The organism is Ramlibacter albus, assembly GCF_014297445.1.
Lineage (GTDB): Bacteria > Pseudomonadota > Gammaproteobacteria > Burkholderiales > Burkholderiaceae_C > Ramlibacter > Ramlibacter albus.
On sequence record NZ_JACORU010000005.1, the window covers coordinates 378,206 to 430,396 of the forward strand.

General features: G+C 68.4%; 63 protein-coding genes and 2 pseudogenes (2 of these 65 only partly in view). 35 read left to right on the forward strand and 30 right to left on the reverse strand.

Going from position 1 to position 52,191, the window contains the following annotated elements:
* From H8R02_RS30065 to H8R02_RS16090, 5 genes and pseudogenes are all read right to left on the reverse strand, one after another.
* Positions 1–188, reverse strand: partial view of a transposase gene (locus H8R02_RS30065; RefSeq protein WP_222622504.1) — the start only. The gene continues 340 nt to the left of window position 1, outside the view; the window shows 188 of its 528 coding nt (coding positions 1–188); the start codon lies at positions 186–188; its stop codon lies beyond the left edge, outside the window.
* Positions 189–212: 24 nt separating this feature from the next.
* Positions 213–449 (reverse strand): transposase, encoded by a 237-nt coding sequence (locus H8R02_RS30070; RefSeq protein ID WP_222622505.1) that lies wholly within the window; start codon positions 447–449, stop codon positions 213–215.
* Positions 450–657: 208 nt separating this feature from the next.
* Positions 658–825, reverse strand: a pseudogene (locus tag H8R02_RS30820) (DUF4372 domain-containing protein); the annotation flags it as partial.
* Positions 826–986: 161 nt separating this feature from the next.
* Entirely contained in the window at positions 987–1,949 is a 963-nt protein-coding gene (locus tag H8R02_RS16085; protein ID WP_187082450.1) for an ABC transporter substrate-binding protein, read from the reverse strand.
* 3 nt (positions 1,950–1,952) lie between these two features.
* Positions 1,953–2,918 carry a Bug family tripartite tricarboxylate transporter substrate binding protein gene (locus tag H8R02_RS16090; RefSeq protein ID WP_187082451.1) on the reverse strand — a complete coding sequence of 322 codons (966 nt, stop codon included), beginning with the start codon at positions 2,916–2,918 and terminating at the stop codon, positions 1,953–1,955.
* Positions 2,919–3,014: 96 nt separating this feature from the next.
* On the opposite strand from H8R02_RS16090, the gene H8R02_RS16095 reads away from it, so the two are divergent.
* From H8R02_RS16095 to H8R02_RS16105, 3 genes are read left to right on the forward strand one after another with little or no spacing between them, the layout of a single operon-like run.
* Positions 3,015–5,417, forward strand: a complete 2,403-nt coding sequence (locus H8R02_RS16095) for a sensor histidine kinase (RefSeq protein WP_187082452.1) — start codon at positions 3,015–3,017, stop codon at positions 5,415–5,417.
* Positions 5,407–5,790, forward strand: a complete 384-nt coding sequence (locus tag H8R02_RS16100) for a response regulator (RefSeq protein WP_187082453.1) — start codon at positions 5,407–5,409, stop codon at positions 5,788–5,790. The genes H8R02_RS16095 and H8R02_RS16100 overlap by 11 nt, the downstream gene beginning before the upstream one ends.
* On the forward strand, positions 5,787–6,899 hold the full coding sequence (locus tag H8R02_RS16105; protein ID WP_187082454.1) for an adenylate/guanylate cyclase domain-containing protein: 1,113 nt from the start codon (positions 5,787–5,789) through the stop codon (positions 6,897–6,899). Before H8R02_RS16100 ends, H8R02_RS16105 begins: the two co-directional genes overlap by 4 nt.
* A gap of 4 nt (positions 6,900–6,903) precedes the next feature.
* Here the strand turns inward: H8R02_RS16105 and H8R02_RS16110 are convergent, their stop codons facing one another.
* Entirely contained in the window at positions 6,904–7,908 is a 1,005-nt protein-coding gene (locus H8R02_RS16110; protein ID WP_187082455.1) for an ABC transporter substrate-binding protein, read from the reverse strand.
* Between the two features lie 116 nt (positions 7,909–8,024).
* Here H8R02_RS16110 and H8R02_RS16115 point away from each other — a divergent pair, with 116 nt between their 5' ends.
* A complete protein-coding gene (locus H8R02_RS16115; protein ID WP_187082456.1) occupies positions 8,025–9,347 on the forward strand; it encodes a protein kinase domain-containing protein in 1,323 nt (440 codons plus the stop codon).
* Between the two features lie 2 nt (positions 9,348–9,349).
* Here H8R02_RS16115 and H8R02_RS16120 read toward each other — a convergent pair whose 3' ends face one another.
* Positions 9,350–10,666, reverse strand: a complete 1,317-nt coding sequence (locus tag H8R02_RS16120; RefSeq protein ID WP_187082457.1) for an NAD(P)/FAD-dependent oxidoreductase — start codon at positions 10,664–10,666, stop codon at positions 9,350–9,352.
* Between the two features lie 33 nt (positions 10,667–10,699).
* On the opposite strand from H8R02_RS16120, the gene H8R02_RS16125 reads away from it, so the two are divergent.
* From H8R02_RS16125 to H8R02_RS16150, 6 genes are all read left to right on the forward strand, one after another.
* On the forward strand, positions 10,700–11,677 hold the full coding sequence (locus tag H8R02_RS16125) for an LLM class flavin-dependent oxidoreductase (protein ID WP_187082458.1): 978 nt from the start codon (positions 10,700–10,702) through the stop codon (positions 11,675–11,677).
* Positions 11,678–11,706: 29 nt separating this feature from the next.
* Positions 11,707–12,726, forward strand: a complete 1,020-nt coding sequence (locus H8R02_RS16130; protein ID WP_187082459.1) for a methionine synthase — start codon at positions 11,707–11,709, stop codon at positions 12,724–12,726.
* 30 nt (positions 12,727–12,756) lie between these two features.
* Positions 12,757–13,284, forward strand: coding sequence for a cupin domain-containing protein (locus tag H8R02_RS16135; RefSeq protein ID WP_187082460.1), 528 nt, complete (start codon positions 12,757–12,759; stop codon positions 13,282–13,284).
* An 11-nt stretch (positions 13,285–13,295) separates the two neighbouring features.
* Positions 13,296–13,742, forward strand: a complete 447-nt coding sequence (locus H8R02_RS16140; protein ID WP_187082461.1) for a response regulator — start codon at positions 13,296–13,298, stop codon at positions 13,740–13,742.
* A gap of 84 nt (positions 13,743–13,826) precedes the next feature.
* Positions 13,827–14,060, forward strand: a complete 234-nt coding sequence (locus tag H8R02_RS16145; protein WP_187082462.1) for a hypothetical protein — start codon at positions 13,827–13,829, stop codon at positions 14,058–14,060.
* A complete protein-coding gene (locus tag H8R02_RS16150; protein WP_187082463.1) occupies positions 14,047–14,409 on the forward strand; it encodes a hypothetical protein in 363 nt (120 codons plus the stop codon). The genes H8R02_RS16145 and H8R02_RS16150 overlap by 14 nt, the downstream gene beginning before the upstream one ends.
* Here the strand turns inward: H8R02_RS16150 and H8R02_RS16155 are convergent, their stop codons facing one another.
* A complete protein-coding gene (locus H8R02_RS16155; protein ID WP_187082464.1) occupies positions 14,410–15,444 on the reverse strand; it encodes an NADP-dependent oxidoreductase in 1,035 nt (344 codons plus the stop codon).
* A gap of 141 nt (positions 15,445–15,585) precedes the next feature.
* Here H8R02_RS16155 and egtB point away from each other — a divergent pair, with 141 nt between their 5' ends.
* Genes egtB through H8R02_RS16175 form a run of 4 tightly spaced genes read left to right on the forward strand, consistent with a single transcriptional unit; the run spans position 15,586 to position 19,475 of the window.
* Positions 15,586–16,821, forward strand: coding sequence for an ergothioneine biosynthesis protein EgtB (gene egtB, locus H8R02_RS16160; RefSeq protein WP_187082465.1), 1,236 nt, complete (start codon positions 15,586–15,588; stop codon positions 16,819–16,821).
* Positions 16,818–17,798 carry an L-histidine N(alpha)-methyltransferase gene (gene egtD / locus H8R02_RS16165; RefSeq protein ID WP_435531274.1) on the forward strand — a complete coding sequence of 327 codons (981 nt, stop codon included), beginning with the start codon at positions 16,818–16,820 and terminating at the stop codon, positions 17,796–17,798. The genes egtB and egtD overlap by 4 nt, the downstream gene beginning before the upstream one ends.
* Positions 17,795–18,073, forward strand: coding sequence for a DUF427 domain-containing protein (locus H8R02_RS16170; RefSeq protein WP_187082466.1), 279 nt, complete (start codon positions 17,795–17,797; stop codon positions 18,071–18,073). Before egtD ends, H8R02_RS16170 begins: the two co-directional genes overlap by 4 nt.
* 31 nt (positions 18,074–18,104) lie before the next feature.
* Positions 18,105–19,475, forward strand: a complete 1,371-nt coding sequence (locus tag H8R02_RS16175; protein ID WP_187082467.1) for a mercuric reductase — start codon at positions 18,105–18,107, stop codon at positions 19,473–19,475.
* On the opposite strand, the gene H8R02_RS16180 is transcribed toward H8R02_RS16175, so the two are convergent.
* Positions 19,459–19,860: a bacteriohemerythrin gene (locus H8R02_RS16180; protein ID WP_187082468.1), complete on the reverse strand. Its 402-nt coding sequence runs from the start codon at positions 19,858–19,860 to the stop codon at positions 19,459–19,461. The genes H8R02_RS16175 and H8R02_RS16180 overlap by 17 nt on opposite strands.
* A 111-nt stretch (positions 19,861–19,971) precedes the next feature.
* On the opposite strand from H8R02_RS16180, the gene H8R02_RS16185 reads away from it, so the two are divergent.
* On the forward strand, positions 19,972–20,700 hold the full coding sequence (locus tag H8R02_RS16185) for a 2OG-Fe dioxygenase family protein (protein ID WP_187082469.1): 729 nt from the start codon (positions 19,972–19,974) through the stop codon (positions 20,698–20,700).
* Between the two features lie 4 nt (positions 20,701–20,704).
* Here the strand turns inward: H8R02_RS16185 and bktB are convergent, their stop codons facing one another.
* The 4 genes from bktB to H8R02_RS16205 all read right to left on the reverse strand — a co-directional run bounded on the left by bktB (position 20,705) and on the right by H8R02_RS16205 (position 23,974).
* A complete protein-coding gene (gene bktB, locus H8R02_RS16190; protein ID WP_187082470.1) occupies positions 20,705–21,889 on the reverse strand; it encodes a beta-ketothiolase BktB in 1,185 nt (394 codons plus the stop codon).
* Positions 21,890–21,964: 75 nt separating this feature from the next.
* Positions 21,965–22,720, reverse strand: a complete 756-nt coding sequence (locus H8R02_RS16195) for an SDR family NAD(P)-dependent oxidoreductase (RefSeq protein ID WP_187082471.1) — start codon at positions 22,718–22,720, stop codon at positions 21,965–21,967.
* Complete coding sequence (locus H8R02_RS16200; protein ID WP_187082472.1) at positions 22,717–23,334, reverse strand: dioxygenase family protein; 618 nt, start codon at positions 23,332–23,334, stop codon at positions 22,717–22,719. Before H8R02_RS16200 ends, H8R02_RS16195 begins: the two co-directional genes overlap by 4 nt.
* A gap of 16 nt (positions 23,335–23,350) precedes the next feature.
* Positions 23,351–23,974, reverse strand: coding sequence for an RluA family pseudouridine synthase (locus H8R02_RS16205; RefSeq protein WP_187082473.1), 624 nt, complete (start codon positions 23,972–23,974; stop codon positions 23,351–23,353).
* Between H8R02_RS16205 and H8R02_RS16210 the strand changes: the two genes are divergently transcribed.
* Genes H8R02_RS16210 through H8R02_RS16220 form a run of 3 tightly spaced genes read left to right on the forward strand, consistent with a single transcriptional unit; the run spans position 23,973 to position 26,038 of the window.
* A complete protein-coding gene (locus H8R02_RS16210; RefSeq protein WP_187082474.1) occupies positions 23,973–24,341 on the forward strand; it encodes a DMT family protein in 369 nt (122 codons plus the stop codon). The two genes, H8R02_RS16205 and H8R02_RS16210, sit on opposite strands and share 2 nt — an antisense overlap.
* A 28-nt stretch (positions 24,342–24,369) precedes the next feature.
* Complete coding sequence (locus H8R02_RS16215) at positions 24,370–25,017, forward strand: DUF47 domain-containing protein (protein WP_187082475.1); 648 nt, start codon at positions 24,370–24,372, stop codon at positions 25,015–25,017.
* A 10-nt stretch (positions 25,018–25,027) separates the two neighbouring features.
* Complete coding sequence (locus H8R02_RS16220) at positions 25,028–26,038, forward strand: inorganic phosphate transporter (RefSeq protein ID WP_187082476.1); 1,011 nt, start codon at positions 25,028–25,030, stop codon at positions 26,036–26,038.
* A gap of 1 nt (position 26,039) precedes the next feature.
* Here H8R02_RS16220 and H8R02_RS16225 read toward each other — a convergent pair whose 3' ends face one another.
* The 3 genes from H8R02_RS16225 to H8R02_RS16235 form a co-directional block, all read right to left on the reverse strand.
* The gene (locus tag H8R02_RS16225; RefSeq protein ID WP_187082477.1) at positions 26,040–26,585 is read right to left on the reverse strand and encodes a GNAT family N-acetyltransferase; all 546 of its coding nucleotides are present in this window, start codon (positions 26,583–26,585) and stop codon (positions 26,040–26,042) included.
* Between the two features lie 100 nt (positions 26,586–26,685).
* Positions 26,686–27,126 (reverse strand): TM2 domain-containing protein, encoded by a 441-nt coding sequence (locus tag H8R02_RS16230; protein ID WP_187082478.1) that lies wholly within the window; start codon positions 27,124–27,126, stop codon positions 26,686–26,688.
* Positions 27,123–27,647, reverse strand: a complete 525-nt coding sequence (locus H8R02_RS16235) for a GNAT family N-acetyltransferase (RefSeq protein ID WP_187082479.1) — start codon at positions 27,645–27,647, stop codon at positions 27,123–27,125. The genes H8R02_RS16230 and H8R02_RS16235 overlap by 4 nt, the downstream gene beginning before the upstream one ends.
* Positions 27,648–27,782: 135 nt before the next feature.
* Here H8R02_RS16235 and rpsP point away from each other — a divergent pair, with 135 nt between their 5' ends.
* Together rpsP and rimM are read left to right on the forward strand one after the other, a co-directional pair.
* Positions 27,783–28,049 (forward strand): 30S ribosomal protein S16, encoded by a 267-nt coding sequence (rpsP, locus tag H8R02_RS16240; RefSeq protein WP_187082480.1) that lies wholly within the window; start codon positions 27,783–27,785, stop codon positions 28,047–28,049.
* An 11-nt stretch (positions 28,050–28,060) separates the two neighbouring features.
* Positions 28,061–28,630 carry a ribosome maturation factor RimM gene (rimM, locus tag H8R02_RS16245; protein WP_187082481.1) on the forward strand — a complete coding sequence of 190 codons (570 nt, stop codon included), beginning with the start codon at positions 28,061–28,063 and terminating at the stop codon, positions 28,628–28,630.
* Here the strand turns inward: rimM and frdD are convergent.
* Genes frdD through rquA form a run of 5 tightly spaced genes read right to left on the reverse strand, consistent with a single transcriptional unit; the run spans position 28,621 to position 32,608 of the window.
* On the reverse strand, positions 28,621–28,971 hold the full coding sequence (gene frdD, locus H8R02_RS16250) for a fumarate reductase subunit FrdD (protein WP_187082482.1): 351 nt from the start codon (positions 28,969–28,971) through the stop codon (positions 28,621–28,623). The genes rimM and frdD overlap by 10 nt on opposite strands.
* Positions 28,968–29,351, reverse strand: coding sequence for a succinate dehydrogenase/fumarate reductase transmembrane subunit (locus H8R02_RS16255; RefSeq protein ID WP_187082483.1), 384 nt, complete (start codon positions 29,349–29,351; stop codon positions 28,968–28,970). Before H8R02_RS16255 ends, frdD begins: the two co-directional genes overlap by 4 nt.
* Positions 29,348–30,106 carry a succinate dehydrogenase/fumarate reductase iron-sulfur subunit gene (locus H8R02_RS16260; protein ID WP_187082484.1) on the reverse strand — a complete coding sequence of 253 codons (759 nt, stop codon included), beginning with the start codon at positions 30,104–30,106 and terminating at the stop codon, positions 29,348–29,350. Before H8R02_RS16260 ends, H8R02_RS16255 begins: the two co-directional genes overlap by 4 nt.
* On the reverse strand, positions 30,099–31,898 hold the full coding sequence (gene frdA / locus H8R02_RS16265; protein WP_255429365.1) for a fumarate reductase (quinol) flavoprotein subunit: 1,800 nt from the start codon (positions 31,896–31,898) through the stop codon (positions 30,099–30,101). Before frdA ends, H8R02_RS16260 begins: the two co-directional genes overlap by 8 nt.
* Positions 31,895–32,608 carry a rhodoquinone biosynthesis methyltransferase RquA gene (rquA, locus tag H8R02_RS16270; RefSeq protein ID WP_187082485.1) on the reverse strand — a complete coding sequence of 238 codons (714 nt, stop codon included), beginning with the start codon at positions 32,606–32,608 and terminating at the stop codon, positions 31,895–31,897. The genes frdA and rquA overlap by 4 nt, the downstream gene beginning before the upstream one ends.
* An 89-nt stretch (positions 32,609–32,697) precedes the next feature.
* On the opposite strand from rquA, the gene trmD reads away from it, so the two are divergent.
* The 4 genes from trmD (at position 32,698) to H8R02_RS16290 (ending at position 35,691) form a co-directional block, all read left to right on the forward strand.
* Positions 32,698–33,438, forward strand: a complete 741-nt coding sequence (gene trmD / locus H8R02_RS16275; RefSeq protein WP_187082486.1) for a tRNA (guanosine(37)-N1)-methyltransferase TrmD — start codon at positions 32,698–32,700, stop codon at positions 33,436–33,438.
* Positions 33,439–33,540: 102 nt separating this feature from the next.
* Positions 33,541–33,921, forward strand: a complete 381-nt coding sequence (gene rplS / locus H8R02_RS16280; RefSeq protein ID WP_187082487.1) for a 50S ribosomal protein L19 — start codon at positions 33,541–33,543, stop codon at positions 33,919–33,921.
* 69 nt (positions 33,922–33,990) lie between these two features.
* Positions 33,991–34,692, forward strand: a complete 702-nt coding sequence (locus tag H8R02_RS16285; protein ID WP_187082488.1) for a CoA pyrophosphatase — start codon at positions 33,991–33,993, stop codon at positions 34,690–34,692.
* Between the two features lie 21 nt (positions 34,693–34,713).
* A complete protein-coding gene (locus tag H8R02_RS16290) occupies positions 34,714–35,691 on the forward strand; it encodes a CobD/CbiB family protein (RefSeq protein WP_187082489.1) in 978 nt (325 codons plus the stop codon).
* Here H8R02_RS16290 and rsgA read toward each other — a convergent pair.
* Genes rsgA through H8R02_RS16305 form a run of 3 tightly spaced genes read right to left on the reverse strand, consistent with a single transcriptional unit; the run spans position 35,688 to position 38,136 of the window.
* Positions 35,688–36,575, reverse strand: coding sequence for a ribosome small subunit-dependent GTPase A (gene rsgA, locus H8R02_RS16295; protein WP_187082490.1), 888 nt, complete (start codon positions 36,573–36,575; stop codon positions 35,688–35,690). The genes H8R02_RS16290 and rsgA overlap by 4 nt on opposite strands.
* Entirely contained in the window at positions 36,572–36,877 is a 306-nt protein-coding gene (locus H8R02_RS16300) for a 4a-hydroxytetrahydrobiopterin dehydratase (RefSeq protein ID WP_187082491.1), read from the reverse strand. The genes rsgA and H8R02_RS16300 overlap by 4 nt, the downstream gene beginning before the upstream one ends.
* Positions 36,874–38,136 carry a M48 family metallopeptidase gene (locus tag H8R02_RS16305; RefSeq protein ID WP_187082492.1) on the reverse strand — a complete coding sequence of 421 codons (1,263 nt, stop codon included), beginning with the start codon at positions 38,134–38,136 and terminating at the stop codon, positions 36,874–36,876. The genes H8R02_RS16300 and H8R02_RS16305 overlap by 4 nt, the downstream gene beginning before the upstream one ends.
* 38 nt (positions 38,137–38,174) lie before the next feature.
* On the opposite strand from H8R02_RS16305, the gene orn reads away from it, so the two are divergent.
* The 3 genes and pseudogenes from orn to H8R02_RS16320 all read left to right on the forward strand — a co-directional run.
* On the forward strand, positions 38,175–38,732 hold the full coding sequence (gene orn / locus H8R02_RS16310; RefSeq protein WP_187082493.1) for an oligoribonuclease: 558 nt from the start codon (positions 38,175–38,177) through the stop codon (positions 38,730–38,732).
* Positions 38,729–39,595 (forward strand): glycine reductase, encoded by an 867-nt coding sequence (locus H8R02_RS16315; protein ID WP_187082494.1) that lies wholly within the window; start codon positions 38,729–38,731, stop codon positions 39,593–39,595. The genes orn and H8R02_RS16315 overlap by 4 nt, the downstream gene beginning before the upstream one ends.
* A 168-nt stretch (positions 39,596–39,763) precedes the next feature.
* Positions 39,764–41,167: pseudogene (locus H8R02_RS16320) on the forward strand (DEAD/DEAH box helicase); the annotation flags it as partial.
* Positions 41,168–41,230: 63 nt separating this feature from the next.
* On the opposite strand, the gene H8R02_RS16325 reads toward H8R02_RS16320, so the two are convergent.
* Positions 41,231–42,448 (reverse strand): multidrug effflux MFS transporter, encoded by a 1,218-nt coding sequence (locus H8R02_RS16325; RefSeq protein ID WP_187082496.1) that lies wholly within the window; start codon positions 42,446–42,448, stop codon positions 41,231–41,233.
* Between the two features lie 157 nt (positions 42,449–42,605).
* Here H8R02_RS16325 and H8R02_RS16330 point away from each other — a divergent pair, with 157 nt between their 5' ends.
* On the forward strand, positions 42,606–43,346 hold the full coding sequence (locus tag H8R02_RS16330; protein ID WP_187082497.1) for a hypothetical protein: 741 nt from the start codon (positions 42,606–42,608) through the stop codon (positions 43,344–43,346).
* Between the two features lie 2 nt (positions 43,347–43,348).
* Here the strand turns inward: H8R02_RS16330 and H8R02_RS16335 are convergent, their stop codons facing one another.
* Positions 43,349–43,882: a M23 family metallopeptidase gene (locus H8R02_RS16335; RefSeq protein WP_255429367.1), complete on the reverse strand. Its 534-nt coding sequence runs from the start codon at positions 43,880–43,882 to the stop codon at positions 43,349–43,351.
* A 254-nt stretch (positions 43,883–44,136) separates the two neighbouring features.
* On the opposite strand from H8R02_RS16335, the gene H8R02_RS16340 reads away from it, so the two are divergent.
* Genes H8R02_RS16340 through H8R02_RS16355 form a run of 4 tightly spaced genes read left to right on the forward strand, consistent with a single transcriptional unit; the run spans position 44,137 to position 46,379 of the window.
* Positions 44,137–44,316 carry a hypothetical protein gene (locus H8R02_RS16340; RefSeq protein ID WP_187082499.1) on the forward strand — a complete coding sequence of 60 codons (180 nt, stop codon included), beginning with the start codon at positions 44,137–44,139 and terminating at the stop codon, positions 44,314–44,316.
* A gap of 22 nt (positions 44,317–44,338) precedes the next feature.
* Positions 44,339–44,539, forward strand: coding sequence for a YodC family protein (locus H8R02_RS16345; RefSeq protein WP_187082500.1), 201 nt, complete (start codon positions 44,339–44,341; stop codon positions 44,537–44,539).
* 14 nt (positions 44,540–44,553) lie between these two features.
* Positions 44,554–45,972 (forward strand): tetratricopeptide repeat protein, encoded by a 1,419-nt coding sequence (locus tag H8R02_RS16350; protein ID WP_187082501.1) that lies wholly within the window; start codon positions 44,554–44,556, stop codon positions 45,970–45,972.
* An 8-nt stretch (positions 45,973–45,980) separates the two neighbouring features.
* Positions 45,981–46,379, forward strand: a complete 399-nt coding sequence (locus H8R02_RS16355) for a cupin domain-containing protein (RefSeq protein WP_187082502.1) — start codon at positions 45,981–45,983, stop codon at positions 46,377–46,379.
* A 47-nt stretch (positions 46,380–46,426) separates the two neighbouring features.
* Here H8R02_RS16355 and H8R02_RS16360 read toward each other — a convergent pair whose 3' ends face one another.
* The 3 genes from H8R02_RS16360 to H8R02_RS16370 all read right to left on the reverse strand — a co-directional run bounded on the left by H8R02_RS16360 (position 46,427) and on the right by H8R02_RS16370 (position 49,240).
* Positions 46,427–47,668 (reverse strand): trypsin-like serine peptidase, encoded by a 1,242-nt coding sequence (locus H8R02_RS16360; RefSeq protein WP_187082503.1) that lies wholly within the window; start codon positions 47,666–47,668, stop codon positions 46,427–46,429.
* Positions 47,669–47,751: 83 nt separating this feature from the next.
* Entirely contained in the window at positions 47,752–48,273 is a 522-nt protein-coding gene (locus H8R02_RS16365) for a gluconokinase (RefSeq protein ID WP_354004929.1), read from the reverse strand.
* Positions 48,263–49,240 carry a Bug family tripartite tricarboxylate transporter substrate binding protein gene (locus tag H8R02_RS16370; RefSeq protein ID WP_187082504.1) on the reverse strand — a complete coding sequence of 326 codons (978 nt, stop codon included), beginning with the start codon at positions 49,238–49,240 and terminating at the stop codon, positions 48,263–48,265. The genes H8R02_RS16365 and H8R02_RS16370 overlap by 11 nt, the downstream gene beginning before the upstream one ends.
* A 123-nt stretch (positions 49,241–49,363) precedes the next feature.
* Here H8R02_RS16370 and gntR point away from each other — a divergent pair, with 123 nt between their 5' ends.
* On the forward strand, positions 49,364–50,383 hold the full coding sequence (gene gntR, locus H8R02_RS16375) for an HTH-type transcriptional regulator GntR (RefSeq protein ID WP_187082505.1): 1,020 nt from the start codon (positions 49,364–49,366) through the stop codon (positions 50,381–50,383).
* A 1-nt stretch (position 50,384) separates the two neighbouring features.
* Here gntR and H8R02_RS16380 read toward each other — a convergent pair whose 3' ends face one another.
* The gene (locus tag H8R02_RS16380; RefSeq protein ID WP_187082506.1) at positions 50,385–50,888 is read right to left on the reverse strand and encodes a cupin domain-containing protein; all 504 of its coding nucleotides are present in this window, start codon (positions 50,886–50,888) and stop codon (positions 50,385–50,387) included.
* Between the two features lie 66 nt (positions 50,889–50,954).
* On the opposite strand from H8R02_RS16380, the gene H8R02_RS16385 reads away from it, so the two are divergent.
* Together H8R02_RS16385 and H8R02_RS16390 are read left to right on the forward strand one after the other, a co-directional pair.
* On the forward strand, positions 50,955–51,341 hold the full coding sequence (locus H8R02_RS16385; protein WP_187082507.1) for a helix-turn-helix domain-containing protein: 387 nt from the start codon (positions 50,955–50,957) through the stop codon (positions 51,339–51,341).
* Between the two features lie 43 nt (positions 51,342–51,384).
* On the forward strand, positions 51,385–52,191 hold the 5' portion of the coding sequence (locus H8R02_RS16390) for an IlvD/Edd family dehydratase (protein WP_187082508.1). 915 nt of this gene lie beyond the right edge of the window; the window shows 807 of its 1,722 coding nt (coding positions 1–807); its start codon is at positions 51,385–51,387; its stop codon lies off the right edge, out of view.

Consider the following 52,191-nt stretch of genomic DNA (forward strand, 5'->3'; position numbering starts at 1 on the left):
GTCAGGAACTTCAGTGTTCGCTCGCGCTGGGCGTCATGGAATTCAATCAACCGGACCGGTACTGGGTAGTCGGCCGCCGTTTGCTTTCCACTCAGGAGTACGAGGCGGTCACTCAAGATGCCTGCAGCTACATCGCACGGCTGCTCTGCAAGTACATGGTGCTCCATTTTCTCGCGTGTTCGGATCACGAAGAAGGCTGCTGCTGCGGTAAATTACATGAGCCGAATTGCATGAAAGTAGCCCCGATCCATGACGTAGAAGCTTCCCGCTTCCAGATGCAATCGGTCGAGGAAGCTTGCATCGTGCACACGAGTTGTCGTAATGCTGATCACGCTCGGAATATTGCCGCGAAGGTCCAGCAGGGTGTGAAGCTTCAGGCCCGCGTGGCCCTTGGTCGAAGGCGTCCAGCCAAACAGGCCGAGGCAAAGATCCACGGTCGTGGAGTCCATCGCGTAGACACCTTGGGACAGCTCGACCCAGCGGCTCCAATGCGTACAAGCCGCGCGCGATGTGCATCGTGTGCAGCGCGAGTGCTTCGAAGATGCGGCTGTCGCGGCGCTCGTTCGCATCGGCAAGCGTCGACTTGGCAATCGAGCCGCGAAAGCCGGCGAAGTACAGCTTGGACGAGTAGCTGCGCAGGCATGTGGTGATGTCTCGCAAGCTTTGCCGCGCAGTCAGCTGCGCAAACAACATGCACAGCAACTGATCCCAGTGAGAGAACGACAGCGTGGGGTACTTGCCGCCATACAAGCTCACCGCCTCGTTGAAAGTCTCGCGCGGCAGAAAGCCGGTGAGCTGCGCGAACACCAACTTTCCTTTGAGCATCGAACCCTCGCAAATGAGGCGAGTGTCCGAAAACGGCAAACCAGCGTCGATATAGATTTCTCAAGGCGACCTCGAAAAATCAAGGCGCGACAACGAGTTACGCTCCAAATGAGAATCGATCTCCGGACAGTACTGAATCTGACCCCAATTTCTGAGCGGGCTTAGTCGATCACCCGGTCGGCACGCGCGAGGATCGTCTGCGGCACCGTGATGCGCAGTTCACGCGCCGCGGCCATGTTGACGACCAGCTCCACGCGGCTGGGCAGTTCCACCGGGATCTCGCCCGGCGGGCGGCCCTTCAGGATCTTGTCCACGTGGCTCGCGAGACGCCTGTACGCGGCCCGCAACTCGGGGCCGTAGGACAGCAGGTTGCCGCGTTCCGCGAATTCGCTCCAGCCCGAGATCGTGGGCATGCGCGCTGCGCGGGAGAACTTCGCGATCGCGTCGCTGTAGCGGATGGTGCCGTTGTCCGGGAAGAGCACGAGCGACTCGCAGTTGGCTTTCTGCGCGGCATCGAGAGCCGGCGGCAGTTCCTGCGCGTTGCGAACGTTGAGGTACTCCACCGCGAGCCCCAGGCGCGAAGCCGCGGCCAGCGACATCTCGCGCTCCGCCTCGACGCCCGGGTGCGCCGGGTTCGCCACCACCGCCACGCGCTTCATCCGCGGCGACAGCTCCTTGAGCAGTTCCATGCGCTTGCCCACCAGGTCCAGCGCCAGCATCGAGATGCCCGTGGCGTTGCGTCCCGGCCGCGCGATGCTCTCGGCCAGCTTCGCGATGACGGGGTCGCCGCTGAACCCGAACACGATCGGCTGCGGCAGGCCGAGCCTCGTCACCTCGAACGCCGCGACCGTCTGCGTCACGAAGATGTCCGGCTTGCCTTGCGCCGCCTCCTGCGCATGCTTCGTGAGTAGTTCGCGCGACCCCGCGGCCCAGCGCGAATCCATCACGTAGTCGCGGCCCTGCACGTAGCCCAGCTCCGTCATGCCCTCGATGAACGCGTCGTAGGTGCCCAGGCGCGTCTCGCGTTCGTTGGGCGAGAGCCAGGCGATCTTCACCGGCGGGCGCTGGGCGCGCGCCGCGATCGCGCACGCAGCGGCGGCAAGGAGCGCGGCACGCCGCTTCATCCGCTACTCCGGCTTGATCCGCGCCTCGTCGATCGTGCGCGAGTACTTCGCGTACTCCTCGGCGATGTGCGCTGCGAAAGCCTTCGGGTCCATGTACATCGTGTGCATGCCCAGGCCGGCGATGCGCTGGTGCACGTCCGGCTCGGCAAGGGCCGCGCGCACGCCTTCGGCGATCTTCGCGATCACGTCAGGGGGCGTGCCGGCCGGCACCACGTAGCCGAACCACGCATTCGCCTCGTAACCCGCCACGCCCGACTCGGCTACCGTCGGGACCTGCTTGAGGGAGTCGACACGCTCTCGTGAAGTCACCGCCAGCGCGCGCAGGCGGCCCCCTTCCAGCTGGCCCGTCATCTCCGACAGGTTCGCCATCACGGAATGGACGTGGCCACCCATCGCGGCCGTGACGGCCGGCGCGCCGCCCTGGAACGGCGTGTAGATCAGCTTGATGCCCAGGCCGCGCTGCAGCATTTCACTGGCGATGTGCTGGGTGGTCGCGGGCCCGACGCTGCCGATGGAGACGGTGCCCGGGCGCGCCTTCGCATCGGCCACCCAGTCCGCGAACGTGCGGTAGGGGCTGTTCGGCGGCACGGCGATGACCTGCGGCGAGTAGGCCATGCCGGCCACGGGCTCGAAGGCCTTCAGGCCGGGGTAGGGCAGGTCCGTGCGCAGCTTCGCGTTGATGACGAAGCTGCCCGCCATGATCAGCATCGTATGGCCATCCGGCGGCGCCTTGGCGACGAACGCCGTGCCGATGACGGTGCCGCCCCCGGGCTTGTTGTCGACGGTGACGGGCTGGCCCCATCGCTTCGTCAGCCGGTCCGCCAGGAGGCGCGCGAGGACATCCGCCGTGCCGCCGGCCGGGAAGGGAACGACGATCTTCACGGGCTGGGACGGGTACGTCTGCGCCGGCACCTGCGCGCTGGCGCAGGCGAGGGCAAACGCGAGCAGGGCGCGGCGGCTGGCTGTCATGGGTTCCTCCGGTTGGCGGACAGTGTCCCGTGGACGCCCGGTGGCGTCAATCGCGGGATGCGGGTAGATTCGGCCGCGGAGGCAGGCGGGACACCGATGCAGCAAGAGGAGCGGGATTCTGCGGACGCGAGACGCACAGGCAGCCCCTACCGGGGGCGCCTGTTCCGCAAGTACTTCGCGCTCGTGCTCGTGCTGGTCTGCGGCGCACTGGCCGCCAGCAGCGCCATCACGCTGTTCTTCACCTACGAGGACAACAAGGCCGCCGCCGGCCGCCTGCAGCACGAGAAGGCGCTCGCGGCCGCCGAGCGCATCGAGCAGTTCGTGCGCACCATCGAAGGCCAGGTGGAGAACGCGAGCCTGCCGCAATGGGGCGGCGTGGGCGACGAGGGCCGCCGCCTCGAGTACACGCGCCTGCTGCGCGTGCAGCCCGCGATCACGGACGTGGCGGCGCTGGACCTGACCGGCCGCGAGCGACTGCAGTTGTCGCGGCTGGCGATGAACACCTTCGACAGCGGCCGCGACCGCTCCGCCGACCCGGCTTTCCTGAAGGCGAAGCCGGGGCAGACGTATTTCGGCCCGGTGTATTTCCGGCAGGACACCGAGCCCTACATGACGATCGCCGTCCGCACGAAGGGCGCCTCGGGCATGGTCACCGTCGCGGACGTCAACCTCAAGCTGATCTGGGACGTGATCTCGAAGATGCGCATCGGCAAGGCCGGCAAGGCCTACGTCGTCGATTCGCAGGGCCAGCTGATCGCGGACCCGGACATCGGCCTCGTGCTGAAGGTGACCAACCTCGCGCAGCTGGACCAGGTGAAGGCCGCGCTCGCGCCGCCCGCCGTGGAGCCGGAAGCGGTGCTGGCTAAGGACGATTCGGGCAAGGACGTCATCGCCGCTTTCGCGCCGGTGAACCCGCCGGGGTGGAAGGTGATCGTGGAGCAACCGGTGAGCGAGGTGTATGCCACGCTCAACGCGTCGATCATCCGCTCGATCGTGCTGTTCCTCGCGGGCCTGGCGTTCTCCGTGCTCGCCGCAGGCTTCCTCGCGCGCAGCATGGTTCGCCCGATCCGTACCTTGCAGGAGGGCGCCCAGCGGATCGGTGCCGGCGAGCTGGACCAGCGCATCGAAGTCCACACCAACGACGAGCTGCAGGCGCTGGCGGAGCAGTTCAACCGGATGTCGGCGCAGCTGGCGGAGTCGTATGCGGACCTTGAGAGGAAAGTGGAAGAGCGCACGCGCGAACTGACCCAGGCGCTGGAGCGACAGACTGCAACGAGCGAGGTGTTGCAGGAGATCAGCCGCTCGCAGACGGATATCGCGCCGGTGCTCGACGCGATCATCCGCAACGCCGTCGCGCTTTGCCACGGCAGTCACGGCGGGATGGTGAGAGTCGAAGGCGACATGGTCGACCTTTGGGCGCAATACAACTTGCCCGCCGAGGCCCTGGAAGTGGTGCGCTCGCGCTATCCGGCGCCGATCTCGGAAAAGAGCATCGTGGGACTTGCCATCCAGACGCGAGAGGTCGTCCACGCTCCGGACACCGTGAATCACCCCTACTATCGACCGAGTCCCTACGCGGTCGCGGCGCGGATCCGTGCCCAGGTGAGCGTGCCGTTGATCAAGGATGGGAGGGTGCTGGGAGCGCTCAACGTCATCAGGGACACCCCCGGGGCCTTCTCCGATGTGCAGATCGGGATGCTGAAGTCGTTCGCCGACCAGGCCGTCATCGCCATCGAGAACGCGCGCCTGTTCCACGAGATCCAGGACAAGAGCCACCAGCTCGAAGTGGCCAACAAGCACAAGAGCGAGTTCCTCGCCAACATGTCGCACGAGCTGCGCACGCCGCTGAACGCCATCATCGGCTTCTCCGAAGTGCTGTCGCAGAAGATGTTCGGCGAGCTCACCGAGGACCAGGAGCAGTTCGTCAAGGACATCCACGAGTCCGGCAAGCACCTGCTGCACCTGATCAACGACATCCTCGACCTGTCGAAGGTGGAGGCGGGGCGCATGGAGCTGGACGTGAGCGAGTTCGACCTGCCGGCCGCCATCGGCAACGCGATGACGCTGGTCAAGGAGCGCGCGACGCGGCAGGGCGCGCGGCTGACGAGCGAGGTGGACCCGCAGCTGGAGGACTTCCGCGCCGATGAACGCAAGTTCAAGCAGATCATGCTCAACCTGCTGTCCAACGCGGTGAAGTTCACGCCCTCGGGCGGCTCCATCGAAGTGCGGGCGACGGCCGTCAACGGCGGCGTGGAAGTGGCGGTGGCGGACACCGGCGTGGGCATCGCGCCGGAGGACCACGACGCGGTGTTCGAGGAGTTCCGCCAGGTCGGCAAGGACTACACGCGCAAGGCCGAGGGTACGGGCCTGGGCCTGGCGCTCGTCAAGAAATTCGTGGAGCTGCACGGCGGGCGCATCTGGCTGGAAAGCCAGCCGCAGAAGGGCAGCACTTTCACTTTCTACCTGCCGGACGCCAGGAGGGCTGAGCATGCCGGGTAACACCATCCTCGTCGTCGAGGACAACGAGAAGAACCGCCGCCTGCTGCGCAAGGTGCTGGAGGTGACGGGCTACACCGTGGTCGAGGTGGAGACCGGGGAGGCCGGCGTGCAGGCGGCGCGCGAGCACAAGCCGGACCTCGTCCTGATGGACTACCAGCTGCCGGACATCGACGGCATCGAGGTTTTCAACCGCATCCGCGCCGATGCGTCGATCCCGCGCATGCCGATCATTGCGGTCACCGCATCGGCGATGCCGGAGGACCAGAAGCGGATGAAGGACGCCGGCTTCGACGGTTTCGAGACCAAGCCGATCAGCGTGACCGCGCTGCTGGCGAACGTGGCGCGGTTCCTCCCGCCGCCCGCCAAGCCATGAACGCGCAGCGCGTCCTGATCGTCGACGACGTGCCCGCCAACGTGCGGGTGCTCGCCAAGATCCTCGAAGCGTCGGGCTTCGCGGTGGAAACCGCGGGCGGCGGCGTGGAGGGCCTCGCGCGCATCCGCGAAGGTGGCATCGACATCGTGCTGCTCGACGTGATGATGCCGGACATGAGCGGCTACGAGGTCTGCCGCGCGGTGCGCGCGGACGAGAAGACGGCCGTGCTGCCCGTGGTGCTGGTGACGGCGCTCGACGACGTGGAGGAGCGCGTCAAGGGCATCGAAGCCGGCGCCGACGACTTCCTTTCCAAGCCGATCCGCCAGCCCGAGCTTCTGGCGCGCGTGCGCTCGCTGCTGCGCATCAAGGCCTACCACGACACCATCGTGGCGCAGCGCGCGCAGCTGGAGGAGTGGACGCGCACGCTGGAGCAGCGCGTGGCGGACGCGGTGGGCGAGATCGAGCGGCATGGCCGGCTCAAGCGCTTCCTCGCGCCGCAGATCGCGGAGATGCTGCTCGGCGAAGGCAAGGAGGAGCTGCTCAGGAGCCACCGGCGCGAGATCACCGTGGTGTTCATCGACCTGCGCGGCTTCACGGCGTTCACCGAGCTGTCCGACCCCGAGGAGGTGATGCGCGTCATCAACGACTACTACGGCGTGATGGGCGCGCTGGTGCAGGAGCATGGCGGCACGCTCGCCAACTACGCGGGCGACGGGATGATGATCCTCTTCAACGACCCGGTGCCCACGCCGGCGCCCGCGGCGGATGCAGCACGCATGGCGCTCGCAATGCAGGCGGCCTACGCGGGGCTGTCGCAGCAGTGGAAGGCGCAGGGCTACGACCTGAAGATGGGCGTCGGCATCGCGCAAGGCTATGCCACCGTGGGTGTGATCGGCTTCGAGGGCCGGCGCGACTACGGCGCGATCGGGCCGGTGTGCAACCTCTCCGCGCGCCTGTGCTCGGAGGCCAAGGGCGACGAGATCCTCGTGTCCCAGCGCGTGGTGGGCGCGCTCGGCGATGCGTTCAGGACGGAGCCGATGGGCGAGGTCACGCTCAAGGGCGTGCACAAGCCGCAGCCGGTGTTCCGGCTGCTGGGGGCGGCGGCGTAGCGGCCTACTCCACGAACCGGTCCACGCGCGCCTGCAACGCGGGCGGCGGCTGCCAGCCGAGCGCCGCGGCTGTCTTCGAATTGATCACGAGCTCATAGCGCGCCGGCTCCTCCATCGGCAGCGTCGCCGGCGAGGCACCTCGCAGGATGCGCGCTACGAACGACCCGACGCGGTTCACCATCTCCTCCAGGTGCGGGCCGAAGTAGAGCAGCGCGCCTTCGCGCACGTGAACGAGAGCCGTACCGAAGGTGGGAAGCTTGCGCTCGATCGCGAACGCGGCGATCGCGCCCATCGATGGGTTGATCGACGCATCGCCGTTGATGAACAGCGCATCGGGCCGCGCTGCCGCCACCTGCCGCAGCGCCGCAGCCACGTCGGCCTGCCGCCGCACGTGGACGAATTCGATCGCAAGGCCCAGGCGGGCGGCGGCCTCCTCCGAGGCGGCCCCGTAGCGCGCCGCGGTGGGTGCGTCGGGGTTGCCCAGGACGGCGATGCGCCTCGCGCGCGGCACCGCCTCGCGCAGGAGCTCGTACAGCTTGTCCACGACGCCGCGGGAGAAGTACACCGTGCCCGTGACATTGCCACCAGGCTGCGCCAGCGACTTCGCGAAGCCGGCCTCCGTTGGCAACAGCGCGCCGAGGGCCACGATGGGCACCGTTTCGGTGGCAGCGCGCGCGGCGACGATGGCCTGCTGGAAGACGGCGACGATCAGCTCCACACGCGCGGCGACGAGCTCCGCGGCGAGCGAGGCCAGGCGCTCGGCACGGCCTTCGGCGAAGCGCCACTCGATGGTGACGATGGGCCCCTCGGGTACACCGGCGTTGCGCAGTGCGGTGCGGAACATCTCCTGCTGCGTCGTGGCGATGGTGCTGCCTGCCGAGTAGAGCGAAAGGTAGCCGATCCGTCGCGGCGCCGCCCGGGCTTGCGCCAGGGCGAGCCCGGGCGCGACTCCAACAGCGGCCAGGCCCGCCATGTACCGGCGCCTGCAGGGCATTGCGATCGCATCCATGCGGGTCGTGGACCTCCGTGCGTACTTTTAGCATCGCGGCGCGGCCACCACAACAGGCGCCGCGTCATGCATCGATGGGTTGTGCGCCGCCCGGCATTGAGCGACGATTGGCCGCCATGACCCAGCCCCCCGCCACCATCGGCAAGTACGCCGTCGTCCGCGAGTTGGGCCGTGGCGCCAGCAGCACCGTCTACCTCGGCGACGACCCGTTCAACAAGCGCAAGGTGGCCATCAAGCGCATCCACCCGCACCTGATCGCCGACGAGCGCCAGGGCGTGCGCTACCGCCGCCTGCTGCGTAAGGAGGCCACGATGGCCGGGCAGCTGCGCCACCCGCACATCGTGAGCGTGTACGACGCCGACGTGGAAGCCGAGGCGCCCTACATCGTGCTGGAGTACGTGCCGGGCGCGCCGCTGTCCCACTTCACCAGCGCCGCCAGCCTGCTGCCCGTGGGGCAGGTGCTGGACATCTGCTACACGTGCTGCAGCGCCATGGAGTATGCGCACACGCGCGGCCTGGTGCACCGCGACCTCAAGCCGGCCAACATCCTCATGGACGCCAACGGCGACGTGAAGCTCACCGATTTCGGCACGGCGCTGCAGGTCAAGAGCGACAGCACCCAGACCCTGGGCCTGGTGGGCTCGCCGATGTACATGGCGCCCGAGCAGGTGCGCGAGCAGCCGTGCACCAACCGCAGCGACATGTTCTCGCTGGCGGTGACGGTGTACGAGCTCCTGACGGGCCGCCGCCCGTTCGAGGGCGACTCGGAGTACGCCACGCTGTACAAGATCAGCAACGACGAGCCGACGCCGCCCAGCATGCTGCGCCCGGGGCTGCCCGAAGGCATCGACGACGTGCTGATGCTGGCGCTTTCGAAGCGGCCCGAACACCGCTTCGCGCAGTGGATGGACTTCGCCGAGGCGGTGCTGGCCGTCAAGCGCGAGGTGCGCGGCGTGAGCGCGGAGCACCGCGACGGCGAGCGCTTCGCGCAGATGCGCAAGCTCCCTTTCTTCGCTGAATTCCCGGACCAGGTGCTGTGGGAGGCACTGCGCCTGGGGGTGGTGGGCATGCACCCGCGCGGGTACATGCTGATGGAAGAGGGCGCGGCCGGCGACTCGTTCTACGTGCTCATCGAAGGGCGCGTGGCGGTGGTGCGCAAGGGCTGGAAGGTGGCGCAGCTCGATGCGGGCGTCACCCTCGGGGAGATGTCCTACCTGCGCAAGAGCGACCGGCGCCGTACGGCGACGGCCGTCGCCGAAACCCCGGTGGTGGTGCTGGAGATCCGCAACGAGGCGCTGCGCAAGGCGTCGGAGGACCTGCAACTCGCGTTCGACAAGGCCTTCATCGACTTGCTGCTCAACCGGCTGATCACGACGACCGAGAAGCTGGGGTCCGGCGACAGCGATGGGCTGGTCGTGGGCGGGGACTCGCGCTACTGACGTTACTGGCGCGGCTCGATGTCCGTCACCACGCGCGCATAGCGCTGCTTGCTCCAGTACGCGGAAGCCCAGTCGATCAGCACGACGATGCGGTTGCGAAAGCCGATCAGGAAGTAGATGTGCGCGAACAGCCAGAACACCCAGGCGAGCCAGCCGCTGAAACGCAGCGGGCCCGCGGGGGTGGCCAGGTCGACCACCGCTGAATTGCGGCCGATGGTGGCCAGGTTGCCGTAGTCGCGATAGCGGAACGGCTTCGTCGGCTGGCCCGCGATGCGCCGCTGGATGTTCGCGGCGGCGCAGCGGCCCATCTGCTTGGCGCCGGGTGAGACGCCGGGCACGGGCCTGGGCTCGCGGCCGGGCGCATGGCTCTTCGCCGCGGCGAGGTCGCCGATGACGCTGATCTCGGGATGGCCGGGCACGCTGAGGTCCGGTTCGACGACGACGCGGCCTGCGCGGTCCACCTGCGCGCCCACGGCCTGCGCAAGCTGCCTGCCGAGCGGCGAAGCCGCGACGCCGGCGGCCCACACAATGCAGCGTGAGCCGATGCGATAGGGCGCGCCTTCGGGCGGCGTGACCTCGAGGCCGTGCTCGTCGATCGCGGTCACGAGCGACGCGGTGCGCACTTCGACGTGCAGCTTTTCCAGTTGCCGCTGCGCACTCGCGCTCAGGCTCTCGGGCATCGCCTGCAGCACCCGTGGCGAGCCCTCGACGAGCAGGATGCGCGCCTTCGCGGGGTCGATGTGGCGGAACTCGCCCGGCAGCGTGTGCCGCGCGATCTCGGCGAGCGTGCCGGCCATCTCGACCCCGGTGGGGCCGCCGCCGATGACCACGAAGGTGAGACACTCGTCACGTCGCGCGGGCTCGCCCTCCTTCTCCGCCATCTCGAAGGCCAGCAGGATGCGGCGGCGGATCTCGAAGGCATCGTGCAGCGTCTTCAAACCCGGCGCATGGACGGCCCACTCGTCGCGGCCGAAGTAGCTGTGCGTGGCGCCCGCGGCGACGATCAGGTGGTCGTAGGGCAGCGTGTTGCCGTCGGATAGCCGCACGTTGCGAGCCGCGGCGTCGATCGAAACGACGTCCCCCAGCAGCGAAGTCACGTTGGCCTGCTTGCGGAACAGGTGCCGCACCGGCGCCGCGATGGCCGGGGCGGACAGGCCGGCCGTGGCCACCTGGTACAGCAGCGGCTGGAAGAGGTGGTGGTTGGTGCGGTCGACCAGCGTGATGTCGACCTGCGCGCCGTCGAGCGCACGCGTGGCCTCCAGCCCGCCGAAACCGCAGCCGATGACGACGATTCGTGGCTTGTCGTTGTTCGTTGCCATGCAGGGAATTATGCGAGCCCGCACAATGTCTCCATGGCACTCAAGCTCTCCGTGCTCGACCAGTCCGTGGCCTGCGTGGGCCGCGGGCAGGACGAATCCATCCGCAACACCGTGGCCTTGGCCGAGCACTGCGAGGCGCTCGGCTACAACCGTTTCTGGCTCAGCGAACACCACAGCCTGCCCACCATCGTGGGCACGGCGCCCGAGGTGCTGATGGCCGCCATCGCCGCGCGCACGCAGCGCATCCGCATCGGCAGCGCCGGCGTGATGCTGCCGCACTATTCGCCCTTCAAGGTGGCCGAGCAGTTCCGCGTGCTGGATGCGCTGGCGCCGGGCCGCATCGACCTGGGCGTCGGCCGCGCCCCGGGCAGCGACCAGCGCACGGCGTTGCTGCTCAACCCGGACCCGCGTTCGTCACAGCACTTCCCGCAGCAGGTGGCGCAGCTCAGCGCGTGGATCAGCGGCGAGGCCGTCGCCGAGGGTGTGCAGGCGCTGCCGATGTCGGGGACGAAGCCCGACCTGTGGATGCTGGGCAGCTCCGGCTATGGCGCACAACTCGCGGGGCACTTCGGCATGCCCTACGCCTTCGCGCACTTCATCACCGACGGCGAGGGCACGAAGGAGGCGCTGGACCTGTACCGCCACACCTTCAAGCCGGGGCTCATCGAGAAGCCGCATGCCACCGTTTGCGTCTGGGCCCTCGCGGCCGACACGGAAGAACAGGCGTGGCACCTCTTCGCCAGCCGCGAGCGTGCGCGGGTCAACCGGCAGCGCGGGCAGTTCGGGCCCTTGCTGCCGCCGGACGAAGCGCGCGGCGGGTACACCGCGTCCGAACAGGCGTATGTGGACGACTTGCGCCGCAAGGCGATGGTGGGCACCGGGCCGCAGGTGCTGGCGAAGCTGCAGGCGCTGGCCGACGACCTGGGGATCGACGAAGTGGTCGTGATCACGTGGACGTGGGACCCCGCGGCGCAGCGGCGGTCGTACGAGCTGTTGGCGAAAGCCGTATAACGCGAACGAGACAACGAGGAGAAGTACACATGTTCGAAACCACCATCGCCGGCAGCCTGCCCAAGCCCGAGTGGCTGGCCGAGACCGAGAAGCTCTGGCCGAAATGGAAGCTCGAAGGCGAGGCCCTGAAGCAGGCCAAGGCCGACGCCACGCTGCTGTGGATCAAGGCGCAGGAGGACGCGGGGCTGGACATCGTCACCGACGGCGAGCAGTCGCGCCAGCACTTCGTGCACGGTTTCCTCGAGAAGGTCGAGGGCATCGACTTCGAACACAAGGTGGAGATGGGCATCCGCAACGACCGCTACAAGGCGATGGTCCCGCAGGTGGTGGGCCCGCTGCGCCTGAAGGGCCGGGTGCACGAGTTCGAGGCGAAGATCGCGCGCGCCCACACGAAGAAAAAGCTGAAATTCACGATGCCCGGGCCGATGACCATCGTCGACACCGTGGCCGACAAGTTCTACGGCGACCGCGTCAAGCTGGCATTCGCGTTCGCCGAGCTCCTGAACCAGGAAGCGCTGGCGCTGCAGGCCGATGGCGTGGACATCATCCAGTTCGACGAGCCCGCATTCAATGTCTACATGAAGGACGCGGCGGACTGGGGCGTGAAGGCGCTCGAGCGCGCGGCGCAGGGCCTCACGTGCAAGACGGCGGTGCACATCTGCTACGGCTACGGCATCAAGGCCAACGTCGACTGGAAGCAGACGCTCGGCGACGAGTGGCGCCAGTACGAGGAAGTCTTCCCCGCGCTCGCGAAGAGCCGCATCGACCAGGTGAGCCTGGAGTGCTACCACTCGCACGTGCCGCCCGACCTGATGAAGCTGCTGGCCGGCAAGGAAGTGATGGTCGGCGTGATCGACGTCGCCAGCGACGAGGTGGAAACGCCCGAGCAGGTGGCCGAGACGATCGGCAAGGCGTTGCAATTCGTTGCGCGCGACAAGCTGCTGCCGTGCACCAACTGCGGCATGGCGCCGATGAACCGCGACATCGCGATGCGCAAGCTCGAAGCGCTCGCCAAAGGGGCGGAGCTGGCTAGAAGGAAGTTGACTTGACGGCGCGCATGGCCGCGCTACGCTGAGACCATGACCCACGAGCACCCTTCGCACTGGCACGAGCACCCGGACGGCGGCGGCCACGAGCACGGCAAGGCGCCGGCGTGGAAGTACGACGGCGTGCGCGTCATCCCCGGCAACCAGCTCGACCCCAACACCGCGCAGACGCCCGGCATGGACCGCAAGGCGGCGATCAACTTCGCGCGGGTCGGCGCGCAGAAGCTGTGGGCCGGCACGGTCAGCATCCACCCGGACGCGAAGACGGGTGCGCACCACCACGGGCACCTGGAAAGCGTGATCTACGTCGTGCGCGGCCGCGCGCGCATGCGCTGGGGCGAGAAGCTCGAGTTCACGGCCGAGGCCGGGCCGGGCGACTTCATCTACGTGCCGCCCTATGTGCCGCACCAGGAGATCAACGCCAGCCCGACCGAGGTGCTGGAGTGCGTGCTGTGCCGCAGCGACGGGCAGGCCGTTGCGGTGAACCTCGACATCGAGCCTGTCGAGAAGCCCGAGCAGGTGCTGTGGGTGGACCCCACGCATCCCAACGGCGCCGTTTGACACCCAGAAGGATGGCCGAAGAAATCATCCTCGTCGTGGAAGACGACCCCGACCACCGGGAACTGATCGTGCTCGCCCTCGAAACGCGCTGCGAGCGTTCGCGCATCGCGGTGGCGGTGAGCGGCGAGGACGCGCTCGACTACCTGCATGCCCGCGGTGCCCACACCGGCCGCGACCCGAGGCGGCTGCCGCGCCTGGTCATTCTCGACCTGCGCATGGCGCGCATGGACGGCGTGGCGGTGCTCAAGGCCATTCGCGGCGACTCCACGACCGCGTCCATCCCGGTCGTGATGCTCTCCGCCGTCACCGACAGGGCCGAGCTCGACCGCTGCTACGAGGCCGGCGCCAACAGCGTCGTGCGCAAGAGCGTGCAGCTGGAAGAGCTGCGCGCCAAGATCGGCAAGGTGTACGACTTCTGGATCACGGTGAACGAGGCCAACCGCAATTCGAGGGTGTAGTCCTACACCCTCGGCGGAGTCGCCTTACAACGCGGTGCGTTCCTGCTGGCTACAACAAGCCCAGCAGGAAAGGACATCCCGACCATGAAGGACCCGAAGTCCGGCATCGCGGCCGCCGCAGCCGTTGCCGTAGCCGTGGTGGCATTGCTCACGGTGTGGTTCGCGCGGCACGGCACGGGCGACGTACCGCGCCCGAGCGAAGCGATCTCGCAGCAGTCCGTGGTGACGGCGCCGCCGCTGTCCGGCTCGCCGGATGCCGCCACGCGCTCCGCCGTGATGGGCGGCCCGCCCGCCGCGCCCGCCCATGCGAAGCCGTAGCGCCATCGTGCTCGCGGCGGCTCTCGTCGCGGCCGCTGCGTCGGTGGCGTCGCCGCTGAAGTACCGCAATGTGACGGCCGGCGGCGAGCTGCGCGCCGGCGTCTACGGCCGCATCGACCCCGGCGACGGCAGGCCGCCGCCGGTGGTCTACAAGCAGCCCGTGGTCGCCGCCGGCGTCCTGCTGCCGCCGGGCACGCAGCCGGTCTACCTGTACGTGCCCTCGGGGCAGGTGCGCAAGTGGGACCGGCATTGCATCAAGTGGCGCGCGTGCGAACTGCCGGTGTACTTCGTGCGCGTGGACGACAACCCGGGCAAGCTCGGGAGCTGGTACGCGCTGCGCAGCGACTGATCAGTCTTGCGCCACTTGCAGCACCAGCTTGCCGAAGTTCTCGCCCTTGAAAAGCTTCAGGAGCGTGTCGGGGAAGTTCTCGATCCCCTGGACCACGTCTTCCTTGCTCTTCATGCGCCCGTCGCGCAAATAACCCGCGAGCTCCGCCACCGCTTGCGGGAAGCGCTCGACATAGTCGAACACCACCATGCCTTCCATGCGCGCACGGAACACCAGCAGCGACAGGTAGTTCTTCGGCCCCTGCACGGCCGTGGTGTTGTTGTACTGGCTGATCGCGCCGCAGATCACGATGCGCGCGCCACGCGCCAGGCGCGTGAGCACGTCGTCGAGGATCTCGCCGCCGACGTTGTCGAAGTAGACGTCCACGCCCTTGGGGCAGTGCTCCTTCAGCGCCGCCTTCACGTTGCCGGCCTTGTAGTCGATGCACGCATCGAAGCCCAGCTCGCCCACCACCCAGTCGCATTTAGCACGCCCGCCCGCGATGCCGACGACGCGGCAACCCTTGATCTTCGCGAGCTGGCCCACCGTCTGGCCCACCGCACCGGCCGCGCCGGACACGACCACCGTGTCGCCGGGCTTCGGCTGGCCCACGTCGAGCAGGCCGAAGTAGCCGGTCATGCCCGGCATGCCCAGCACGTTGAGCCACTGGTTGATGGTGCCGGCGCGCGTGTCGATCTTCACCAGCCCCGCCTTCTTCGCCTCCGCTTCCCCGAACGCCGCGTATTCCTGCACGCCGAGCGCGCCGGAGACGAGGTCGCCAACGGCGTACTTCGGGTTCTTCGACGCGATCACCTTGCCGACGCCCCCCGCGCGCATCACCTCGTTGATCCCCACCGGCGGGATATAGCTCTTGGCGTCGTTCATCCAGCCGCGCATGGCGGGGTCGAGCGAGAGCGACAGCGTCTTGACGAGCACCCCGCCATCGGTGGGCTCGGCGACGGGTTCGGTGGTGAAGGACCAGTCCTCGCGCACGGGCATGCCGTTGGGGCGGCGGGCAAGGCGGACCTGGTGGTTGGCAAGGGCGGTGAGGTTCATGGCGCGCGATGGTAGGCCAGGGGCGGCGCGCGGGCGGTTGCGAAAGTGACACCGAAGTTGTCAGGAGACGCGCCCGAAGGGGGTGTGCTGTAATGATTTGAGAGGGGACGCCGACGGATGATCAAGACAACAGGAGACCGGATGTCCGCCAGGGAATCGTCCGCGCCGGCCACCGGGCCGCGCCCCAACGCCGTGCAGCGCTACGCGCAGGTGCGCGCCCACACGCTCGCGCTGGCCGCGCCGCTGTCGGCGGAAGACCAGTGCGTGCAGTCCATGCCCGATGCCAGCCCCACCAAGTGGCACCTGGCGCACACCAGCTGGTTCTTCGAGGCGGTGGTGCTGCGGCCGCATGCGCCGGGGTACCGCGCTTTCGACGAGCGCTACTTCTACCTCTTCAACTCGTACTACGAATCGCTCGGGCCGCGCCACGCGCGGCCGCAGCGCGGGTTGCTCACGCGGCCTTCGCTCGAGGAAGTGCATGCGTACCGCGCGCATGTCGATGCGGCGATGGCGGCGTTCATCGCCGAGGCCGGCGGCTGGCACGCCGCCGCGCCGCTCATCGAGCTCGGGCTGCACCACGAGCAGCAGCACCAGGAACTCTTGCTCACGGACATCCTGCATGCGCTGTCGTGCAACCCGTTGTTGCCGCCTTACCGTGCGCCGCGCCTGCTCGTGGCGATGGAGCCGGTGCGGCCGATGCAATGGCTGGAGGGGCCGAGCGGTGTCGTGAAGGCCGGCCATGCGGGCGAGGGCTTTGCCTTCGACACCGAGACGCCGCGGCACGACGCGCTGCTGCAGCCGTACCGCATCGCGGACCGGCTGGTCACCTGCGGCGAGTTCCTCGATTTCATCGAGGACGGCGGGTATGCCAATCCCGCGCACTGGCTCTCCGACGGCTGGGCCGCCGTGCAGTCGCAGGGCTGGAAGTCGCCGGCTTATTGGCTGGCACCGGGCGACGCTCGTCTGGCAGGGCCCGGCTGGCACGTGTTCGGCCTCGACGGCGTGCATCCGCTCGACCCGTCCGCGCCTGTCGCGCACCTCAGTTTCTACGAAGCGGCCGCGTATGCGCACTGGGCCGGTGCGCGCCTGCCCACCGAGTTCGAGTGGGAGGCGGCCGCGGCCTTGCCGGGCATGCGCCAGCTCACCGGGCACGTGTGGCAGTGGACGCGCTCGTCCTACGACCCGTACCCCGGCTTCCAGCCGTTCGCCGGCGCCGTCGGCGAATACAACGGCAAGTTCATGGTGGGCCAGCTCGTGCTGCGCGGCGGCAGCGTGGCGACGCCGCCGGGCCACGTGCGGCCCACGTACCGCAACTTTTTCCCGCCGGCCGCGCGCTGGCAGTTCAGCGGGCTGCGGCTCGCGAAGGACGCCGCATGATGTCTCCCAGCCTCGTCCCCGGCAGCGCCGACGCGGCCGCGCCGCGTGCCGGCAGCGAGTTCGCGGCCGACATGCTCAAGGCGCTGGACACGCGGCCGCGCAGCATCTCGCCCAAGTACTTCTACGACAGCGCGGGCTCGCAGCTGTTCGACGCGATCTGCGAATTGCCGGAGTACTACCCGACACGCACCGAGATCGGCATCCTCACGCAATGCGCGGGCGAGGTCGCGCAGCTCGCGGGGCCGCGTGCCGAGATCGTGGAGTTCGGCGCGGGCTCGCTGCTGAAGATCCGCCTGCTGCTCGATGCGATGAAGGAACCGGCGCGCTACATGCCGGTGGACATCTCCGGCGACCACCTCGCCGGCAGCGCGGCGGCCCTGCGGCGCGACTACCCGGGCCTCGACGTGCACCCGGTCGTCGGGGACTACACGCAGCGCGTGCTGCTGCCGGTGCCGCGAGCGGGCGGCGGGCGGCGCATCGGCTTCTTCCCCGGCTCCACCATCGGCAACTTCACGCCGCGCGAGGCGGTGCACTTTCTCGAAGTGGCGGGCCAGGTGCTGCGCGGCGGCGCGCTGCTGCTGGGCGCGGACCTGGTGAAGGACCCCGCGGTGCTGCACGCGGCGTACAACGACTCGGCGGGTGTGACGGCGGCTTTCAACCTGAACCTGCTGGCGCGCGCGAATCGCGAGCTGGGCGCCGACTTCGCGCTGGACCAGTGGGCGCACTACGCCTTCTACGAGCCGCGGCAGCAGCGCATCGAGATGCACCTCGTCAGCCGCCGCGCGCAGCAGGTCACGGTGTGCGGCCAGCGGTTCGATTTCGCGGAGGGCGAGGCGCTGCACACGGAGAACTCGTACAAGTTCACCATCGAGGGCTTGCGCGCGCTGGCGATGGAGGCGGGCTTCCGGCCCGGGCCGGTGTGGTGCGACGCACGGCAGCTCTTCAGCGTGCATTGGCTGTACGCTCCCGAATCATGAAAGCCACCTGGAACGGCGCCACCATCGCCGAAAGCGACGACACGGTCGTGGTCGAAGGCAACCACTATTTCCCCGCGTCCGCCCTGAAGCGCGAATACGTCAGCTTCAGCAACACCCACACCGTCTGCCCCTGGAAGGGCACGGCGAGCTACTACTCGCTGCTCGTCAATGGCGACCTGAACGCCGACGCCGTTTGGTACTACCCCGACCCGAAGCCCGAGGCCGAAATGGTGCGCGACCGCGTGGCTTTCTGGAAGGGTGTGAAGGTCGAGTAAGCAAAGCGCGCCCTCGCGCGACTGTTGCTCCATGGACACCTTCGACGCGATCATCATCGGTGCCGGCCAGGCCGGCCCCGCCCTTGCCATGGGGCTCGCCGCGCGCGGCGAATCCGTCGCCCTCATCGAGGCGGTGCACCTGGGCGGCACCTGCGTCAACGAGGGCTGCACGCCCACCAAGACATTGCGCAAGAGCGCGCGCGTGGCGTACGTCGCGCGCCGGGCGGCGGAATTCGGCGTGCACGTGGGCGCGGTCGAGGTGGATTTCGCGGCCGCGATGGCGCGGATGCAGGACCGAGTCGACGAGTCGCGCGGCAGCCTGGAAAGCTGGGTGGGCGGGCAAGCGCGCGTGAAGCTGTTCAAGGCCTGGGGCTCGTTCGTGGGCCGCGACGGCGATGACTTCGTCGTCGATGCCGGCGGCGAGCGGCTGAAGTCGCGACGGATTTATCTCAACACCGGCACGCGGCCGTTCATCCCGCCGATCCCGGGCCTGGCCGACGTGCCGTATCTCGACAACGTCTCGCTGCTCAAGCTGCGCGAGCGGCCGCGCCATTTGCTCGTCATCGGCGGCAGCTACATCGGGCTGGAGATGGGGCAGATCTTCCGGCGGCTGGGCAGCGAGGTCACGGTCATCGAGCCGGGGCCGCGCATCACCAGCCGCGAGGACGAGGACGTGTCGGCGTGCATCACGCAGTTCCTGCAGGGTGAAGGCGTGACGGTGCTCACGGGGCACGGCATCGACCGCGTCGAGAGCGATGGCGGCGACATCGTCGTGCGCGCCGGCGCCAACATCGCGCGCGGCTCGCATGTGCTCGTTGCCACGGGGCGCCTGCCCAACACGGACAAGCTGAACCTCGCGTCGGTGGGCGTGGAGACCGACGCGCGCGGCTTCGTCAACGTCAGCGGGAAGCTGGAAACCAACGTCCCCGGCATCTGGGCGCTGGGCGACATCAACAAGCGCGGCGCGTTCACGCACACGAGCTACCACGACCAGGAGATCGTGCTCGCCAACCATGCCGGCGGTTCGCGCTCGGCGGACGAGCGGACGATGGTCTATGCGATGTTCACCGACCCGCCGCTCGGGCGCGTGGGTATGTCCGAGGCCGAGGCGCGGGCGAGCGGCAAGCGCATTCTCATGGCCACCTTCGACATGAAGAACGTGAGCCGCGCCAAGGAAGAGAGCGAGACCACCGGCCTCGTGAAGCTGCTGGTGGATGCGGACACCGAGCGCTTCGTCGGCGCGGCCGTCCTCGGCATCAACGGCGACGAGATCATCCAGGCGATTTCGCTGTTCATGGCCACCGGGGCGAGCTGGAAGGTGATGAAGGACGCGCTGCCGGTGCACCCGACGGTGACGGAGTTCCTGCCGACGATCCTCGCGCGGCTCAAGCCGCTGCAGTAGCCTGCCTCGCGAGGAGGTGCTCCGCGAGCGCGGCGTCCATCGTCTGCGCGTGCTGCGGGAACCACAAGGCGAGCTCCTCGATCATCGCGCGCACCGGCACGATGTCGCCGCGGTCCGCGAGCATCTGGCCTTCGTGCAGCACGCGCAGCACCACCTTGTGCTGGGCGGCGTGGCACTGGCAGGCGTGGAAGCGGCTGTCGTGCATCCACTTCTCCTCGCGCGCGAAGTGCGCGTCCGTGTGCTCGACCAGCGCGCGCCACGCGGCGGGCAGCGACTCGGCGTCGCACCGCCTGGCGTGCGCGAGCAGCTCGACGAACTCGCGGTGCGTGGTATCCATCTCGGGCAGGCCGAGGGCGAGCTTGTCGGTCCAGGTGAGAGTGGGCATTTGCGTTTCCTCGGTGCCAACACTATCGGCACGCCGGCGGTGTGGACTTGACCGACGTCAGCAAAGGGCCCGTTGCTGCGGTGCGCAACCCGAACGGTTAAGCTGGCGGCCATGCTGCTGAGCCCCGCCTACACCTACCCCGACCAGCTCGACACGCAACTGCGCCAGCAGGGCTATGCCGTGCTCAGCCCGCGCGGCGTGGGCGAGCTTTGCGGCTGCGCGGTCGAGGAGCTGCAGGCGCTGCGCCCGTCGTGGGACGCGCTCGCGCCCGACAACTACCTGAAGGACGGCGGGCGCTACCGCAAGCGGCGGCATTCTTGCTTCGTCGTCGAGGGCGACCAGCTCACCCTCGCGCCGCACCGGGCGCACTGGCAGCCGGTGGAATACAACGCGCTGCACGGCGGCATGCAACGGTGGTTCGAGCCGATGGAGACGGCGGTTGCCCAATCGCCCGCGTGGTCACGGCTGCTGCGGGCCCTGGCGCGCACGAGCTCGGCGCTCAAAGGTGCACGGCCGTGGTATGTGGAGGCGCACCAGTTCCGCATCGACACCGAGGGCGGTATCGGGCGGCCGACGCCTGAAGGCGCGCACCGCGACGGCGTCGACCTGGTGGCGGTGTTCCTCGTGGGGCGCGAGAACATCAAGGGTGGCGAGACCCGCGTCTTCCAGGCCGACGGGCCGGCGGGCCAGCGCTTCACGCTGACGCAGCCGTGGAGCCTGCTGTTGCTGGACGACGAGCGGGTGATCCACGAGACCACCCCGATCCAGCCGGTGGGGCCGCACGGCCATCGGGACACGCTGGTCCTGACGTACCGCGCGGGCAATTTCCAGGGGGACTGACGCCTTAAACGCGCTCGAAGATCGCGGCGATGCCTTGCCCGCCGCCGATGCACATCGTCACCAGCGCGTAGCGGCCGTTGATGCGCTTCAACTCGTGCAGCGCCTTCACGGTGATCAGCGCACCGGTCGCACCGATCGGGTGGCCGAGCGAGATGCCGGAGCCGTTCGGGTTGACCTTCGCCGGGTCGAGGTCGAGGTCGCGCGACACGGCGCAGGCCTGCGCGGCGAACGCCTCGTTGGCTTCGACGACGTCGAGGTCCTTCACCTTCAGGCCCGCCTTCTCCAGCGCCTTGCGAGTGGCCGGCACCGGGCCGATGCCCATGTACTTGGGGTCCACGCCCGCGTGCGCGTAGGAGACGAGGCGCGCGAGCGGCTTCAGGCCGCGCTTGTCGGCCTCGGCGCGGTCCATCAGCACCACCGCGGCGGCCGCGTCGTTGATGCCCGAAGCATTGGCCGCCGTCACCGTGCCGTTCTCCTTGACGAACACCGGCTTGAGCTTGGCGAAGTCCTCCAGCTTGGCGCCCGCGCGGAAGTGCTCGTCGGTGTCGAACACCACGTCGCCCTTGCGGCCCTTGCTGACCACCGGGACGATCTGCTCCTTGAAGTAACCGGCGGTGGTCGCGCGCTCGGCGCGGTTGTGGCTCTCCACCGCCAGCTTGTCCTGGTCCTCGCGCGTGATGCCCCACTTGGCGGCGATGTTCTCCGCGGTCACGCCCATGTGGATCGTGTGGAAGGGGTCGTGCAGCGCGCCGACCATCATGTCGACCAGCTTGGCATCGCCCATGCGCGCGCCCCAGCGCGTGCTCAGGTCCGCATAGGGTGCGCGGCTCATGTTCTCCGCGCCGCCGCCGATGGCGACGTCGGCGTCGCCCAGCAGGATGGTCTGCGCGGCGGACACGATGGCCTGCAGGCCCGAGCCGCAGAGCCGGTTGACGTTGAAGGCTGGCGTGCCTTCGGCGCAGCCGCCGTTGATGGCCGCCACGCGCGAGAGATACATGTCGCGCGGCTCGGTGTTGACGACGTGGCCGAACACCACGTGGCCGACGTCGCCGCCGGGAACGCCGGCGCGCGCCAGCGATTCCTTCACCACCAGCGCGCCGAGGTCGACGGGCGGCACATCCTTGAGCGAACCGCCGAAGGTACCGATGGCGGTACGCACGGCGCTGACGACGACGACTTCACGGGGCATGGCAGGTCTCCGATGGGCAGGAAAAAGGGGAAGCGATCACTTTAGCCGCGGCGGCGGTCCGTGCATTTACCTACGTCAATCCCTGACGTCGGCGACCGGCTGGTGCCCGAAATCGGGCCGGTTGAGGTAGGCCAGCACGCGCGCGGCGGCCGCCTGCGGCGAGGCGAGCGCGCCGCGCTCCTTCATGCCGACGAAGTTGCCCAGGTCCGGGAACTGGCCGGGGTCGGCCGCGCGCAGCTGCACCTGCATGTCGGTGTCGATCACGCCCGGCGCCAGCGAGCACACCTTCGCGCCGTTGGGCCGCTCGGCCTCTTCCAGCGCGACGCAGCGGGTGAAGTGGTCCATGCCGGCCTTGGCGGCGCAGTAGGGCGCCTGCGCGGCCATGGCGCGGCGGCCGAGCCCGGAGGAGATGTTGAGGACCTTGCGGCGCGCTTTCCAGTCGGCCGTGGCCTTGAGGAAAGCGGCCGTCAGCAGCATCGGCGCTTCCAGGTCGACGCGCATCGATTCCGCCAGCTGCGCGAGGGGGATCTCGCCCAGCGGCGCGATGCGCGGGATGAGCCCCGCGTTGTTGATCAGCGTGACCGAGTCGAGCGAGCGGTGGTCGAAGTCGGTGAGCCAGCCTTCGAGCCGCGCCGCGGCCGTCTCGGCACGGCCGAGGTCCTGCGGCCACTGCTCGCAGCGCACGCCCTTGTCGCGCGCTCGTGCAGCGAGGTCGTCGTTCGTCTTGCGCGAGATGCACACGAGCGCATGGCCCGCGTCGACGAGTTGTTCGGCCATCGCGAGGCCCATGCCGCGCGAGGCGCCGGTGAGGATGGTGAGGTGTTTGGTCATGCGTTCACCACGATGGGAAATTCGGCGCGCAGGCCGTCGGCGCCGCGCTGGAAGGGGACGGTGAGGGCGGCGCGCGCGTCGGCGGGGAGGTTGCGCCACAGGAAGTCGCGCTCGTTGCCGGCGTCGCCTTCGACGTAGAGCTGCGTCGTCAGCAGCTCCCGGCCGCCCAGCTTCACTTTGAAGTGGATGTGGGGCGTGCGGCCCGAGTACTGAACGGGCTTGATCGTGCGGAAGCGGTACTTGCCGTCCGCGCCGACGTTGACCCGGCCGAAGCCCTGGAAGGCCGGGTCGGCGCGGCCGCCGTCGCCGGGGTGGTGGTAGTGGCCGGCTTCGTCGCACTGCCAGATCTCGACCGTGGCGCCGCCGACCGCCCGGCCCTGCGGGTCGAGCACCTGGCCTTCGACCCATGCGGGCTGGCCGCGGCCGTATTGCAGCTTGCCGTTGCGCAGGAGGTCGAAGTCGGAGTCCGCCGGCAGCGCGACGGGGTAGAACGGGCCCTCGGTCTGCGAGGGCGTCAGCTTGCGCGCGGCTTGGGCCCACGCGCCGCGCCAGAGCGCGGGCAGGGCGATGAGGGCGGCGGCCGCGCTGCGCCGCGCGAGGTTGGGCGGATGCATCGCCGCAGTTTAGCCCTCAGAAGGGAACGCTGCTTTCGAAACGCAGGGCTTCGCCGGTGGCGGGATGCGCGAATGCCAGCGCGGCGGCGTGCAGCATCAGCCGCGGCGCGGCGTGCTCCGGCGCGTAGAGCGCGTCGCCGAGGATCGGGTGCCCGATCGCGAGCATGTGCACGCGCAGCTGGTGCGAGCGGCCCGTCACCGGGTCGAGCGCCACGCGCGTCGTCGAACCCTCGCGCGCGAGCACGCGCCAGCGGGTGGCGCTCGGCTTGCCCCGCTCGGTGTCGACCTTCTGCCGGGGCCGGTTCGGCCAATCCACCGCCAGCGGCAGGTCCACCACGCCTTCGTCGCCCGGCATGGCACCGGCAACCACGGCGACATACCGCTTGTCGACTCGCCGCTCGGCGAACGCCATCGACAGCGCCCGCTGCATCGCCGCCCCGCGCCCCATCACGACGAGCCCGGACGTGGCCATGTCCAGCCGGTGCACGATCAGCGCGTCCGGCCACATGCGCTGCGCGCGCACCGACAGGCAGTCCTGCTTGTCCGCGCCCCGGCCCGGCACGGCCAGCATGCCCGCCGGCTTCTCCAGCACGAGCAGGTGCTCATCGACGTACACCAAGCCTTCCGATAATCCCAGCATGACCCTTCTTGCTTCCATCCCGTTTTCGCTGCAGACGGTGCTGCTGCTCGTCGCGTCCAACGTGTTCATGACGATGGCCTGGTACGGCCACCTGAAGAACCTCGCCACCGCGCCCTGGTACATCGCGGCGCTCGTGAGCTGGGGCATCGCGCTGGCCGAGTACCTGCTGCAGGTGCCGGCCAACCGCATCGGCTTCCAGCAGGCGCATTACACGGTCGGCCAGCTCAAGATCATGCAGGAAGTGATCACGCTCGCCGTGTTCGTGCCCTTCGCCGTGCTGTACCTCGAGGAGCCGCTCAAGCTGGATTACCTCTGGGCCGCGCTCTGTATGGTGGGCGCTGTCTATTTCATATTCCGCAACAGCTGACGAGGAAGCGGCAGTTACACTTCCGCGCATGCTGCTAGGAAAACTGCTCCCCCGCGAAGGCAACTTCTTCGAACTGTTCAACCAGCATGCGGACCGCATCGTGGAAGCAGCACGCGCGTTCTCGCACCTGGTGGCCAACTACAACGACCTTCACCTTCGCGAGCAGTACAACCGCGACGTGGACAACGCCGAGCGCGCGGCGGACCGGGTGACGCACGAGGTCAACCGCCTGATCCACAAGACCTTCATCACGCCCATCGACCGCGACCAGATCCACAAGCTGATCAACACGATGGACGACGTGGCCGACCTGATGCAGGACTCGGCCGAGACCATGGCGCTCTATGACGTGCGCGCGATGACCGAGGAGATCACCCGCCTGACGGACCTCTCCGTCAAGTGCTGCGAGCGCGTCAAGGAAGCCGTGGCCCTGATCGGCAAGCTGGGCGACCCCGGCTGCGCCGAGGCGGTGCTCAAGACCTGCGAGGAGATCGACCGCCTCGAGTCCGACGCCGACCGCGTGATGCGCTCGGCCATGAGCAAGCTGTTCCGCGAGCAGCCGGACGTGCTGGAGGTCATCAAGCTCAAGGCCATCTACGAGCTGCTGGAGAGCATCACGGACAAGTGCGAGGACGTGGCCAACGTGCTCGAAGGCATCGTCCTCGAGCACCACTGAAAGGCTGCTGATGCAAACGGTGCAGGTGGCCCTGTGGGTCGTCGTGATGCTGGTGGTCGTCGCGCTGCTGTTCGACTTCATGAACGGCTTCCACGACGCCGCCAATTCCATCGCGACGGTCGTTTCCACAGGCGTGCTCAAGCCGACGCAGGCGGTGCTGTTCGCCGCCTTCTTCAACGTGGTGGCCATCTTCATCTTCCACCTGAGCGTGGCGGCCACGGTGGGCAAGGGGATCGTGGAGCCCGGCGTGGTGGACACGCATGTGGTGTTCGGCGCGCTGGTGGGCGCGATCACGTGGAACGCGATCACGTGGTGGTACGGCATCCCCAGCAGCTCGTCGCATGCGCTGATCGGCGGCATCGTGGGCGCGGTCATCGCGAAGGGCGGGGCGTCGCACCTGGTCGCCACCGGCATCGGCAAGACGGTGCTGTTCATCTTCGTCTCGCCCCTGCTCGGCTTCCTGCTCGGCTCCCTGATGATGGTGGTGGTGGCGCACGTCTTCCGGCGCACGACGCCCGCGCGGGTGGACCGCTGGTTCCGTCGGCTGCAGCTCGTGTCCGCGGGCGCGTACAGCCTGGGCCACGGCGGCAACGACGCGCAGAAGACCATCGGCATCATCTGGATGCTGCTGATCGCCACCGGCTACGTCGCGCAGGGCGCCGCGCATCCGCCTTACTGGGTGGTGCTCGCCTGCTACGTCGCCATCGGCATCGGCACGATGTTCGGCGGCTGGCGCATCGTGCGAACGATGGGGCAGAAGATCACCAAGCTCAAGCCCGTGGGCGGCTTCTGCGCCGAGACGGGTGGGGCGCTCACGCTGTTCCTCGCCACGGCGCTGGGCATCCCGGTGTCGACCACGCACACGATCACGGGTGCGATCGTGGGCGTGGGCTCCACGCAGCGCGCCAGCGCCGTGCGCTGGGGCGTGGCGGGCAACATCGTGTGGGCGTGGATCTTCACGATCCCGGCCAGCGCGTTCGTCGCCGCCATCGCCTACTGGGTGTCGCTCCAGATCTTCTGAGCTAGACCGGCAGCTCCGGCGGGTTGGGGTGCAGGCGGGCCATGGAGAACGCGTCGACGAAACGCCCGTCCTTGATCGCGTACGCGCGGTGGCGGCCTTCCTCCACGAAGCCGAGGCTCTTGTAGAGCGCGATGGCCCGGTCGTTGTCCGCGTGCACCGTCAGCTCGATGCGCAGCACCGTGGTCCAGTTGTCGGCCCAGTCCAGCAGCCGCGACATGAGCGCGCGGCCCACGCCCTTGCCTTGCCACTGGGGCAGGATGCCGATGCCCAGCATGCGCACGTGCGCGCGGCGCATCGTGTTCGCGATGTTGTGCAGCCCCGCCGAACCGATGATGAGGCCGTCGTTCGCCACCGCGACGAGCCGACACGCACCGGGCTCGATCTTCTCGTGGTATTCCAGGCGCGATGCGACGGGCATGTCCGGCAGCTGCAGCAGGCCTTCAAACGTGCCGGGCGTGCCCAGCATCGCCGAGACGGCGCGCGCGTCGGAGGGCTCCTGGGCCCGGATGGTGAATTCGGCGTCGGCCTTGTGGGCGGCGCTGTCCATGGCGGTCTCCTGTATGAAGAGTGGCTGGACGAGCCAATCTAGCTGAACCGTTGCGCGCTGTGCATGCCGAACGCGCATGGAACGATGCGGTTACTGCCGACTATTGGGAAATGCGGCGTCCCTCTTCCACCTGGTACTCGAAGTAGCGCTGGAAGCTGAAGGCGATGCTCGCCATCAGCACACCCGCGCCGATCATGAGCGAGAGCACGATCGCGAAGATGGTGAACCAGCTGGTGCCGCCCGCATCGGCGTCCTCGGGCTGGCCGAACTTCGCGTTCCACTTCTCCCGCGTCATCAGGCCGTAGACGATGGCGGTGAGGCAGCAGCCCGCGATGGTGAACCCCAGCAACGGGATCAGCCACCAGCTCGCCACGTCGTCCTGCCCGAACTGCTGGACGCGCTCGATACCGTAGAGGCCGAGGGCCGTCGGAACCGGCAGCAGCCAGCCGAGGACGTCGCCGAAGCCGCGCAGGTAGAAGCGGTGCAGCCCGAGCGGGCCTCCGAGGAAGGCCAGCCAGGCGGCCAGCGTCTTGTTCTTCATTCCTTCGGCGGCTGGGTGTCACCCGCGCCAAGCGCTTTTTCCATCAGCACGATGTCCAGCCACTTCTCGAACTTCCAGCCGCAGGACTTGATGACGCCGGCGGGTGTGAAGCCGATGGCGCGGTGCACGCCGATGGAGCCGGCGTTGGCCGAATCGCCGATCACCGCGATGAGCTTGCGCACGCCGAGCGCCTCCGCCTGTTTCGCGAGCTCGGTGAGCAGCGCCTTGCCGTGGCCCTTGCCGCGGGAGTCGGGGTGCATGTAGATCGAGTCCTCGGCGGAGAACCGGTACGCGGGCCGGGGCTTGAACCACTGGCAGTAGGCGAAGCCCAGCAGTTGGCCGTCCTCCTCCGCGACGAGGTACGGCAGGCCCTTGCCGAGGACGTCGGCGCGGCGCGTGGCCATCTCGGCCTCGGTGGGCGGCGTGGTCTCGAACGTGCCTGTGCCATTGAGGACATGGTGGGCATAGATGGCCGTGATCTTCGGCACGTCGGCGTCTTTGCTGGGGCGGATCGTGAGCATTTGGAAAGAAGACGTTATAATCGCGGGCTCTGCAGAGTGGCGCCGGCCGGGTGGCCGTGTCGCGTGTCTCACACTTTTGCAATAAGGCCAGGACAACACCGTCCCGGTCGTGTCAGCCACCCGAAGGATAAATCAATGGTCGTCATCCGACTCTCGCGCGGCGGTTCCAAGCATCGCCCGTTCTTCAACATCGTCGTCGCCGACAAGCGCGTGCGCCGCGACGGCCGCTTCATCGAGCGCGTCGGCTTCTACAACCCCACCGCCAAGGAAGGCGAAGAGGGCCTGCGCCTCGCGCAGGACCGCCTGACCGAGTGGATCGGCAAGGGCGCCCAGCCCTCGCCCACCGTGGCGCGCCTGATGAAGCAAGCCGCCGCCAAGACGCCGGCCGCCGCCGCAGCGTAAGTCTCCCTGGCATGCTGCCCGGCCTCGAAGCCGCGGAATTGCCCGCGGATGCCATCGAAGTCGGGCGCATCGCCGATGCCTGGGGGATCAAGGGCTGGTTCAAGGTCCTCCCCCACAGCGCCGATCCCCAGGCGCTTTTTTCTTCCAGGCGCTGGTTCCTCCAGCCTCCCGAAAAAGCCGTGAAGCCCGCCTTCACCGGCACGGCGCTGCTGCGCATCGCCGAAGCGAAAGAGCATTCGGACAGCATCGTCGCGCGCGCGCACGAGGTCGACGACCGCAATGCGGCCGAGGCGCTCAAGGGCGCGCGCGTGTTCGTGGCGCGTTCCAGCTTCCCCACGGCCGGCGAGGACGAGTACTACTGGGTCGACCTGCTGGGGCTGGACGTCGTCAACCGCGAAGGCGCCGCGATGGGCCGCGTGAAGGACCTCCTGTCCACCGGCCCGCAGACCGTGCTGGTGCTCGAATACGAAGCGGGCGACAAGAAGCTGGAACGCATGATCCCCTTCGTGTCGGCGTACGTCGACACCGTCGACCTCGCCGCGAAGAAGATCACCGTCGATTGGCAGGCCGACTACACCTGAAGCAGCGCGTACGCGCTCACCGCCGTGACGGCCGCGGCGACCCCATAGCACCCGAACTTCACCGGCAGCGTCTTGTGGATGCCAACGTCGTGCAGGCTGCACAGGATGCGGTGCACCGCGTGCCATGCGAACAGCGACACCACGAAGAACAGGAAGCCCTTGCCGAGCCAGTTGTGCGCGAAGGCGTGCACGGTGGCGTAGTCCATGGCGCGCGGCGACACGACGAGGCCGCCGCCGGCTTCGACACCGGTCACGTATACCAGGGCCGGCCCCAGCAGCGCGGCGAGCATGCCGCCCGCGCCGAACAGCAGCCAGAAGATGGGCGAGTGCGAGCGCTTCATGGCAGCCACCTCGCAACCGCCAGCACGGCTAGCGTCACGACCACCGCGAGCCCTGTGCCAAAGCCCGTGATGGCCGCGGCCGAAACGCGCTTGCCGCCCAGGACCATCATCGGCATCGTCTTGGGCATGATCTCGAACCAGCTCGTGCAGTGCACGAGGAACGAGACGAAGAACACGAGGTGCATCACCAGCCCCGCGGGCGATTGCACCGCGCGCAGCCAGCCGTTGTACGCAAGCTCCCCCTGCGCGAGCCGCACCAGCCCCACGGCCAGCACGACCGCATACGCCAGCACGGCAAACGCCGTGAGTTCGCGCGCCATGTAGCGCACGAAGAAGGGGTCGCGCTTCCACCATCCCGCCATCGGCCTTACATAGCTCATGCCCGGCCCCCTTTCGGCGAGAGGAAGCGCAGGAAATAGTCCTTCGCGCTTTCCACCTTGTTCTGGTTGACCGCATTCGCCGGGTCGACGTGCTTGGGGCACACCTGCGAGCAATAGCCAACTGCGGTGCAGCTCCATACGCCCTCCTGCGCATTGAGCAGCGGCATGCGCTGCGCCCTGCCGCCGTCGCGCGAGTCGGCGTTGTAGCGGTGCAGCAGCGCGAGCACGCCGGGGCCGAGGAACTGCGGGTCCAGCCCGAACTGCGGGCAGGCCGCGTAGCACAGCATGCAGTTGATGCAGGAGCTGAACTGCTCGATCTGCTCCAGCTGGTGCGGCGTCTGCAGGTACTCGCCTTGCTCCAGCGAGCGCGGCTCCTTGGGGATGATGTACGGCTGGATGCTTTCGAGCTTCTTCACGAACGGCTCGACATCCACCACGAGGTCCTTCTCGATCGGCAGGTGCGCGAGCGGCTCGATGCGCACCGGGCCGGGCAGCAGGTCTCGCACGAAGGTCTGGCACGACAGCTCTGGCTTGCCGTTGACCATCATCCCGCAGCTGCCGCAGATGGCCATGCGGCACGACCAGCGAAACGCCAGCGAGCCGTCCAGTTCGTCCTTGATGAACTGCAGCGCCTGCAGCACCGACATGTCCTCGGTGAAGGGCACCGCGTAGCTTTGCCACACGGGCTTCTCGTCCTCTTCCGGCCGATAGCGCAGGACCTGCACTTCGACGATGCGCGCCGGCGTCTCACGCATGGGCGGCCTCCTTCGCTTTGCGTTCGGCGTCCGCCTGTTCGCCGGCGGCGCCATAGACGCGCTTGCCGGGTGGCGAGCGCGTGATCTTCACTTCCGAGTAGGTGATGCGGGGCGCATCGGCACCGGCATACGTGGCCAGCGAGTGCTTCAGGTAATTCACGTCGTCGCGTTCGGTGAACCCGTCCAGCCGCTGGTGCGAACCGCGCGACTCGCGCCGCTCCAGCGCCGAGTGCGCCATCGCCTGCGCCACGTCGAGCTGGTAGCCCAGCTCGATGGCGAGCAGCCACTCGGTGTTCCACGCCTTCGAAGTGTCGTCCAGGCGCACGTTGCGCACGCGCTCCTTCAATTCGGCGAGCTTCTCGCAGGCGGCCTGCATGCTGTCCGCGCTGCGGTAGATGCCGCAGCCGTCTTCCATCGCCTGCGCCATCTCGCGGCGCAGCGTGGCGATGCGTTCGGTGCCGTCGCGCGCGGTGACGAGCGACTGCGCGCGCTCGCGGGCGGCTTCGGCCTGGGCGAGGGCGCGCGCAGTGTCGATCACCGGCGCGGACTTCGCGTTCATCGCCGCCTGCTCGCCCGCAACCTTGCCGAACACCAGCAGTTCCGTGAGCGAGTTCGAGCCGAGCCGGTTCGCGCCGTGGATGCCGACGCTGGAGCATTCGCCCGCGGAGTAGAGGCCCTGCAGCGGCGCCGCGGTGCTGCCGTCGGCCAGGATGCCGCCCATCGTGTAGTGCACGGCGGGCAGCACGGGGATCGGCTCCTTCGCCGGATCGACGCCGAGGTATTCGACAGCCAGCTCGTAGATCTGCGGCAGCCGCTCGCGCAGCCGCGCCTCGCCGAGGTGGCGCAGGTCCAGGTGCACGACTTCGCCGTGCCGCGTCGTGACCGTGCGGCCCTTCTGCTTCTCGTGCCAGTAGGCCTGGCTGAGCCGGTCGCGCGGGCCGAGCTCCATGAACTTGTTGCGCGGCTTTGCTTCCGCGGGGCCGAGGCCGTAGTCCTGCAGGTAGCGGTAGCCGTCCTTGTTCAACATGAAACCGCCTTCGCCCCGGCATGCCTCGGTGAAGAGCAGCCCCGTGCCGGGCATGCAGGTGGGGTGGTACTGCACGAACTCCATGTCGCGCAGCGGCACGCCGTGCCTGTACGCCAGCGCCATGCCGTCGCCCGTGACGATGCCGCCGTTGGTGTTCTCGCGGAACACGCGGCCCGCGCCGCCGGTGGCGATGATGACGCTGGGCGCCTGAACCAGCGTGAACTCGCCGGTGGAGATGTCGATGGCGACGACGCCCTGCACCCGCCCGTCTTCCACGACCAGGTCCACGCAGAAGTGCTCGTCGAAGCGCTGGATCTGCGGGTACTTGATCGAGGTCTGGAACAGCGTGTGCAGCATGTGGAAGCCGGTCTTGTCGGCGGCGAACCACGTGCGCTCGATCTTCATGCCGCCGAACGCGCGCACGTTGACGTGCCCGTCGTCCCTGCGGCTCCAGGGGCAGCCCCAGTGCTCCATCTGGACCATCTCGCGGTGCGCCTGGCCGACGAAGTAGTCCACGACGTCCTGTTCGCACAGCCAGTCGCCGCCGGCCACGGTGTCGTGGAAGTGCGCGTCGAGGCTGTCGTGCGCCTGCGTCACCGCCGCCGCGCCGCCTTCGGCCGCAACGGTGTGGCTGCGCATGGGGTAGACCTTGGAGACCAGTGCCACCTTGAGTTTCGGGTCGGCCTCGGCCACGGCGATGGCGGCCCTCAGGCCCGCGCCGCCCGCGCCGACGATGGCGACGTCCGCATGGAAGGTCTGCATCATTTCACCAGCACCAGTTTCTGGTAGAGGCCGCCGAAATACGTGTGCTTGGACCGCAGCTCGACGCGCGCACCGGCAGGCAGGAACTCGCTCACCTCGTGCGCCCACAGGTCGCTGGCGAACGGCTCCAGCTTGCGGAAGATGCCGGTCATCAGCAGCTTGAGCGGGTGCCAGGGGCGCGGGCGGTGGTAGTCGACGACGACGATGCGGCCGCCCGGCCTGAGGACGCGCACCGCTTCGGCGAGCGTCGCGCGGCGCACGGCCTCGGGCTGTTCGTGCAGCAGGAAGAACAGGAGCACCTGGTCGTAGCTCGCATCGGGGCACGCGAGCGCGGCGGAGTCCCCGTGCAGCAGCGCCACGCGCTGGTCGCGGGGCAGCTTGGCGGCGAGGTTGCGCAGCTGGATCGGCAGGATGTCGACGACGTCGAGGCTCGCGTCGGGCGCGAGGCGCTCGCGCAGCTTCGGCGTGAGGTTGCCGTAGACGCAGGCCACCTGCAGCGTGCGGCCTTCGACGGCCGCGCCGAGGTCCGCCAGCGCCGCATCGCGCAGCCGCGCGTAGTTGCCGAACAGGATGAGGTTGACCAGCCATTCGCGCTCGAAGGTGCTGACGGCATTGGGGTGGACATAGGCCCACCAGTACGTCTGGTCGAGGTACTGGGGGACCCCGAGGGCGGGCGCGGGCAGCGCGGCATCGAACGGCGGCGGGGGCGACATGCACGCTCCTCCTTGGTGTGATGGGCTGAATCTATGCGGCGGGTTCCCCGGCCCTCTTGCGAAAGATCAATGCGACTACGATTGATGCCGTGCGCTTCGACGTCGTCACGCTGTTCCCCGAGCTCTTCGAGCCCTTCCTCAAGGCGGGCGTGACGCGCCGCGCCTACGAGACGGGCCAGGTCGAGGTGAAGCTGTGGAACCTGCGCGACTTCGCGCAGGGCAACTACCGGCGCGTGGACGACCGCCCTTTCGGCGGCGGCCCGGGCATGGTGATGATGGCCGAGCCGCTGGCGCGCTGCCTCGAAACGATCCGCGCGGAGCGCCTTGCACCGGTGGTGCTGTTCTCTCCGGTCGGGCGGCGCATCGACCACGGCGAGGTGGAGCGCTGGGCCGGCGGGCAGGGCGCCATCCTGCTGTGCGGCCGCTACGAGGGCATCGACCAGCGTTTCATCGACAAGTACGTGGATGTGCAGCTCAGCCTGGGCGATTTCGTGCTGTCCGGCGGTGAAATCGCGGCGATGGCGCTGCTCGATGCCGTGGCGCGGCTGCAGCCCGGCGTGCTCAACGACGAGGGCAGCCACCAAGAAGATAGTTTTAACCCGGCGCTGGACGGGCTGCTCGATTGCCCGCACTACACGCGGCCGGAGGAGTGGGAGGGCATGGCGGCCCCACCCGAGCTGCTCTCCGGCCATCACGCCCAGATCGAGCGCTGGCGCCGCGACCGCCGGCTGGAGATCACGGCCGCCCGCCGGCCGGAGTTGATCGAGGCAGCCCGCGCTGCGGGGCGGCTTTCCAAGGCGGACGAGGCGTTTCTGGCTGGATTGCTATAATCCCGGGTTCCCTGATCCTCTGCACGGCAACATAACGAGAAAACACGCCAAGTGCGCGTTTTCGAACTTCATCCCGAAGCGCGTGCACGATCACACGAAGCCATGAACCTCATCCAGACCCTCGAGCAAGAGGAAATCGCCCGCCTGGGCAAGAAAGTCCCCGAATTCGCCCCCGGCGACACCGTCATCGTCTCGGTGAACGTCGTCGAAGGCAACCGCAAGCGCGTGCAGGCCTACGAAGGCGTCGTGATCGCCAAGCGCAACCGCGGCCTGAACAGCGCCTTCACGGTGCGCAAGATCTCCAGCGGCGAAGGCGTCGAGCGGACGTTCCAGACCTACAGCCCCCTGATCGCCGGCATCGAAGTCAAGCGCCGCGGCGACGTGCGCCGCGCCAAGCTGTACTTCCTGCGCGAGCGCTCCGGCAAGTCGGCCCGCATCAAGGAAAAGCTGGCCCACCACAACAAGGCGGCCGCCACCGAATAAGCGGCACGAGCTGCCCGTTCAACAACCGCCGCCGGCGCCTGTCGCCCGCGGCGGTTTGTTTTTCCAAGCATGACACCGATCGACCCTTCCGTCCCGTCCGATACGCCCCTGTCGAAGCTGCCCAACTTCGACCCCAAGGCCGTGCCGGTGATCGGCGTCGATTCGCACCTGCCGCCGGTACCGCTGGACTTGCTGGCGGCGCCCGCGCTGCGCACGCGCTTCGCGCAGCCACCCGCGTGGGAGCCGGAGATCTACCGCGAGAAGCGCTTCGTGGACCGCCCGCCCGCGCCCGCCTCCGTGCTCGTGCCCATCGTGCAGCGCGAGCGGCCGATGCTGCTGCTGACCGAGCGCACGTCGCACCTGTCGACGCATTCGGGGCAGATCGCCTTCCCGGGCGGCAAGCGCGACGACACCGACGTCGATGCGGCGCACACCGCGCTGCGCGAGGCGCAGGAGGAGATCGGCCTCGAGCGCGAAGCCGCGGAGGTGATCGGCCAGATGCCCACCTACACCACCGGCACCGGCTTCATCATCACGCCCGTGTTCGCGCTCGTGGACCCCGGCTACCGCCTCACGCTCAACGAGCATGAAGTGGCCGATGCGTTCGAGGTGCCGCTGGACTTCCTGATGAACCCGGCCAACCACCGGCGCCATGCCGTCGAGTGGGCCAATGCGCGACGCGAGTGGTTCTCCATGCCCTACGAAGACCGTTTCATCTGGGGCGCAACAGCGGCGATGCTGCGCAACTTCTACCGCTTCCTCTCTGCATAAACCGGCGGCTATCATCGTCGCATGGCGTTCTTCGCGATCCTGTTTGCTCTGTTGATCGAGCAGGTCCGCCCGCTCGGGCGGGGCAACCCCATCCACGCGGGCCTGCGCGGGTGGGCGCGCTGGGTCAGCCGCAATTTCGACGCGGGCAAGCCGCACCACGGCTGGGTGGCCTGGGCGCTGGCCGCCGGCGGGCCCGCGGTCGCCGTGCTCGCGATCCACTGGCTGCTCGTCCTCACACTCGGCTGGGCTTTCGCCGTGCTCTGGAGCACCGCGGTGCTTTACGTCACGCTCGGCTTCCGGCAATTCAGCCACCACTTCACCGCGATCCGCGATGCGCTCGACGCAGGCGACGAGGCCCTGGCGCGCAAGCTGCTCGCCGAGTGGCAGCAGGTGGATGCGAGCGAGCTGCCGCGCAGCGAGATCGTGCGGCACGTCATCGAGTTCTCGGTGCTCGCGGCGCACCGGCACGTGTTCGGCGTGCTCGCATGGTTCTCCATCCTCGCCGCACTGGGGCTCGGGCCCGCGGGCGCGGTGTTCTACCGCATGAGCGAGTTCGTGGCGCGCTACTGGCGGTACCGCAGCCGCATGCAGGTGCAGCCGGCGAGCGAGGCGCTGCAGTCGGCGGCCGCTCGCGCGTGGGAAGTGGTGGACTGGGTGCCGGCGCGCTTCACCGCGCTGGCCTTCGCGGTCGTGGGCAGCTTCGAGGAAGCCATCGACTGCTGGCGCAATTACGCGCAGCGCTTCCCCAACGACAACGACGGCGTCATCCTCGCCGCCACATCGGGCGCCGTGAACGTGCGGCTCGGCGGCGAAGGCTTGAAGTTCCGCAGTTCGGGGCTCGGCCCGGAGCCGGCGGACGGCACGGACAGCACCGTCAGCACGCCCGGCCGCGAAGCCGAGATCGGGCACCTGCGCAGCATCGTCGGGCTCGTCTGGCGCTCGGTGGTGCTGTGGATGGTGCTGCTTGCGCTGCTCACGCTCGCGCGCTTGCTGGGCTAGTACTTGGGCGCGGAAAGCTCCGCGAAGAGATCACCGTAGATTCGATAGCGGCTGGGGCTCACCGCCTCGCCAACTGCCGCAATCACCCCACACCCCGGCTCGTGCAGGTGCGTGCAGTTGTAGAACTTGCAGTGCTGCACGTGCGGCTTCAGGTCCGGCATGAGCGCGGCCAGCTGGTCGACCGGGATGTGGTGCAGGCCGAACTCCTGGAACCCCGGTGAATCGATGATCGCGGTGCCCGCGTCGCGGTCCACCCAGTACCACGTCGTCGTCGTCGTCGTATGCTTGCCCGAGTTGAGCGCCTGCGAGATCTCGCCCGTCTGCGCCTGCGCGCCGGGCACGAGCAGGTTGATCAGCGTGCTCTTGCCCGCGCCCGAGGGGCCCAGCACCAATGTCGTCTTGCCGTGCAGCAGCTTGAGCAGGTGCTCACGGTCCACCTCTTTCGACAGGCGCAGCGACAGCGGCATCACCCCGTAGTGCATGCGCTGGTAGGGCAGGAGGCGCTGCCACGCGCGCTCGAAGGGCTCCACGAGGTCGCTCTTGTTCAGCGCGATGATCGGCGTGATGCGTTCCGCCTCGGCAGCGATGAGCGCGCGTGCGAGCTGGTGCTCGGAGAACTCCGGCTCGGCGGCGATCAGCACGAGAACCTGGTCCAGGTTGGCCGCGAAGGACTTCGTGCGAATCTCGTCCTGCCGGTAGAACAGGTTCCTGCGCTCCTGCACCTTCTCGATGGAGCCTTCGTCGCCCGTCACCTGCCAGAGCACGCGGTCGCCGACCACGGCCTGGCTCTTCTTCCCGCGCGGGTGGCAGATCAGCCGCCGGCCCTCCGGCGTTTCAACCAGCACGTGCCGGCCGTGGCTTGCGACCACCAGGCCATCGTTCATTGCGACAGCGCCTCGATGCGCGCGGCGGCATCGAAATCGAGCGCGCTGATGCCGGGCGGCTCGTGCGTGCGCCAGCGCACCACGCAGCGGCTGTAGTGCACGGACAGGTCCGGGTGGTGGTCCAGCTTGTTCGCGATGAAGGCGACGGCGTTCACGAAGCTGATGGTCTCGTGGTAGTTGGCGAACTTGAACGTCTTCTCGATCGCGGTGTTGTCGCCACTGCCGGCAAGCGCCCAGCCGTTGCCCAGCTTGCTCAGGCGCGTGACCACCTCCGTCGGCGAGAGCGCGCGGCGTGCCGTCATGTCGCCAGCCCCAGCCGCTGCAGCCGCTCCGAGGCAGGTGGATGCGAGTAATAGAACTTCACGTAGACCGGGTCCGGCGTCAGCGTGGCCGCGTTGTCTTCGTGCAGCTTGAGCAGGGCGGTGCCCAGGTCCTTGCCGCTCGTTTGCGATGCTGCAAAGGCATCGGCCTCGAATTCGTCGCGGCGCGAGAAGCCCGCCATCAACGGCGACAAGAGAAAAGTGAACACCGGCACGGCCAGCAGAAACAGCAGCAGCGCCAGCGCATCGTTCGGCCCTTGCATGTTGGGCTGCACGCCCAGGCCCGTGTAGAACCAGGGACGCGACGAGAGCCAGCCTACGAGCGCGAAGCCCAGCAGCGACAGCGCGAACATCATCACGATGCGCTTGAGGATGTGCTTGTGCTTGAAGTGGCCCAGCTCGTGCGCAAGCACCGCGTCCACTTCGTCGGGCGAGAGCTTCGCCAGCAGCGTATCGAAGAACACCACGCGCTTGGCCGCGCCGAACCCCGTGAAGTACGCGTTGGCGTGCGCGCTGCGCTTGCTGCCGTCCATCACGAACAGGCCCTTGGCCGCGAAGCCGCAGCGCTTCATGAGCGCGGTGACGCGCGCCTTGAGGTCCTCATCCTCCAGGGGCTGGAACTTGTTGAAAAGCGGCGCGATGAACGTGGGGTAGATCACCAGCAGCAGCAGGTTGAAGCCCATCCACACGGCCCACGCCCACAGCCACCACCACGGCCCGGCCGCACCCATCAGCCACACGATGAGCCATGCGATCGGCAGGCCGATGACGACGCCGATCACCACGCCCTTTGCGAGGTCCGCCAGCCACAGCTTGATCGTCATCTTGTTGAAGCCGAAGCGCTGTTCCACCACGAAAGTGCTGTAGAGCGAGAAGGGCAGGTCCAGCAGACCGCTGATGAGCGCGAAGCACGCAAACAGCGCCAGCTGCTGCGCCATGCCGGGGCCGAGCCAGCCGAGCAGTGCCTGGTTGAGCGCATCGAGGCCGCCCAGCAGCGTCCAGCCGAGCAGCACCGCCGCGGCGAACGCCGTCTCGACGATGCCCAGGCGCGACTTCACGACCGTGTAGTCGGCGGCTTTCTGGTGCCCGGCGAGCGTGATCCGCCCGGCGAAAGCAGGCGGGACGCTGTCGCGGTGCGCGGCCACGTAGCGGATCTGGCGCGAGGCCAGCCAGAGGCGCACCCCGAGCCCGGCGAGCAGGAAGGCCGCGAAGGCGAGGGTGAGGGTGGAGGAAGCGATCATCGGTCTTCGAATGTTAGGCCATCGGCGACAATCGGGTCATGCCAGAGACCCTTTCGAAGAACGACCAGAACCTGGTGTGGCTGGACTGCGAGATGACGGGGCTGGACCCCGAGGTGGACCGCCTGCTGGAGATCGCGGTGATCGTCACCGGCCCCAACCTAGAGCCGCGCGTGGAAGGCCCCGTGTTCGTCATCCACCAGAGCGACGCCCAGCTCGACAAGATGGACTCGTGGAACAAGGGCACCCACGGCAAGAGCGGCCTCATCGACAAGGTGAAGGCGTCCACGACGACCGAGGCCGAGGCCGAGCAGGCGCTCATCGAGTTCATCTCGAAGTACGTCAGCAAGAACCAGAGCCCGATGTGCGGCAACAGCATCGGCCAGGACCGCCGCTTCCTCGTGAAGTACATGCCGAAGCTGGAGCAGTACTTCCACTACCGCAACATCGACGTGAGCACGCTCAAGGAGCTGGCCAAGCGCTGGAAGCCCGATGCGTGCAACTCGTTCAAGAAGCGCCAGCTGCACACGGCGCTGGCCGACGTGCACGAGTCGATCGACGAGCTGGCGCACTACCGAGAGCAGTTCCTCAAGCTGTGATCCCCTACATCGAGCGCACCCGCAACTGGTACCTCGCGCTTGGTTACGCGAACCCCTACCGGTGGGCGCACTTCGACGAGGTGCCGTTCACGCCCTTGCGCAGGCCGCTGGCGGACTGCACTGTGGCGCTCGTCACGACCGCCGCGCCGTACCAGCCGGGCAAGGGCCCGCAAGGGCCCGGCGCGCCCTACAACGCCGCCGCGAAGTTCTTCGAGCCGTATTCCGGCGACACGTCCGTGGACCACGACCTGCGCATCTCGCACGTCGCCGTGGATCGCAGGCACGCGAACCTGGAAGATTCGAATTGCTGGTTCCCGCTGCCGCTGCTACGCGAGCGGGTGAAGCTGGCGCGGCGGTTTCATGGCGCGCCCACCAACCGCAGCCAGCGGCACACGCTCGAAGTCGATGCGCCCCTGATCGTGCAGCGATGCCAGGAAGACGGCGCCGACGCCGCGGTGCTGGTCCCCAACTGCCCCGTGTGCCACCAGACCGTCTCGCTGATCGCCCGCGAGCTCGAACGCGCCGGCATCGCCACCGTGATCGTGGGCGCGGCGAAGGACATCGTGGAGCACGTGGGCGTGCCGCGCTTCCTGTTCTCCGATTTCCCCTTGGGCAACGCCTGCGGCAAGCCGTTCGACCGTGAATCGCAGGCACAGACGCTGGACCTCGCCCTGCGCCTGCTGCAGGAAGCGACGCCCCCGAGGACCACGTGGCAGTCGCCGCAACGCTGGTCCGGGAGCGACGAGTGGAAGCTGGACTATTGCAACCCGGAGCGCGCCACACCCGCGGAACTCGCGGCCGCGAGGGCCGAATTCGACGCGGCCAAGGCGGTGGCCAGCACGATCCCGCGGAATCTGCGATAATTCGTTCCACGAGCTGCGGTGACGCAGCTTTTTTATCGCGCATCTGCCTTCTCACACTGGCTCGTCGAAAGAGCCGCCGGCCCCCGCCGGTGATCGTTTGAATGGTTGATGTTTTCCAACCATTCGAATGACGGCGCTTCGCCCGAAGCGCTGCCGTGAGCACTTTCCATGTTTGAAGAAAATTCCATCGACACCGGCGCTGCCGAAACCCTCGACACGGGCGTTGCCCCGATCGTTGAAAACGGCTTTGCCAAGATGGGCCTCGCGCCCGAACTCCTCGCCGCGGTCGCCGACCTCGGCTTCACCCAGCCCACCCCGGTGCAGGTCCAGGCCATCGGCCAGGCCATGCAGGGCGAGGGCGCCGGCGCCGACGCCTTCATCGACCTGATGGTGTCCAGCCAGACCGGCAGCGGCAAGACCGCGGCCTTCCTGCTGCCCGTGCTGCACACGCTGCTGGCCAACAAGGCCGCGCAGTCGAAGCAGCCCGCCGCCGGCCCGCGCCGCAACCCCATGAACCCGCGCCACTTCAAGGCGGCCACGCCCGGCGCGCTGATCCTGTGCCCCACGCGCGAGCTGGCGCAGCAGGTGGCGCACGACGCCATCGACCTCGTCAAGCACTGCAAGGGCCTGCGCATCGCCAACGTGGTGGGCGGCATGCCCTACCAGATGCAGCTGCAGAAGCTGCAGAACGCCGACCTCGTGGTCGCCACGCCCGGCCGCCTGCTGGACCTGCAGCGCTCGCAGCAGATCAAGCTGGACCAGGTCCAGTTCCTCGTCGTGGACGAGGCCGACCGCATGCTGGACCTGGGCTTCGCCGACGACCTGGCCGAAGTGCACCAGCTCACCGCCAACCGCCACCAGACCATGATGTTCAGCGCCACGTTCGCGCCGCGCATCCAGCAGCTGGCCGCCCGCGTAATGCGCGATGCGAAGCGCATCCAGGTCGATTCGCCGCAGGAGAAGCACGCCAACATCAAGCAGGTGCTGTTCTGGGCCGACAACGGCCACCACAAGCGCCAGCTGCTCGACCACTGGCTGCGCGACGCCAGCATCGACCAGGCCATCGTGTTCGCCAGCACCAAGATCGAGTGCGACGAGCTCGCCAGCGACCTGCAGCAGGCCGGCTTTGCCGCCGTTTCGCTGCACGGTGACCTGCCGCAGGGCCTGCGCAACCGCCGCCTGATGGCGCTGCGCGGCGGCCAGGTGCAGTTCCTCGTGGCCACCGACGTCGCCGCGCGCGGCATCGACGTGCCGACGATCACGCACGTGTTCAACTTCGGCCTGCCGATGAAGGCCGAGGACTACACGCACCGCATCGGCCGCACGGGCCGCGCCGGGCGCGACGGTTTGGCCGTCACGTTCGCCGAGTTCCGTGATCGCCGCAAGATCGGCGACATCGAGGCGTACAGCCGCCAGCGCTTCACCGCCGAGACGATCCCCGGCCTCGAGCCGAAGGCGCGTCCCGCGCCGACCGGCCCGCGCCGCGATTTCGGCGGCAAGGGCCGCCCGGGCGGTTTCCGCGGCCATGGCCACGACAAGGGCAACGGCTTCGGCAAGCACAAGGGCTTCGGCGGCGCGAAGTCGTTCCAGCGCTGATGTTGTCACCCCGGGCTCGACCCGGGGTCCATGCCGGGCCTAGCGCCCCGTCTCCGGCCAGCGCGCACGCACGATGCGCCAGGCCACCAATCCAATCGCCATCATCAGCATCGACGTGAGCGCCAGCGCCCGCGTCGAATGCATCACCAGCGGCGCGATCGCGCCCGCCACGAAGCCGTTGGCGGTCGAGCCGATCACGGCCTGCAGCGACGACGCCATGCCGCGCCGCTCCGGGTTCACGTCCAGCGCCAGCAGCGTCACCACCGGCACCATCAGCGCCCAGCCGAACGCGAAGATCGCCAGCGGCGGCAGCGCCCACCAGGCGCGCGCCTCGAAGGCGTAGTTCGCGCCGACGTTCACCAGCGACACCCCGATCATGATCGCGAAGCCCCAGCGGATCTGCTGCTTGGGCTCGATCCTGCCCGCCAGCCGCCCGCTCACGAACGCACCACCCATGATCCCGCTGATCGTCAGCACGAAGAACCAGAAGAACTGCGTCGGCTCCAGCCCCAGCAGCTCGCCCAGGAACGACGGCGCCGACAGCACGTAGAGGAACATGCCGTTGAACGGGATGCCGCTGGCCAGCGCGAGCATCAGGAAGCGCGGGTTCGCGCCCAGCGCCCAGTAGCCGCGCATCAGGTTGCGCACGTTGAATGCCTGCCGCTGCGTCGCGTGCAGCGTCTCGGGCAGCATCTGCCGCACGAGCAGCCACAGCAGCACCCCCACGCCGGTGAGGAACCAGAAGATGCTGTGCCAGCCCATGTGCACGAACAGCCAGCCGCCGATGATGGGCGCGATCGCAGGGGCGACGCCGAAGTAGATCGTCACCTGGCTCATCACCTTCTGCGCGTCCGCAGGCGGGAAGAGGTCGCGGATGACCGCACGCGAGACCACGATGCCCGCACCGGTCGAGATGCCCTGCAGCGCGCGGAAGAAAACGAGTTGGCCGATCGTCTGTGACAAGGCGCAACCGGCGGACGCGAGCGTGAACACCGCGACACCCCACAGCACGACGGGCCTTCGGCCGAAGCTGTCCGCCAGCGCTCCGTGGAACAGGTTCATCGCCGCGAAGCCGAACAGGTAGGCCGACAGCGTCTGCTGCATCTGGACCGGCGTCGCGTCGAGCGCCTTCGCAATGCCGGAGAACGCGGGGATGTAGGTGTCGATGGAGAACGGGCCCAGCATGCCCAGCACCGCCAGCAGGGCCGCAAGGGCCCAGCGCGGGCCATGCCACAGGCGGTCGGCGTCGGGATTCATCGCGACCGAGTCTAACGGGCGGCAGAGGCTTCTTACGGTTGCTAAACAGCCGTAGGACGCCCCCGTTCGCCATCGCTCAGGGCCTGACTACAACTGCAAGGAACCGCTTCACGCACCATCCCTTTCACTAGAACGCAGCAGTTGGGAGAGAAGAGAAATGGACCGTATCGCGCGCGTCGCGCTTGCATTTTGTTTCGCAGCGTCCCTGTGCGCATGCGGCGGCGGTGCAGGCACGATGGTGCTGCAGCCCGTGCAGCAGGCCGAGGAGAAGCCCACGTTCAACGTGCAGGCGGCCTTCAACAACAGCATCACCGACACGACGCCGCTGTCCTTCAAGGTCGAGGGCATGGCCAACGGCACGGCCTACACCGGCACGGGCACGATGGAGCAGAGCATGCTGCACACCGTCAGCGAGTTCGACGCCCAGGGCGGCGCGCTGCGCAAGGTGACGCCGGTGAAGATGACGCTCAACGTGGCCGGCAAGGCCATGCAGGTGGAAAGCGCCGCGCAGGACTACTACACGCGGCAGGAACTGCGCCTCCTCGGCCGCGCGGGGACGGGGCCCACGCACGAGTTCACCCAGGTCACCCGTTACGAGGCGCTGCCGGCGGAAGCACAGGTGGGCCATTCCGGCACGCTGTACACCGCCAAGCGCTACAGCGACGAGAGCCGCCGCAGCGAAACCGGCAACACCGTCGCCACGTACACCGTCGAGCCGGATACCTCGCTTGACACAGCGCTGCTCGTGCTGCGCGTTGCCGACAACCGGGCTGACGGTTCGGCCGGGACGGTCACGACGACGGTCTTCCGGATTTCCCAGGCCGGCACCGCGCGCCGCGTGAGCGAAACGACCGTGGACGCAGTCACGCAATCCACGTTGAAGGCCACGTATTCCTGAACTCAGCGCAGCGCGGTAACGACCGCCGCGTTGCGCAGCGCCGGGTACGGGTTCACCGGGTCGCCTTTCCACCACTGCTTCTGGGGGCCGAGCTTGAACACGCCGAAGTGCAGGTGTGGCGCGCCGGGGTCAGCGTTGCCGCTCGTGCCCACGTAGCCGAGCAACTGCCCGCGCTTGAGCGGCATGCCCTCCTTCAACCCGGGTGCGTACTGGTTGAGGTGGGCGTAGTAGTACGCCAGGCGGCCCGTCGGGTCGAAGTGGTACACGGTCATGCCACCGGGCTTGCTGAGGAACAGCTTGGCGACCTGGCCGTCGTCGACAGCGAGCACCGGCGTGCCGCGCGGCGCCATGATGTCGATGGCCTCGTGCGGCCGCGAGCCGCCGCGCTTGTCGTTGAACATGTCGTGCAGCGAGGTGGGCGCCACACCGAGCACGGGCATCGACAGCGTGCGTTGCGAGAGCAGGCGCTCGCCCTCCGGGTCGCTTGCCGCGATGCACGCGGCCGCGAAGGCGAGGAGTGCCAGATGCGCCTTCATCGCGCCGCCGTACGTCCGCCCGTGCACGGTCGAGTAGACGCAAGTAGGAGGACGGCCGGGAAGGTTCTGTGCAGCATGGCCCCAAGGTAGCGCTCCCGCCGCCCGGCCGCCGTCGGTGGCCGCCATGGCCCGGCGTCGGAGCCTGCGCACGGCCGGCCACGCGGTGTTTTCGCACAACCGGTTGCAGGTTTCGCCGACGGGCCGGCCGAGTTGGGCGGGGGCAACATCGGTTCCAGAAGTAGAAGGAGAACGCCATGTGTGCACCGTGCAACCACCAATGCCAGCAGGGCCGCACTTGCCCGGTCCGTGCGCGGCAGGCTGCGGCCCAGGGCGAGCCCGTCACCTTCATGCAGGTGCGCAAGGAGCTCGGCGACGCCATGGAGCGCCTGCGTGCCGGTTACCGGCGCCTGCGCCACTCCGCCCCCCAGCACTGAAGCGCGCGCCGATAATCGGTGCGTGGATTCCGGCAGTTCCCGCGACGAAGAACCCACCGACATCGTGCCGGGCGCGCACGTGCGCGCCAATGACGGCGGGCCGGTGATGACGGTGACGGGTGTCACGCGTTCCCTGGCCTTCTGCTCGTGGGAAGAGGCGGGCAACGTCCACCACGCCACCTTCGCGCGGCTGACCTTGAGGGTGGTGCCTGCCGGCGAGTGATATCGTCGGCCGCGATGAACCCCGGTCTCGACACCGTCAAGGCGCTGTTCCGCGCCGGCCAGCACGCGCTGGCCCTTTCCCAATGCGAAGCGCTCGTGCGCGAGCGGCCGCAGGACACGGAGGCGAAACGGCTGTGCGCCACCATGCACGGCATGGTCGACAACTTCGGGCGGTCGCTCGAACTGCTGCGCGAGCTCCAGCGCGCGGGCGTCGACGATGCCGACCTGCTGTTCAACATCGGCATGTGCGAGCGCGGGTTGCAGGACCACGGCGCAGCGCTGCAGACCTTCCGTGCATACACCGAGAAGTTTCCGGGTCAGATCGATGGCTGGGCGGCGCGTGCGGAGTGCGCGGAAGCGCTGGGCCAGCTCGAAGAGGCGGCCGAGGCGTACAAGGCTGCGCTGAAGTTCGCGCCCGCGGACGACAACCTGCTGAAGAAGGCGACCTCCTGCCTGCTGCAGCTGGACCGCGCCAGCGAGGGCATCGCGTTGTGCCGGGAGGCGTTGAAAGCGGACCCCGGCAATGTCACCGCGCGCCTGGGCGCCGAGTGGCTGCTCGCGCAGGTGGTGCCGCTGTGGCACGTGCCGATGGTGAACGAGGCGGAGCGCAACGACGTCTACTTCGACGCGCTGAAGGCGGTCGTCAAGCCCGGGCAACGGGTGTTCGAGATCGGCACCGGGTCCGGCCTGGTGGCGATGATGGCGGCGAAGCTCGGCGCCGATGTTGTCACGTGCGAGGCGGTGGGGCTCGTCGCCGAGACGGCCGCGCGCATCGTCGCGGACAACAACCTGCAGGACAGGGTGCGCGTACTTGCCAAGCCTTCCTACGCGGTGCAGGTACCCGCCGACCTGCCGCAGAAAGCCGACGTGCTGGTGCACGAGATCTTCTCCAGCGAGCTGCTCGGCGAGCACGTGCTCGCTGCGCTCGAAGACGCGAAGCTGCGGTTGCTCAAGCCCGGCGGCGAGATCCTGCCCGGCGTGGGCAGCATCATGGTCGCGCTCGTCGGCGGCGACGCGCTGGGCCGCGAGCTGCACGTCGGTGAAGTGCACGGCTTCGACCTGCGTGCCTTCAACGCCATCAACCCGAAGAAGCGGCCGATCCATCGCGAGGACCTGCCGCGCGAGCTGATGGGCGACGCGGTGGAAGCGTTCCGCTTCGACTTCAAGTCGCGCACGTCCTTCCCGCCCGAGCGCAAGCGGCTGCAGCTCACGGCCACTCGCGCGGGGCGCTGCTGGGGCGTGATCCAGTGGATCCGTTTCGAGTTCGCGCCCGGCATCGCTTTCGAGAACCATCCTGCGCGCGCACGGCCGGTGGCGAACTGGCAGCACACGGTCTACCGGTTCGACGAGCCTCTGGAACTGCGCGAGGGGCAGGTCGTGGCCATCGATGCCAGTCATGACCGCTCGCGGCCCTGGTTCGAACGCGCCGTATAGTCGCGCGCATGGAGCACTACACCATCACCGTCCTCTACACCGGCGCCGACGGCCGCGCGGGCTTTCGCGCAGAGCGCGTGCCGCTGGCCGAAGGCTCACCGCAGGCGATGCTGTCGAAGCTGCATGCGAGCGGCGGCTACCAGTTCCGCCGCAGCCCGGTGGGTTTCCGCAGCGCGCCGCATTGCACGCCCACGCCGCAGTTCGTGTTCATCCTCGGCGGTGAGATGGAGATCGGGCTGCCCGACGGCAGCTCGCGCGTCTTCCGCGCGGGGCAGCACTTCTATTCGGCGGACGTGCTGCCGGCCGGCGCCACGTTCGACGCCGCGGTGCATGGGCACTGGAGCGCGCAGCGCGGCGACGCTCCTCTGGAGACATTGTTCGTGCGCGCGGAGAAGCCGGCGCCCTAGAAGCTGAAGCTGTCATGCCGGGCTCGACCCGGCATCCATGCTGCGCCTCAGGCGCCCGCGCCGGAGATATCCGCCACACCCACCAGCGACACGAACTCCGCGCTGCTCGCGATGCCCGAAGGCGAAGCGAGCGCGATGAAGTCGCCGGTCACCCCGTCGTGGAAGCGCGAGGCAGCCGTGCCGTACACCGTGTCGTGCTGCAGGCCGTCGAGCAGCGTGGTCATGTTCAGCACGACCTGGCCGCGCGCGCCGGCGTGGATGTCGAAGTACTGCCTCACCGCGTCCTGCAGCAGCGTGTAGCTCAGGGCCGGGTTGCTGCCGGCAAGCGTCGAAGGCGCGACGCCGAGGTCGGCGAGCACGCGCGTGGAAAGCGCATCGCTCGACGTGCCCGCGAAGTTCGTGGCGATGTTCGCCGCGTACGCTGCAGGCGTGGACGTGCCCACGAAAGACACGATCCCGTTGAACGCATCCGACGTCGGCGTGCCGCCATAGAACGCGCGGTAGACGCCAAGCGCGGAGATCACGTCCGTCGCCGCAACAGGAGCCGCTGGAGCAGGCGCAACAGGAACCGGCGTGGTCACACCCATGAGGCTGTCGTCGGTCGCCATGAACTGCGTGATCTGCGAAGCGACGGTGCCCACGTCGGCCCAGATCGACAACGCACCGGCACCTGCGGATTTCACGCCGATCACGGCGCCGTCGCTCGTGAAGAGCGGCCCGCCCGAGCTGCCCGGGCCCATCGCATCGGTCGACGCGGTGTACACGCCCCAGATGGGATCGTGCGCGACCGTGAGCGTGCTGCTCATCATCCCGGTGCCGGTCATGGGGTAACCGGCCTGCGTCACGGTCTGCGTGTAGTTGCGGCCGGGGTCCACCGTGAACCACCCCGTGCGGTCACCGACCGCGACGGAGACGCCGATCAATGCCACGTCGTACTGGCTCTCGGCGTAGCTGAGGTACTCGGCTTGCCCGTCCGCGAACACGTTGGTGGGGAATGCCTTGGCGTCCCACTGGAACGTGCCCGAGCGCATCACATAGCTGTAGTTCGTGGAGTCGAAGCGGTCGGTGACGTTGTTGTAGTCCGCGCCGAAATAGAAGTCGAAGCCCTTCGCCCAGCCGCCGTGGTCGGGCGAATAGACCATGTGCGTGGCCGTGAGGATGTCGTTGCGGCCGACCACCGACGCGGTGCCGGACGCGGCGGTGCCGTCCGGCCAGTAGACGAACATGACGCCGACGGCCGAGTAAGGCGACGTGGCGCGGAGGGCGGGGGAGACTTCGAAGACGGCCATGGACTGCTATTGCGTGCTGGGCCGGAGAATCTAAAGGTCCGGCACCTGCGCTTCAATGTCCGGAAGGCCTTGTAGGAAAACGATTACGCGCTTGCAGGAATATTTCTCGTCCATTGCACCACCCGGCCCGCAAGCTCTTCCGCTGCCAGCAGCGCATCGAGCCGCAACACGCGTGGCTCATCGAGAGGTGGTTCGAGCGCAGCGAACTGCGTGGCGACCAGCGTGGACGGGAAGAAATGCGTGCTTCGCTGCGCGACTCGTGCCTCGGCCGCGGCCGGGTCAAGGTCGAGCCATGCGAACTGCAGGCCGGGGGCTGCCGCCCTCAACCGGTCACGATACGACGCCTTCAGCGCCGAACACGTGAGCACCGCGCCTTGCGGCCGCGCGACGAGCTCGGCCGCGAGCGTGTCGAGCCAGCCCGCGCGGTCCCCGTCCGTGAGCGCGATTCCCTGGGCCATGCGCTCGCGGTTCGATGGCGGATGGAACTCGTCGCCCTCGATGAGGGGCAGCCCGAGCTGCCGCGCCACGAGCGCCGCAACGCTCGACTTGCCGCAGCCCGACACGCCCATCACCACGATCCGCGCCCGGCCGGGTTCAGTCGGCACGGATGTTGTTCGCCTTGACGACATCGCCCCAGGTCTTGAAGTGGTTGCGCGTGAGCGTGGCCAGCTGCTCGGGCGTGCCGCCGCCGGGCTCGTCGCCGCGCTCGAGGATGTTCTTGGTGACCATCGGGTCCTTCAGTGCCGCGTTCAACGCCAGGTTGGCTTTCTTCACCACGTCGGCCGGCATCTTCGCGGGACCGTACAGGCCGATGAAGGACACGATGTTGAAGTCCTTCAGCCCCACCTCGGCGGCGGTCGGCACGTCCGGGAAGGCCGGCACGCGCTTGTCGCTCGTGACGAGCAGCGGGCGCAGCTGGCCCGACTTGATGAAGGGCGCGATCACGGACGTGGCGTCGAACATCGCGTCGAGGCGGCCGGCGATCAGGTCCGTCATCGCGGGGCTGCTGCCCTTGTACGGGATGTGGTTCATCTTCGCGCCGCCGAGGCGCTCGCGCAGCAGCTCCATCGTCACGTGGGGCAGGGCGCCCACGCCGCCGGTGCCGTAGTCGATGCTCTTGCCGGCTTTGCTCTTCGCGTTGACCTGCTCGACGAAGTCGGCGAACGTCTTCACGTTGGAGGACGCCGGCACGGCGAGCACCAGCGCGGACTGCAGCATCACGCCCACGGGCGTGAGCTGGCGCATGTCGACGATGCCCACCTGCGTGTAGATGTGCGAGGCGATCGTCATCGAGCCGTTGCCCACGTACAGCTTGTAGCCGTCGGGCGCGGCCTTCTGCACTTCCACCGCGCCGATGTTGCCGTTGACGCCGGCCTTGTTGTCGATCACCACCGGCTGGCCCAGCTCCTTCTGCAGGCCGGCGAGCAGCACGCGCCCGGCAAAGTCGGTCTGGCCGCCGGGCGGGAAGCCGACGACGAGCGTCACGGGCTTGGTCGGCCAGGCGGTTTGGGCCAGCGCCGCCGGTGCGGCAACGGCCGCGAAGCCGAGGGCGGCGATGAGGGTCTTGAGCATGGGATTTCCTTGCGGCAGATGTTTGGACAGCGCTATCCTAGGACAGCGCTGTCCGATCCAGATCGGGAATAACCCTTAGCAGCGATGAAAGGCGGACAGCGCTGTCTGCTACAGTCGGGCTCGATGCCGCCGACCCGACCCCGCGCCACCGGCCGCGTCACGCTTGCGGACGTCGCGGGCGTGGCGGGCGTGAGCGCCATCACGGTGTCGCGCGCCTTGCGTGGCGAACGCGCGGTCGACCCGGCGCTCGTCGCGCGGGTGAAGGCCGCGGCGGACCGCCTCGGCTATGTGCCCGACCCCGCTGCACGCGCGCTCGCGTCGCGCCACAGCACGCACGTGGCGCTGCTCGTGCCGATGCTCTCGAACGCGCTGTTCGTCGACCTGCTCGAAGGCGTGCAGCGCACGCTGCGGCAGTCGGGCTACCAGACGCTGATCGGCATCACGCACTACGACGCCGCCGAAGAGGAGCAACTGCTGCGCGAGCAGCTGCTGCATCGGCCCGCGGGCCTGCTCGTCACCGGCTTCGACCGCAGCGAGGCCACGCGTACGCTGATCCGCGCGAGCGGCGTGCCCTGCGTGCACCTGATGGAGATGTCGTCGGTCGAGGGCGTCTACAGCGTCGGCTTCTCGCAGGCCGATGCGGCCGCGGCGCTCACGCGCCACCTGCTCGAACGCGGCCGCAAGCGCATCGCCTTCGCGGCGGCGCAGCTGGACCCGCGTACGCTGCAGCGGCTGGAGGGCTGGCGCCGCGAGATGCAGGCGGCCGGCCTGTACGCGCCCACGCTGGAGTGGCGCAACCCCGCGCCGTCTTCGCTCGAGCTGGGCGCGACGATGTTCGAGCAGATCCTTGCGCAGTCGCCGCCGGTGGATGCCGTGTTCTTCTGCAACGACGACCTCGCGCAGGGCGCCTTGCTCACCGCCTTGCGCATGGGCATCGAGGTGCCGAAGCGCGTCGCAGTGGCCGGCTTCAACGACCTCACCGGCAGCGACCAGATGCTGCCGCCGCTGACCACCGTGCGCACGCCGCGCGCCGAGATCGGCGTGGCGGCCGCTGGCATGCTGCTCGCGTTGATGCGCGGCGAGGCGCCGCCCACGAGCTGCGTGGACGTCGGCTACGAAGTCGTGGTGCGCCAGAGCACCTGAGTCACGCGGCCACGCGGTAGCTGCCGCGCCGCACCGTCTCCATGTTCACGCCTTCGACGCGGATCAATCGCGTGGGGCCACTGCGGCTGGGCGCGTGGATGGCGCCTTCGTTGTACACGTGCACGTCGCCGGGGCGCATCGCGTACGTCCGCTCCTTCTTCACGGTGGCGGGCTGCTCGGCCGTGGCGGGCGCGACGACCGCGTAGTCGCTCATCATCGTCTCGCCTTCGGCCTGGCCGTAGATGGCCCACGAGGGGCCGTGGTCGTGCGGGCCGCCTTCCTTGGCGCCCTTGTACTCGTGGGCGAGGATGCAGAAGCCCAGCTGGGGGTCTTCGTAGATCACCTTGCGTTCGGGCACACCGGCTTCGAAGGTGGTGCGCAGGAAGTCGGCGTCGCGCAGGGCCTGGGCCACGAGGGCGGCCACCTGCGTGCGGCCGGCGGGGTTGTTGTTGGCCGCGAGCACGTCGTGACAGCTGCTGGCGAGGGATTCGAGGGTGATGGGCATGTCGGTTTCCTTTCGTGTCATGGCACTATAGAAATTCAAGCCGACTTGAAGTCAAGGGGTTTCGTGATGGATATCGCGGAAGTCGCGAAGCGCTCGGGCGTGCCCGCCTCGACGCTTCGCTATTACGAGGAGAAGGGGCTCATCGCGTCGGTGGGCCGCACGGGGCTGCGGCGCCGCTTCGCGCCCACTGTGCTGGACCAGCTGGCGCTCATCGCGCTCGGGCAGGCGGCCGGGTTCTCGCTGGACGAGATCGGCGCGATGTTCTCCCCGGCGGGCCAGCCCATCATCGACCGGGGCAAGCTTGCCGCGAAGGCCAATGAGATCGACTCGCGCATCAAGCGCCTGAAGGCCGTGAGCAACGGGCTGCGGCACGCGGCCGTGTGCCCCGCGCCCAGCCATGGCGAGTGCCCGACGTTCCAGCGCCTGCTGCGCGTGGCCGCCGCGCGGCGCTGAAGCGGCGGCACAATCGTGCGATGAAGTACCAACCGGGGACAAGATGAGCAACGATCCGAAGGGCATGCGCAAGGGCCTGACGCAGTACGGAGACAGCGGCTTCAGCCTGTTCCTGCGCAAGGCGTTCATCAAGGGAGCGGGCTACACCGACAACGCCCTGGAGCGGCCGGTGATCGGCATCGCCGACACGGGCAGCGACTACAACCCCTGCCACGGCAACATGCCGCAGCTGCTGGAGGCGGTGTCGCGCGGCGTGATGCTCGCGGGCGGGCTGCCGGTGAAGTTCCCGACGATCTCCGTGCACGAGAGCTTCGCGCAGCCCACGAGCATGTACTTGCGCAACCTGATGGCGATGGACACCGAGGAGATGATCCGCGCGCAGCCGATGGATGCGGTGGTGCTCATCGGCGGCTGCGACAAGACCGTGCCGGCGCAGCTGATGGGCGCGGCTTCGGCCGGCATCCCGGCGATCCAGCTGATCACGGGCTCGATGCTCACCGGCTCGCATCGCAACGAAACCGTGGGTGCTTGCACTGACTGCCGCCGCTACTGGGGCAAGTTCCGCGCGCAGGAGATCGACGAGCAGGAAGTGGCGGACGTCAACAACCAGCTCGTCGCGAGCGTGGGTACGTGTTCGGTGATGGGGACCGCGAGCACGATGGCGTGCATCGCCGAGGCCTTGGGCATGACGGTGCCGGGCGGTGCATCGCCGCCTGCGGTGACGTCGGCGCGCATGCGGGTGGCGGAGGATACGGGCGCGGTGGCGGTGCAGATGGCGAAGAGCGGCCTCACCGTCGACCGCATTCTCACGGGCAAGGCGTTCGAGAACGCCATGCGCGTGCTGCTTGCC

Bases quoted from the DNA above. Each gene is read 5' to 3' on its own strand.
- H8R02_RS30070 (WP_222622505.1), bottom strand. From the start codon at position 449: ATGGACTCCACGACCGTGGATCTTTGCCTCGGCCTGTTTGGCTGGACG.
- H8R02_RS16085 (WP_187082450.1), bottom strand. From the start codon at position 1,949: ATGAAGCGGCGTGCCGCGCTCCTTGCCGCCGCTGCGTGCGCGATCGCG.
- H8R02_RS16090 (WP_187082451.1), bottom strand. From the start codon at position 2,918: ATGACAGCCAGCCGCCGCGCCCTGCTCGCGTTTGCCCTCGCCTGCGCC.
- H8R02_RS16095 (WP_187082452.1), top strand. From the start codon at position 3,015: ATGCAGCAAGAGGAGCGGGATTCTGCGGACGCGAGACGCACAGGCAGC.
- H8R02_RS16100 (WP_187082453.1), top strand. From the start codon at position 5,407: ATGCCGGGTAACACCATCCTCGTCGTCGAGGACAACGAGAAGAACCGC.
- H8R02_RS16105 (WP_187082454.1), top strand. From the start codon at position 5,787: ATGAACGCGCAGCGCGTCCTGATCGTCGACGACGTGCCCGCCAACGTG.
- H8R02_RS16110 (WP_187082455.1), bottom strand. From the start codon at position 7,908: ATGGATGCGATCGCAATGCCCTGCAGGCGCCGGTACATGGCGGGCCTG.
- H8R02_RS16115 (WP_187082456.1), top strand. From the start codon at position 8,025: ATGACCCAGCCCCCCGCCACCATCGGCAAGTACGCCGTCGTCCGCGAG.
- H8R02_RS16120 (WP_187082457.1), bottom strand. From the start codon at position 10,666: ATGGCAACGAACAACGACAAGCCACGAATCGTCGTCATCGGCTGCGGT.
- H8R02_RS16125 (WP_187082458.1), top strand. From the start codon at position 10,700: ATGGCACTCAAGCTCTCCGTGCTCGACCAGTCCGTGGCCTGCGTGGGC.
- H8R02_RS16130 (WP_187082459.1), top strand. From the start codon at position 11,707: ATGTTCGAAACCACCATCGCCGGCAGCCTGCCCAAGCCCGAGTGGCTG.
- H8R02_RS16135 (WP_187082460.1), top strand. From the start codon at position 12,757: ATGACCCACGAGCACCCTTCGCACTGGCACGAGCACCCGGACGGCGGC.
- H8R02_RS16140 (WP_187082461.1), top strand. From the start codon at position 13,296: ATGGCCGAAGAAATCATCCTCGTCGTGGAAGACGACCCCGACCACCGG.
- H8R02_RS16145 (WP_187082462.1), top strand. From the start codon at position 13,827: ATGAAGGACCCGAAGTCCGGCATCGCGGCCGCCGCAGCCGTTGCCGTA.
- H8R02_RS16150 (WP_187082463.1), top strand. From the start codon at position 14,047: ATGCGAAGCCGTAGCGCCATCGTGCTCGCGGCGGCTCTCGTCGCGGCC.
- H8R02_RS16155 (WP_187082464.1), bottom strand. From the start codon at position 15,444: ATGAACCTCACCGCCCTTGCCAACCACCAGGTCCGCCTTGCCCGCCGC.
- egtB (WP_187082465.1), top strand. From the start codon at position 15,586: ATGTCCGCCAGGGAATCGTCCGCGCCGGCCACCGGGCCGCGCCCCAAC.
- egtD (WP_435531274.1), top strand. From the start codon at position 16,818: ATGATGTCTCCCAGCCTCGTCCCCGGCAGCGCCGACGCGGCCGCGCCG.
- H8R02_RS16170 (WP_187082466.1), top strand. From the start codon at position 17,795: ATGAAAGCCACCTGGAACGGCGCCACCATCGCCGAAAGCGACGACACG.
- H8R02_RS16175 (WP_187082467.1), top strand. From the start codon at position 18,105: ATGGACACCTTCGACGCGATCATCATCGGTGCCGGCCAGGCCGGCCCC.
- H8R02_RS16180 (WP_187082468.1), bottom strand. From the start codon at position 19,860: ATGCCCACTCTCACCTGGACCGACAAGCTCGCCCTCGGCCTGCCCGAG.
- H8R02_RS16185 (WP_187082469.1), top strand. From the start codon at position 19,972: ATGCTGCTGAGCCCCGCCTACACCTACCCCGACCAGCTCGACACGCAA.
- bktB (WP_187082470.1), bottom strand. From the start codon at position 21,889: ATGCCCCGTGAAGTCGTCGTCGTCAGCGCCGTGCGTACCGCCATCGGT.
- H8R02_RS16195 (WP_187082471.1), bottom strand. From the start codon at position 22,720: ATGACCAAACACCTCACCATCCTCACCGGCGCCTCGCGCGGCATGGGC.
- H8R02_RS16200 (WP_187082472.1), bottom strand. From the start codon at position 23,334: ATGCATCCGCCCAACCTCGCGCGGCGCAGCGCGGCCGCCGCCCTCATC.
- H8R02_RS16210 (WP_187082474.1), top strand. From the start codon at position 23,973: ATGACCCTTCTTGCTTCCATCCCGTTTTCGCTGCAGACGGTGCTGCTG.
- H8R02_RS16205 (WP_187082473.1), bottom strand. From the start codon at position 23,974: ATGCTGGGATTATCGGAAGGCTTGGTGTACGTCGATGAGCACCTGCTC.
- H8R02_RS16215 (WP_187082475.1), top strand. From the start codon at position 24,370: ATGCTGCTAGGAAAACTGCTCCCCCGCGAAGGCAACTTCTTCGAACTG.
- H8R02_RS16220 (WP_187082476.1), top strand. From the start codon at position 25,028: ATGCAAACGGTGCAGGTGGCCCTGTGGGTCGTCGTGATGCTGGTGGTC.
- H8R02_RS16225 (WP_187082477.1), bottom strand. From the start codon at position 26,585: ATGGACAGCGCCGCCCACAAGGCCGACGCCGAATTCACCATCCGGGCC.
- H8R02_RS16230 (WP_187082478.1), bottom strand. From the start codon at position 27,126: ATGAAGAACAAGACGCTGGCCGCCTGGCTGGCCTTCCTCGGAGGCCCG.
- H8R02_RS16235 (WP_187082479.1), bottom strand. From the start codon at position 27,647: ATGCTCACGATCCGCCCCAGCAAAGACGCCGACGTGCCGAAGATCACG.
- rpsP (WP_187082480.1), top strand. From the start codon at position 27,783: ATGGTCGTCATCCGACTCTCGCGCGGCGGTTCCAAGCATCGCCCGTTC.
- rimM (WP_187082481.1), top strand. From the start codon at position 28,061: ATGCTGCCCGGCCTCGAAGCCGCGGAATTGCCCGCGGATGCCATCGAA.
- frdD (WP_187082482.1), bottom strand. From the start codon at position 28,971: ATGAAGCGCTCGCACTCGCCCATCTTCTGGCTGCTGTTCGGCGCGGGC.
- H8R02_RS16255 (WP_187082483.1), bottom strand. From the start codon at position 29,351: ATGAGCTATGTAAGGCCGATGGCGGGATGGTGGAAGCGCGACCCCTTC.
- H8R02_RS16260 (WP_187082484.1), bottom strand. From the start codon at position 30,106: ATGCGTGAGACGCCGGCGCGCATCGTCGAAGTGCAGGTCCTGCGCTAT.
- frdA (WP_255429365.1), bottom strand. From the start codon at position 31,898: ATGATGCAGACCTTCCATGCGGACGTCGCCATCGTCGGCGCGGGCGGC.
- rquA (WP_187082485.1), bottom strand. From the start codon at position 32,608: ATGTCGCCCCCGCCGCCGTTCGATGCCGCGCTGCCCGCGCCCGCCCTC.
- rplS (WP_187082487.1), top strand. From the start codon at position 33,541: ATGAACCTCATCCAGACCCTCGAGCAAGAGGAAATCGCCCGCCTGGGC.
- H8R02_RS16285 (WP_187082488.1), top strand. From the start codon at position 33,991: ATGACACCGATCGACCCTTCCGTCCCGTCCGATACGCCCCTGTCGAAG.
- H8R02_RS16290 (WP_187082489.1), top strand. From the start codon at position 34,714: ATGGCGTTCTTCGCGATCCTGTTTGCTCTGTTGATCGAGCAGGTCCGC.
- rsgA (WP_187082490.1), bottom strand. From the start codon at position 36,575: ATGAACGATGGCCTGGTGGTCGCAAGCCACGGCCGGCACGTGCTGGTT.
- H8R02_RS16300 (WP_187082491.1), bottom strand. From the start codon at position 36,877: ATGACGGCACGCCGCGCGCTCTCGCCGACGGAGGTGGTCACGCGCCTG.
- H8R02_RS16305 (WP_187082492.1), bottom strand. From the start codon at position 38,136: ATGATCGCTTCCTCCACCCTCACCCTCGCCTTCGCGGCCTTCCTGCTC.
- orn (WP_187082493.1), top strand. From the start codon at position 38,175: ATGCCAGAGACCCTTTCGAAGAACGACCAGAACCTGGTGTGGCTGGAC.
- H8R02_RS16325 (WP_187082496.1), bottom strand. From the start codon at position 42,448: ATGAATCCCGACGCCGACCGCCTGTGGCATGGCCCGCGCTGGGCCCTT.
- H8R02_RS16330 (WP_187082497.1), top strand. From the start codon at position 42,606: ATGGACCGTATCGCGCGCGTCGCGCTTGCATTTTGTTTCGCAGCGTCC.
- H8R02_RS16335 (WP_255429367.1), bottom strand. From the start codon at position 43,882: ATGAAGGCGCATCTGGCACTCCTCGCCTTCGCGGCCGCGTGCATCGCG.
- H8R02_RS16340 (WP_187082499.1), top strand. From the start codon at position 44,137: ATGTGTGCACCGTGCAACCACCAATGCCAGCAGGGCCGCACTTGCCCG.
- H8R02_RS16350 (WP_187082501.1), top strand. From the start codon at position 44,554: ATGAACCCCGGTCTCGACACCGTCAAGGCGCTGTTCCGCGCCGGCCAG.
- H8R02_RS16355 (WP_187082502.1), top strand. From the start codon at position 45,981: ATGGAGCACTACACCATCACCGTCCTCTACACCGGCGCCGACGGCCGC.
- H8R02_RS16360 (WP_187082503.1), bottom strand. From the start codon at position 47,668: ATGGCCGTCTTCGAAGTCTCCCCCGCCCTCCGCGCCACGTCGCCTTAC.
- H8R02_RS16370 (WP_187082504.1), bottom strand. From the start codon at position 49,240: ATGCTCAAGACCCTCATCGCCGCCCTCGGCTTCGCGGCCGTTGCCGCA.
- gntR (WP_187082505.1), top strand. From the start codon at position 49,364: ATGCCGCCGACCCGACCCCGCGCCACCGGCCGCGTCACGCTTGCGGAC.
- H8R02_RS16380 (WP_187082506.1), bottom strand. From the start codon at position 50,888: ATGCCCATCACCCTCGAATCCCTCGCCAGCAGCTGTCACGACGTGCTC.
- H8R02_RS16385 (WP_187082507.1), top strand. From the start codon at position 50,955: ATGGATATCGCGGAAGTCGCGAAGCGCTCGGGCGTGCCCGCCTCGACG.